We start from the raw sequence: 55,320 nt of genomic DNA, 5'->3' as shown, positions 1-55,320 counted from the left end.
GCAGCTCGTAGCCCGAGAACGGCGAATGCCGGCCCTGGCTGCGGAACTTCGCCGGCTCCACCGTCCAGCGCGCCGCCGGGTCGAACAGGCACAGGTCGGCCACGCCGCCCTGCACGATCCGCCCCGCGCTCGAGCCGAGCGAGCCCAGGCTCTCGCCCAGCACGCGCACCGGGTCGCAGGTCATCCGCGCCAGCGTCGTCGCGAGCGGCAGCCGCTGCTCGTCGCCCCACTTCAGCGCCAGGCTCAGCAGCAGCTCCAGCCCGGTCGAGCCCGGCTCGGCTTCGGCGAACGGCAGGTTCTTGTTGTCCTCGTCGACCGGCGTGTGGTCGCTGACCAGCGCATCGACCGTGCCCTCGGCCAGCCCGGCGCGGATCGCGTCGCGGTCGCGCTGCTGGCGCAGCGGCGGCGTCAGGCGCATCGCGGCATTGAAGTAGCCGATGTCGACATCGGTCAGGTGCAGGTGGTTGGCGCTCACGTCGCAGGTCACCGGCAGGCCTTCGTTCTTGGCCTGCCGCACCAGCGCGATGCCGGCCGCGCTGCTCAGGCGGCACAGGTGCACGCGCGCGCCGGTCACGCGCATCAGCTCGAAGATCACGTGCAGCGCGATCGTCTCGGCGATCACCGGCACGCCCGACAGGCCGAGCCGCGTCGCGAGCGCCCCGCTCGCGGCCACGCCCTTGCCCAGGTAGGCATCCTGCGGCCGCAGCCACACGGTGTAGCCGAAGGTGGCGGCGTACTGCATCGAGCGCATCAGCACCAGCGTGTCGGTCAGCGGCGCGTCGGCCTGCGAGAAGCCGACGCAGCCGGCCTCCGTCAGCTCGGCCATCTCGGTGATCGCCTCGCCGGCCAGGCCGCGCGTCAGCGCCCCCAGTGGGTACAGGTGCGCGTGGTTCAGGTTGCGCGCGCGGAACTTCAGCATCTCGACCAGGCCGGGCTCGTCGAGCGGCGGGTCGGTGTCAGGCGGACACACCAGGCTGGTGACGCCGCCGGCCACCGCCGCGGCCATCTCCGACTCGAGCATGCCTTCGTGCTCGTGCCCCGGCTCGCGCAGCCGCGCGGCCAGGTCGACCAGGCCGGGCGCGACGACCAGGCCCGCCGCGTCGATGGTGCGGCTGGCGTGGAAATCGGCGCTCACGCTGCCGATCGAGACGATGCGGCCGGCCGCGATCGCGAGGTCGCCGGTCTGGTCCAGGCCCGACGCCGGGTCGATCAGCCGGCCGTTCTTGATCAGGAGTTTCATGCGTTGTTTCCGGCGATGGTGGACATCACGGCCATGCGCACCGCGATGCCGAAGGTGACCTGCGGCAGGATCACGCTCTGCTTGCCGTCGGCCACCGACGAATCGATCTCGACGCCGCGGTTGATCGGCCCCGGGTGCATCACGATCGCATCGGGCTTGGCGAGCGCGAGCTTCTCGTCGGTGAGCCCGTAGTTCTTGAAGAACTCGCCGGCGCTCGGCAGCATCGCACCGCTCATGCGCTCGTTCTGCAGGCGCAGCATGATGATCACGTCGGCGCCGCGGATGCCCTCGGCCATGTCGTGGCACACCCGCACGCCCATCTCGTTCAGGTCGCCCGGCACCAGAGTCTTCGGGCCGACCGCGCGGATCTCGGGCACGCCGAGCGTGGTCAGCGCGTGGATGTCGGAGCGCGCCACCCGCGAGTGCAGGATGTCGCCGACGATCGCGACCGTCAGGTTGCTGAAATCCTTCTTGAAGTGCCGGATCGTGTACATGTCCAGCAGCCCCTGCGTCGGGTGCGCGTGGCGGCCGTCGCCGGCGTTCACCACGTGCACGTGCGGCGCGCAGTGCTGGGCGATCAGGTAGGGCGCGCCGCTCTCGCCGTGGCGCACGACGAACATGTCGGCATGCATGGCCGACAGGTTGGCGATGGTGTCGAGCAGGCTCTCGCCCTTGGCCGCGCTCGACTTGGCGATGTCGAGGTTGATCACGTCGGCCGACAGCCGCTTGGCGGCGATCTCGAAGGTGGTGCGCGTGCGCGTGCTGTTCTCGAAGAACAGGTTGAACACGCTCTTGCCGCGCAGCAGCGGCACCTTCTTCACGTCGCGGTCGTTGACGCTCAGGAAGGTGCCTGCGGTGTCGAGGATGTGGTGGATCACCGCGCGCGGCAGGCCCTCGATCGAGAGCAGGTGAATCAGTTCACCGTGCGCGTTGAGTTGCGGGTTTCGCTTCGAGAGCATCAGCTGCCTTCCTGGATGTCGAAGGTGAATCGGCCGTCGTCGTCGCGGGCGAGACGAAGGCGCTGCTCGGCCGGCAGCGTGATGCGCGCCGCCGAGTAGGCTGGTTGGATCGGGAGTTCGCGCCCGCCGCGGTCGACCAGCACCGCGAGCGTCACGCTGGCCGGCCGGCCGAAATCGAACAGTTCGTTGATCACCGCGCGCGTCGTGCGGCCGGTGTAGAGCACGTCGTCGATCAGCAGGATCGGGCGGCCGTCGACCTCGAACGGCAGTCGCGTCGGGTCGGCGCTCGACATGCCGCGCGACGCGAAATCGTCGCGGTGCAGCGCGCTCGAGATCACGCCGATCTCGCCCGGCAGCTTCAGCTGCTCGTGCAGACGCTCGGCCAGCCAGGCGCCGCCCGACCAGATGCCGACCAGCACGGTGTCGGGTTGCAGCAGATTGCGGACGACCGATTGCAGGTCCTTGTACAAGGCCTCGGCGTCGAGATGCAGTGTGCCCATCAGGTGGTCCTGTCGGTGGAGGTGGTCAAGTCGGTGGAGGTCAAGGGAGGGCCCGCAGGTATTGCTCCAGGATGATGGCCGCCGACGCCGCGTCGACGTCGCTCGCCCCCATCGCGTGGGCCTCGGTGGTGGTGTAGCGCTCGTCGACCTCGTGCACCGGCAGCCGGAAGCGGCCGTGCAGCTGGCGCGCGAAGCGTTGCGCGCGAACGGTGTTCTCGTGCGGCGCGCCATCGGGGTGCACCGGCACGCCGACCACCAGCGCATGCGGCTGCCATTCGGCGATCAGCTTGCCGAGCGCCGCGAAGCGCGCATCGCCGACCGCCGCCACGGTGCGCAGCGGCGTCGCGGTGCGCGTCACGGTGTTGCCGCTGGCCACGCCGACGCGCAGCGTGCCGAAATCGAAAGCCAGGAACGAGCGGGGGGCGGACGCCTCATGCATGCCCCGCCTCTTGCGACAGCATGCGCGGGTCGATCCCCAGCAGCGACAGCGCCTTGTCGTAGCGCTGCTCGACCGGCGTGTCGAAGATGATGCCGGGCTCGGCGACGACGTTGATCCAGCCGTTGCGGCCGATCTCTTCCTCGAGCTGGCCGGCGCTCCAGCCGCTGTAGCCGAGCGTGACGAGGATCTTCTTCGGGCCGGCGCCGTGCGACAGCGCCTCGAGCACGTCCTTGCTGGTGGTCATCTCGAGCCCGCCGGGGATCTGCAGCGACGAGTTGTAGTGCCCGCCCTCGCCCGCCTCGCCGCCCAGCCGCTCGTGCAGCACGAAGCCGCGCTCGGTCTGCACCGGGCCGCCGAAGTAGACCGGCACGTCGGCGAGGTCGGGGCGGTCGAGGGTCAGCTCGACCTTCTCGAACAGGTTCTTCAGCTTGATGTCGATCGGTTTGTTGATCACCAGGCCGAGCGCGCCCTTCTCGGTGTGCTCGCACAGGTAGATCACGGCGCCGGCGAAGGTGTCGTCGGCCATGCCCGGCATGGCGATCAGGAACTGGTTGGTCAGGTTGATGGTCGCGGCAGGCATAGGGCGGCATTTTATGACTGCGGCACACTCGCCCGATGGAAAAGGTTTCCGAGCCGTCGCTGGGCGCGGCGCTGGTGTGGTTCCGGCGTGATCTGCGGGCCGAGGACCACGCCGCGCTGTTCCATGCGCTGAAGGCCGCCCGCAAGGTCTGGTGCGCCTTCATCCTCGACCGCGAGATCCTCGATGCGCTGCCGCGCGCCGACCGGCGGGTGGAGTTCATCCGCGACAGCCTGGCCGCGCTCGACGCCCGGCTGCGCACGCTGGCGCCCGGCGCCGCCGGGCTGCTGGTGCGCCACGGTTTCGCGGTCGACGAACTGCCGCGCCTGGCCCACGTGCTGCACGTGCAGGCGGTGTACGCCAACCACGACGACGAACCGGCCTCGCTCGCGCGCGACGCCCGGGTGCGCGGCACGCTGGCCGGCCTGGGCATCGCGCTGCACACCGGCAAGGACCATGTGGTGTTCGAGCGCAACGAGCTGCTGACCGGCAGCGGCAAGGCCTACAGCGTGTTCACGCCGTACAAGAACGCCTGGCTGCGCAAGCTGGAGCCGTTCTACGTCAGCGCGTATCCGGTGGAACGCTACGCGCACCGGCTGGCGCCGCCGGCCGACGATGTCACGGGCGACATCCCGTCACTCGCCGACATCGGCTTCGCGCCGACCAACCTGCGCGAGCTGCACCAGGGCACGGGCGAGGCCGGCGCGCAGGCGCTGCTCGACGACTTCCTGCCGCGCATCGGCCGCTACGGCGAGGCGCGAGACTTTCCGGCGGTGAAGGGGCCGAGCTACCTGTCGATGCACCTGCGCTTCGGCACCGTCTCGATCCGCACGCTGGCGCGCGAGGCGGCGCAGCGCATGCACCACGGCTCGGCGGGCGCGGCGGTGTGGCTGTCGGAGCTGGTATGGCGCGATTTCTACCACCAGGTGCTGCACCACCATCCGCGGGTGGTCGACGCGAGCTTCAAGCCGGCCTACGACGCGATCAAGTGGGAGCACGGCAAGCACGCACAGGCGCTGTTCGAGGCCTGGTGCGAAGGCCGCACCGGCTACCCGCTGGTCGACGCCGCGATGGCGCAGATCAACCAGACCGGCTACATGCACAACCGGCTGCGCATGGTGACCGCGAGCTTCCTGACCAAGGACCTGGGCATCGACTGGCGCTGGGGCGAGCGCTGGTTCGCCGAGAAGCTGAACGACTACGACCTGGCCGCGAACAACGGCGGCTGGCAGTGGGCGGCCTCGACCGGCTGCGATGCGCAGCCGTACTTCCGCATCTTCAACCCGGTGAACCAGAGCGAGAAGTTCGACGCCGCGGGCAAGTTCATCCGGCGCTACCTGCCGGTGCTGGCGGGGCTGTCCGACAAGGCGATCCACGCGCCGTGGCTCGCGCGGCCGATCGAGCTGGCGGAAGCCGGCGTGCGGCTGGGCGACAACTACCCGCTGCCGATCGTGATGCACGACGAGGCGCGGGAGTGCACGCTGGCGCGCTATGCGGTGGTGAAGGGCACGGAAAGCGCGACCGGCCAGGCGGCGGGCTAGGCGGCAGGTTCTTCGTCGTCTTCGGACGGCTCGTCTTCGTCGGGACGCTCGCGGCCACGTTCGTCGCCGCGCCCGTCGTGCCTGCGCCGCCCGCCTCGCGATGCGCCGCCCGTGCGGGACACGCCCCGCCGGCCCTTGCTCCCGACCCCGTCCGTCGTGCCCACCGACGAGCTGTCGTCGCTCGGCGAATCGCCGCCGGTGATGTCCGCCAGCGCATCGACGCCCTGCCCATCCGACCCGTCGAAGCAGGCCGTCGCCACCGTGAACCGGGCACCGCCGCGGCACCTCGACATCTTCAGCACGAGGTAGGCCTGGCGGTCGGGCGGTTTCGGCCAGGGATCGTTCCACCCCGACCAGGCAGCGGCTCTTTTTTCGACAGAGCCGACAGAACCGACAGGGCCGACAGGACCAGTTGCCACGACGTGATGTGCCCGCTCAGGGTTGAAGACGGCGGTGGGTGACCGCGCCGCGCCGCAGGTTCCGTCGGGCGGCTGATGCGGGCGCTTTGTCTGCCGGCTTCATGCCATCAAGGCACGCCATCACAGCACGCGCCGCGGCGCCGCGGTCGCCACGTCGCCGCTGTTCGGCGTGCCGGTCGGCTCGATCAGCAGCATGTGCGTCTCCTCCTCGGCCCACGGCCGGTGCTGCACGCCGCGCGGCACGATGAACAGCTGCCCCGGCCCGAGCGTGACCGTGCCGTCCGGCAGGTCGATGTGCAGCCGGCCTTTCAACACGAGGAAGAAATCGTCGGTGTCGGGGTGGGCGTGCCAGCGGTACTCGCCCGCCACCTTGACCACCATCACGTCGTGGCCGTTGTACTCGGCCACGGTGCGCGGGGCCCAGTGGTCGTTGAAGAGTTCGAGCTTGGCGTGCAGGTCGATCGCAGTCATGGAATTCCTCGGCAGGAAGAGTGAAACTGCACGCAGTCTGCCGACGCCTGCGGCGCGGGTCTTGTACGCTTGTCACATGAGCACCGCGCCTTCCGGCCGCTCGGACTGGGCCCGCTTCCAGCCGGGCACCACGCCCGACATCACGCTGATGCGGGCGCATTTCACCGAGCACGTCTTCGAGCGGCACAGCCACGCGCAGTACGCGATCGGCGTGACGCACAGCGGGGTGCAGACCTTCCACTGCCGCGGTGCGGCCCACGCCAGCCTGCCCGGCGACCTGCTGCTGTTCAACCCGGACGAGGCGCACGACGGGCAGCGCGGCACCGACGAGGGCTTCGGCTACGCGATCCTCTACGTCGACCCCGACGCGCTGCCGCAGCACCTGCAACGCGACGCCGGCACGCACGGCAGCGCGTTCTTCCGCGCGCCCGTCGTGCGCGACGAGGCCGGCGCCGCCGCGCTGCAGCGCGCGATGGCCGCGATCGGCCAGCCGCAGGAGTCGCTGCGCGGCGAGGCGCTGACCACCGAGGTGCTGGTGCAGTTGCTGCTGCGCCATGGCGAAACGCCGCGCAGCGCGCAGGCCCCGCTCGCGGCCGGGCTGCAGCGGATGCTGCGCGTGCGCGACCACATCCGCGCGCATGCGTCGCGCGACCTGTCGGTCAGCGAGCTCGCGCGCGAGGCCGGGCTGTCGCGCGTGCACCTGAGCCGCGCGTTCGCGCAGCACTTCGGCGTGCCGCCGCACGCCTACCTGAACGCGGTGCGGCTGGAGCATGCGAAGCGGCTGCTGTGCGCCGGCACGCCGCTGGTGCAGGCCGCGCTCGATGCCGGCTTCGCCGACCAGAGCCACTTCAACCGCCGCTTCAAGGGCGCGACCGGCCTGTCGCCGGGCGCGTGGCTGCGGCAGATGCGCGGCGCCGCGCGCTGAACGCTCAGCGCAACGGCAACACCGGCGGCGGCTGCAGCACCGCATCGACCAGCGCGGTGTCGAGGTACTCGACCACCTCCTTCAAGCGCCCGTCGACCACGCGGAAGACGAAGCAGTACTGGTTGTCGTAGCGCCGGCCCGCCTTCGTGCCGACGTGGCCACGGCACAGCACCGCCACCTGCTCGCCGTCGGCGATCACGCGCTCGGCGGTGTTGGTGTAGGTGCCCTCGAACTGCGCGAACAGCGGTGCGAGCAGCTGCTCGCGCACCGCCTGCTTGCCGCGCCAGGTGCCGGACCACGCGCTGCTGCCGGTGAGGGTCCAGCAGAAGTCGTCGTCCATCGCGTCGACCAGCGCGCGGCCGTTGCCTTGCGCCAGCTGCGCGAAGATGCCCTCGATCAGGTGCCGGTTGGTTTCAGTGATGCTGCTCGTCATGGCGGTCTCGCTCCATTGCGGTTGAAGCCCGCGAGTGGGCGACCTGGAGCGCACTCCAGATCAAGCGAAACCCGTCAGCGCTTCAGGGTCTTCGGGCGCTTCGCGCGGGCGAGCGGCCGGCCTTGCGGGTCCATCGGCGGGCGTTCGCCCTGTGCGATCCAGTCGGCGTAGAAATCGAGCTTGCGGTCGAGTTGTTTCAGCGCCGCCTTCCATTCGGCGATGCGCGCCTCGACCTGCGCGCGGTGCGCGGCCAGCACCTCACGGCGTTGCGGCAGCGTGCGCCGGCCCTGCATCACCAGCGCGGTGTAGGCCTGCATCGCGGCGATCGTCATGCCGGTGCCGCGCAGCCGGTCCATCAGTTCGAGCCAGCCGAGGTGGCGCTCGCCGTACAGGCGGCGCCGTCCCGCGTCGCGACCGACCCCCGGCAGCAGGCCCTGCTTCTCGTACCAGCGGATCGCGTCGACGCTGCGCCCGCTGCGGGCGGCCAGCTCGCCGATGTGCATCTGCAGCGCGGTGTCGTCGCTCATTCGGTCACCCCGGTCACCTCAGGTGCGATTGAACCGCATCCCGGCCCGAGGCCTTCACGCGGTACAGCGCCTCGTCAGCCTGCGAGGCGGCCGGCTCCCAGCCGTCGAATCGATCGAAGCCGGCCGACACGCCGATGCTGACCGTGCAGCCGACCCGTTCGCTGCCCACCGCCGCCGGCACCTGCAACCGGCCGATGCCGCGGTGCAGCCGGTCGGCCAGCGCGAGCGCAAGGGCCGGATCCGCGCCGACGCAGCCGATCAGGAATTCCTCGCCGCCGATGCGCGCGACGAAATCGCCGACCCGCAGCTGGCCGGTCAGTTCGCGCGCAACGGCTTGCAGCACCGCGTCGCCGGTGGCATGGCCCAGCGTGTCGTTGATGCGCTTGAAGTGGTCGATGTCGACCAACAGCAGCGTCAGCGGCGCGGCCTGGCGCTGGTCGAAATGCTGCTTCAGCGCCTGCGCGAGGCCGTTGCGGTTGAACACGCCGGTCAGCGCGTCGCGGGTCGCCAGGTCGGCGAGCTGGCCGTTCAGGCGCAACAGCATCATCCACACCAGCGTCAGCGCGGTCATCACCGCGGTGACCGAGGCATAGAGGTAGTAGGCCTGGGCCACCGGGCCGTGGAAGGCGACCTGCATGCCGTCGTGCGCGATGTGGGCGCCGCGCAGCAGCGTCAGCGCCGACAGCCCACCGACGATCCCGACCAGCAGCGCCAGCGGCGCGTGCAGCGGAGCGGTCTGCCGCAGGCGCTCGGCGGCGAGGATCCACGCGATCTGCGCGTAGAGCAGGCCGATCATCGCGTTCAGCGCGACATGCCGCGCCTGCGCACCGCCGAAGCCCGCCGCGGCGACCTCGGCGCCGAACAGCAGCACCGCCAGCACGCCGACCCACAGCGGCCGCAGCGGCGCACGGCCGACGAACTCGCGCACGCCGTCGCCGAACAGCAGCACCGCGAGCATCATCGCGCCGTCAGAGGCGAGGCCGAGCGCATCGACGCCCTGCAGCCCGGCCAGCAGCCGCGCCAGATAGGCCACGCCGAACAGGCCGCTCGCGACCGCCCAGCGGCCCAGTCCCGGCGCGCCCGGCATGCGGACCCACACGATTGCCATCAGCCCGCCGCTGGCAATCAGGTGGATGGCGAGCATCAGGATGACGGTGGCGGGGTCCATGGCGGCGGGAGGTACGGCGGGGGGATTGTCGCCACGGATGCGTGCCCTTCGGGGCGCCCTGCCGCCTCAGGCGCCGGCAGCGTGACGAAGCGCGCAGAAGTTTTCGCTTATCGTCTTCGGTCCAACTCACAGGACCCCGATGAACCCGACCCTTCGCACCGTGGTGGCCGCCATCAGCCTGGCCACCGTTGTCCCGTTCGCTGCCGCGCAGACCTTGCCGGCGTTGAGCGACGCGCCCTACCCGGGCGTGATCAGCCTCGCGGTGGATGCCACCGACCTCGACCGCAAGATCTTCCGCGTGCGCGAGACGATCCCCGTCTCGCCCGGCCCGCTCGCGCTGTTCTACCCGCGCTGGCTGCCCGGCACGCATTCGCCGAGCGCGGCGCTGGCACAGCTGAGCGGCCTGCAGGTGAGCGCCGGCGGCAAGCCGGTCGCGTGGCTGCGCGATGCGGTCGACAGTGCGGCCTTCCACGTCGAGGTGCCGACCGGGGTGACGTCGCTCGACATCGAGTTCCAGTTCCTGACGCCGCTCGAGCCCGGCAACGAACGGCAGGTCGTCACGCCCGACATGCTCGGCGTGCAATGGAACGCCGTCGTGCTGTACCCGGCCGGCCATGCCGCCGCGAAGATCAGCGTGCAGCCCAGCCTGACGCTGCCCGCCGGCTGGCTGGCCGGCACCGCGCTGGAACTGGCGTCGCAGGACGCGCCCCCCACCGGCGGCGCGACCTTCTCGTACAAGGCCACCGACCTCGACACGCTGGTCGACTCGCCGGTGTTCGCCGGCCGCCACCTGCAGCGCCTGGACCTCGACCCCGGCGCGCGCGCCGCCGGCCGGGCGCCGGTGTTCCTGAACGTGGTCGCCGACCGCGCGTCGCAGGGCGTCATCAGCCCGGAGCAGTTGGCGGCGCACCGCGCCCTCGTCACGCAGGCCGACAAGGTGTTCGCGTCGCGCCACTTCACGCACTACGAGTTCCTGCTGGCGCTCAGCGACCAGTTCGGCCGCATCGGGCTGGAACACCACCAGTCCAGCGAGAACGGCGTGAAGGCCGCCTACTTCACCGAGTGGGCCAAGGGCTCGATCGGGCGCGACCTGCTGCCGCACGAGTACACCCATTCGTGGAATGGCAAGTTCCGCCGCCCGGCCGACCTGTGGACGCCGCATTTCAATACGCCGATGCGCGACAGCCTGCTGTGGGTCTACGAAGGCCAGACGCAGTACTGGGGCGCGGTGCTGGCCGCGCGCTCCGGCCTGGTCAGCGCGGCCGATGCGCGCGACGACCTGGCCGAGACGGCCGCCTTGCTCGACGCCCGCGCCGGCCGCGCGTGGCGCAACCTGCAGGACACCACCAACGAGCCGCTGCTGTGGGCCACGCGCGGCCGCCGCGACTGGACCTCGTGGCAGCGCAGCGCCGACTACTACGACGAATCGCGCCTGGTCTGGCTGGAGGCCGACATGCTGATCCGCGAGCGCTCGAACGGCAAGCGCTCGCTCGACGACTTCGCACGGGCCTTCTTCGGTGCCGAGCCGAAGCGCGTGCAGCCGCTGACCTACGGCTTCGACGACGTGGTGCGCGAGCTGAACCGCGTGCAGGCCTACGACTGGGCGGGCTTCCTGCGCCAGCGGCTGGACACGCACGACCGGCCGGCGCCGCTGGGCGGCATCGCCGCCGCCGGCTGGAAGCTCGCGTGGAGCGACAAGCCGAGCGAACACTACAAGGCCCGGATGGCCGCCTACAAGGTGGCCGATTTCAACTACTCGCTCGGCTTCGACATCGGCGAGGCCGCCAAGGTGCGCAACGTGAACTGGGGCAGCCCGGCCTTCGACGCCGGCATGGCACCGGGCGCGACGCTGCTGGCCGTCAACGGCCGCGCGTACACCGAAGAGCTGCTGAAGGAAGCCGTCACCGCCGCGAAGGACGGCAACCCGGTCGAGCTGCTGCTGAAGTCGGGCGACCTGTATCGCAGCGTGCGCATCGCGTGGCGCGGCGGGCTGCGCTACCCGTCGCTGCAGCGCATCGACGGCACGCCGGACCGCCTCACGACCTTGTTCGCGCCGCTGCGCTGATCCGCTTCAGGTCGGGGCGGGCTCGCCGGCGAGTTCTGCCGCGACCACCTGCAGGATCTCGGTCGACAAGGCCTCGTCGTCGACCGCGCGCGCCAGCACCTGCGCGCCGATCATCGCGGCATAGGCGACGATCGCGCGCTCGCGGCGCCGCGCCTTGCGGCCGCCGACCAGTGCGCCGATGAAGTCGACCGCGCCGCGCACCCCCGCGGTGAACGCGGCCCGCAGCGCCGGGCCCTGGCGCGCCGCCTCGGCACCGAGCGTCGACATCGCGCAGCCGTCGCCGGGCTCGTCCCGGTGTTCAGCGGACAGGTAGGTGCGCGCCAAGGCGGCCAGCCGGTCCTCGCCACGCGCCGCCGCATCGTCCACGACCTGCCGCCAGCGCTGCCCCCCTTCGTCGAACACCCGCGAGCAGGCTTCGGCCATCAGGTCTTCCTTCGAGCCGAACTGCCCGTAGAAGCCGCCGTGCGTCATGCCGGCGCCCTTCATCAGGTCGGCCACGCCGATGCCGTCGAAGCCGCGCTCGCGGAACAGCTTCGCGGCCACCGCCAGCACCCGCTCGCGGTTCTGAAGGGCTTGTTCACGACTGACTTTCATGGGGGAAGACCTCTTCTGCGGAATGTCGGGCAAGGTGCCGCTTGACATGATAAATGATGCACGTCATATAATCTCAATCATGACGACTGTCATATAAACACCCTGAAAGGATCTCCGCCATGAACATCCGCAATGCCGTCATCCTCGTGACCGGTGCCAACCGTGGCCTCGGCAAATCGCTGGTCAAGCAGTTGCTGGCCGCCGGCGCGAAGAAGGTCTACGCCGCCGCCCGCGACCCGTCCAGCATCACGCTGCCGGGCGTCGAAGCGGTCAAGCTCGACGTGACGAACGCCGCCGACATCGCCGCGGCCGCCGCGCGCCTGCAGGACGTGAGCGTCGTGATCAACAACGCCGGCATCACGCGCGGCTCGCCGCTGCTGGCGGCCGGCAGTGCCGAGGCGGCGCGCGCCGAGATGGAGACCAATTTCTTCGGCCCGCTGGCGCTGAGCCAGGCCTTCGCGCCGGTGCTGAAGGCCAACGGCGGCGGCGCGATCGTCAACGTGCTGTCGGTGCTGAGCTGGGTCAGCATCCCGAGCGCCGCCACCTACAGCACGAGCAAATCGGCCGCGTGGTCATTGACCAACGGCCTGCGCGGCGAGCTGCGCGCGCAGGGCACGCAGGTAGTGGGCGTGCACGTCGGCTACATGGACACCGACATGACGAAGGGCCTGGACACGGCGAAGGCCGATCCTGACCAGGTGGCGCAGCAGGTCGTCGACGCGCTCGCGAGCGGCGCCGAAGAGGTGCTGGCCGACGACCTGAGCCGCGGCGTGCGGCAGGGGCTGGCCGCGCCGCGCGGTGTGTACCTGGGCGAGCCGGCGACGGCTTGAAGCCCGGGCCGCTCAGGCCCGCGGCGCCTTCGTCTGCTCGTGCGCGAGGCGCAGCCGGCGCATCAGCTCCGCGTTGAGCTCGCGGGTGTGCCGGTTCCAGCGCTCGGTGGCGCGCTCGATCTCGACCTGCAGCCGGGCCGCGAGCTCGGTCTCGCGCTGCACCAGCGCCCAGATCGCGAACTCGGCGCGCGCCTCGAAGCTGCCGAAGCGCGCGATCGTCGCCTCGAAGGCATCGCGCGCTTCGCCATGGCGGCCGGCCGCCGCCAGCGAGCGCGCGAGCAGCAGCGACATCTCTTCCTCGCGGAAGCTGGGGTCCTGCGCGCGGATCGCGTTCAGGTGGCTGATGGCCTCCTGCGGGCGCTCGCGCGCGAAGCTCGCGCGGGCGGCGCCGCGGCGGATCTCCAGGTCGGTCGAGAACGGCCCCTTCAGGCAGGCCTCCCAGGTCTGCGCCGATTCGTCGAACTCGCCGGCGTCGTACAGCGCGGTCGCGAGCCGCATCTGGTTCTGCGCGGTCGGGGTGTACTCGAACGCGGCGCGGGCGTCGCGCAGCTCGCGCGTCGGGTCGAGCGACTTCACCGCCGCGACGATCGCCTTGCGCGCGCCGCGCTCCAGGCGCGAATCCGGCAGGTAGATCGCCAGGAAATAAACGATGCTGCCGAGCCCGGGGAACGAGAACAGCACGAACAGCCAGTAGGTCTGCTGGCGGCTGCGCACCGCGTGAACCGCGAAAAACAGGGCAATGACGATGTGCAGCCCGAGGCCTGCGATGGGCATGAGCGTCCTCCTCGAATGATTCTGATGGGCGCAAATTGTAGGAAGCCTCGGGCGGCACGGGGGATGGCGTCGCGCGAGAATAGTCACGAACGGCTCCAGGAACCCTCCATGTCCCTTGCTCCCACGCTGCCGGCCGGCCCCCCGGTCCCTATCGCCACGTTGCGCTTCACCGACCCGGTCGCCGCGCTGGCCCAGGTGAAGGCCATCTACGAGCAGAGCCTCGCGCAGTTGCGCGGTGCCCTGCACAGCTTCGTGGCGGGCAACGCGCCCACCGAGCACGTGCGGGCCTGCTACCCGTTCGTGCGGGTGCACACCGACACCGTCGCGCGCGCCGACTCGCGGTTGAGCTACGGCTTCGTCGCCGGCCCCGGCACCTACGAGACCACGCTGACGCGGCCCGACCTGTTCAACGGCTACTACCTCGAGCAGTTCCGGCTGCTGCTGAAGAACCACAACGTCGCGCTCGAGGTCGGCGTCAGCGGTCAGCCGATCCCGGTGCACTTCTCGCTCGCCGAGCACGACCACCTCGAAGGCAGCCTGGGCCCCGAGCGCCGGCTGCTGATGCGCGACATGTTCGACCTGCCGGACCTGGCCGCGATGGACGACGCGATCGCCAACGGCACCTACGAGACCAAGCCCGGCCAGTCGCACCCGCTGTCGCTGTTCACCGCGCCGCGCGTCGACTACTCGCTGCACCGGCTGCGCCACTACACCGGCACCGCGCCCGAGCACTTCCAGAACTTCGTGCTGTTCACGAACTACCAGTTCTACATCGACGAGTTCGTGCGCCTGGGCCACGAGGCGATGGCCGATCCGGCGAGCGAGTACCTCGCCTTCGTCGAGCCGGGCAACGTGATCACGCGGCGCACCGGCACCGCGCACCGCCCGGGCGACGAGCTGGGCTCGATCCCGCCGCGGCTGCCGCAGATGCCGGCCTACCACCTGGTGCGCGAGGACGGTGCCGGCATCACGATGGTCAACATCGGCGTCGGCCCGGCCAACGCGAAGACCATCACCGACCACATCGCGGTGCTGCGCCCGCATGCGTGGATCATGCTCGGCCACTGCGCCGGGCTGCGCAACACGCAGGCGCTGGGCGACTACGTGCTGGCCCACGGCTACGTGCGCGAAGACCACGTGCTCGACGAAGACCTGCCGCTGTGGGTGCCGATCCCGCCGCTGGCCGAGATCCAGGTGGCGCTGCAGACGGCGGTGGCCGACATCACGCAGCTGACCGGCTACGAGCTGAAGCGCATCCTGCGCACCGGCACGGTGGCCTCGACCGACAACCGCAACTGGGAGCTGCTGCCGCAGCGCACGCCGGAGCGCCGCTTCAGCCAGAGCCGCGCGGTCGCGCTCGACATGGAGAGCGCGACGATCGCTGCCAACGGCTTCCGCTTCCGCGTGCCCTACGGCACCTTGCTGTGCGTCAGCGACAAGCCGCTGCACGGCGAGATCAAGCTGCCGGGGATGGCGAACCACTTCTACCGCGAGCGCGTCGACCAGCATCTGCGCATCGGGATGCGGGCGGTCGAGCTGCTGCGCGCGCAGACGGTGGATCAGCTGCACAGCCGCAAGCTGCGCAGCTTCGCGGAAGTCGCCTTCCAGTGAGGTTCAGCCCGCGAGGCGCCGCACGTCTTCGCGCGTGACGTGCAGCGCCTCGTTCGAGGCGAGCTGCGCGACCAGGTGATCGACGGTCGCCCGCACGCGCGGCGCGACCAGCGCGCGGTGCGGGTAGTGCAACGCCAGTTCGCGGTCACCGGCGACGTGCTCGTCGACGAACAGCGCCTTCAGTTCGCCCGACTTCAACAGCGGCCAGGCCTGCGGCAGCCCGACCTGCACGATGCCCAGGCCCATGCGCGCCGTCTCCACCGCCGCGCCGGTCGAAATCGTCATCACGCAGCGCTCGGGCCACAGGTCGACGGTTGAGCCGTCGGGCTCGCGGAAGGTCCACGGCGAAACCTCGCCGCTGAGGAAACGCACCAGCGCAACGTCATGCGCCGGCAGCTCGGCCCGGCTGCGCGGCACGCCGCGGGCCGCCAGGTAGGCCGGCGTCGCGACCAGCACCATCTCGAGCCGGCCGACCGGGCGTGACACCAGGCCCGAATCGGTGGCACGGCCGCCACGCAGCGCGAGGTCGTAGCCCTGCGCGATCAGGTCGACCTTCCGGTCGTCGAAATCCAGGTCCACGATCAGCCCCGGATGGCGTGCCCGCAGCCCCGGCATCAGCGGCAGCAGGAAATGCTGGCCGTAGTTGCTCGGGCACGAGATGCGCACCCGCCCGCTCGGCTCGGCGCGCTGCGCCGCGACGGCATCGACCGCCGCGTCGAGCGCATCGATCGCGACGCGCGCCCGCTCGAGGAAGGCCTCGCCCTCGCTCGTCAGCCGCTGCACCCGCGTCGTGCGGTTGAGCAGCCGCACGCCGAGCGCGGCCTCGAGCGACGCGACGTTCTTGCTGACCGCCGCCCCCGAGATGCCCAGCGCCTTGGCCGCCGCGGCGAAGCTGCCGCGGTCGGCGGTCTGCACGAACGACAGGATGGCCGGCACCCGCTGCGCTGCGTCCATTCTCAACCTCAGGTTATGGGTTCAGGAACCAGCGGCCATCTTATGTTGTGGATGAACGGCTCGCACACTCCCTCCATCGACATCCCACTGGAGCCTGACATGAGTTCTTCCACCATCGCCATCCTCGGCAACGGCAACGTCGGCACGGCGCTCGCGAAAGGCTTCGCCGCCCGCGGCGACCGCGTGGTGTTCGGCAGCCGCGACACCGGCGGCGAGAAAATCCGCGCGGCACTCGCCGCCGTGCCCGGCAGCACCGCAGCCAGCCTCGTCGATGCCGCCAGGCAAGCCGACAGCGCCGTCATCGCGCTGCCCTGGGCTTCGCTGAAGGCGGCTTTGACGCCGGCCCTGGCCGACGCACTCGCCGGCAAGACGGTGATCGACGCCGTCAACCCGGTCGATTTCAGCTCGGGCCAGCCGGTGCTCGCGCTCGGCTTCACCGACTCGGCCGGCGAGACGGCGCAGCGGCTGCTGCCGCGGTCGTTGGTCGTGAAGGCCTTCAACATCATCACCGCGTCGCACATGGTGCAGCCGAAGCTGCCGGACGGCGAGCCGGACATGTTCATCGCCGGCAACGACGCCGGCGCGAAGGCCGAGGTCGCCGCCATCCTGCGCAGCTTCGGCTGGCGCAGCGCGATCGACCTCGGCGGCATCGAGCAGGCCCGCTTGCTGGAGCCGCTCGCGATGATCTGGATCCGCTACGGCTTCGGCAACAACCACTGGACCCACGGCTTCAGCCTGCTGAACCGCAAGCCCGCCTGAGGCCGCTCACGCCGCGCCGAGCACGCTCTTCGGCTGCTGCGCTATCGGACCGGGTTGAACATGAAGGTCCCGAAGACGTTGTCCTGGTAGACCTCGAACACCGAAGGTCCGGTGTACGCACACGAGGTGCACGGACTGCCGATCGTGAACGACGCCACCTTGGTGGTCGTGTCGGTGATGGCCGTGCTCTGGGAGTTGGTCCAGGTTTGCGTGTACTGCACCTTCAGGTTTCGACTGAACTCGACGATGAATTCGCCGGACGAGCTGTAGTCGAAGCCGATGGTCTGGCTTCTGGAGTTCGATACACCCTGGCTCACGGTCGACGAATTGACGTGCGTGTTGGTGTACGACTGGGTCAGGCTGCCTGGCGCATAGACAAAGGACGGCAGCGGCGTGGCCCCGCCACTGGGCGTTGAACCGACGACCGTGAAGCGCTTGTCTGCCGATGTCGTCGCGGTGGGCGGAACGGCGTAGCCCGGCGTCGAGTACGGATGCGATGCCAGGATCGCCGGATAGTCTGCAGCCGTGATGGCCGGGTTGCCGCCTCCCGGATAGGACTGGCTGTTCACCGCCCACGCCCGCGCCAGCGCTCGCGAGACCGCCTCGTCCATCGGGATGCTGCCGTTCAACATGCCCACCGGCACCGGGAAGATGTCCATGCCGACCAGATCGTTCATGTCATAGGCAAACCCGTTCTTCTGGATCGACGTGGGCGTCACGAAATACAGAACCGCCGGATTGAGCCACAGCCAGACCAGATCGTAGTTGTGATCGATCGGCGTATTGATGCTGACCGGCGGAGACGGCGGCCCGCGGAGGGTATACGAGGTGAGGTTGCTGGCGCTGATGGTCGTCCCCGTGCTGGACGATACCGTTTGCGTTGCCGTGCTTCCGGAGTTGATGTTGACATGCCCGTTCAATATCCCGAACAGATCAACCCCGGTCGAAGTGGTGCTGGAAATCGCCAGGTTCGATGTATAGGACGAGCTGTCGGTGATCGTCGTGCTGAGGGAATTAGTTTGCGAGTATTGAACCGAACTGCTGGGGCCCGGCGGGGCATATGTCACGCCCATGACAACATACTTCGGATAAACAATGAGGTTTGCACACGACTTGAAGGCAGTCACCGCGCCGTTGTAGTAATTGACATCGACCTTGATGGTGCAGGTGTCGTTGAGTGCCAGGACGGCAGGTGTGTTGATCTGGTTGCCCGAGCAGCCGGCGACGCCCTTGACGTTGGCGATCACACCGGGATTGCCCACCCTGGCGTCGGTGTAGCTGAAGGCCGTCACCGAACGACTCAGGTAGGTCGGGATATCGAAACTGCAGGAGGGGTTGTTGATGATGTTCAGCGTGGATTCATACGACAGAACCCCGCCACCGACGACATTCACGCTTCCCGGCGTTCCGGCAACGGCGCCGGCAGACAAAACCAGGAGGGCCCATGCAACCCTGACTCTTCTGAGTATTCTTGCAATAACGTCTTTTGACACGTTTCTCTCCCTTGCTGAATGAGTGATTCAACCTCCTTGCGCTTGCGTGTCGCAAATGCCTCCCCTTTTCATGCGTCGGCTAAAAGTTTGACGATCGAACATTTTTAGCCGCGGGCTCCACGCCAACAATCTGCAAGAGCTTACAGATTGACGCAGTGCGGCTCAGCGCGAAGCCAGCACGCTCTTCGGCTCGAGGAAGGCCTCGAGCCCGAACTCGCCGAACTCACGGCCCAGGCCCGATTGCTTGAAGCCGCCGAACGGCGCGAGCGGCTCTTGGTGCAGGCCGTTGATCTGCACGCGGCCGGCCTGCAGGCGTGCCGCGACAGCCCGGGCGCGCGCCGGGTTCGTCGACGACACGACCGCCTGCAAGCCGTAGACCGAGTCGTTGGCGATCGCGATCGCGTCCTCCTCGTCGCGGTAGCCGATGATGGACAGCACCGGCCCGAAGATCTCGTCGCGCGCGATCGTCATGTCGTTGCGCACGTCGGCGAACACCGTCGGGCGGATGAACCAGCCGCGCGGCAACCCGTCGGGCCGGCCTTCACCGCCGACCACCAGCCGCGCGCCCTCGGCGATGCCGATCCCGATGTAGCGCTGCACGCGATCGAACTGCCGCTGGCTCACCATCGGGCCGATCGCGGTCGACGGATCGGCCGGGTCGCCGACCCGCACCTGCGCCACCGCGTCGCCGATGCGCTGCGCGTACTCCGCCATCCGCGCCTGCGGCACCAGGATGCGCGTGCCGGCGATGCAGGCCTGGCCGCTGTTGATGAAGCCCGCCGCGACGGCGAGCTTCACCGCCTCGCCGAGGTCCGCGTCGTCGAGGATCACGGTCGGCGACTTGCCGCCGAGCTCGAGCGTCACCCGCTTCATCGTCTCGACGCCGGCGCGCAGGATGCCTTTGCCGACCGCCGTCGAGCCGGTGAACGAGATCTTCGCGACATCGGGGTGCGTGCTGAGCTCGGCCCCGACCACGTCGCCACGGCCGTTGACGATGTTGAACACGCCCGGCGGCAGGCCGGCCGCGTGCAGCGCCTCGGTGACGACCTGGGTCTGGATCGCGCTCATCTCGCTGGGCTTGATCACCGCGCTGCAGCCGGCCGCGATCGCGGTCGCCAGCTTGTTGCAGATGAAGCCGGCGTTCGCGTTCCACGGCGTGATCAGCCCGACCACGCCGACCGCTTCCATCACGACCTCGGCGCTGCCGATGCGCCGTTCGAGCGGGTAGTCCTCCAGCGTCTGCGCGGCCTGCAGGAAGGCGTCGGCGGCGTACTGCGCGCTCCATTGCGCCCGCGCGACCGGGCCGCCGTACTCGAGGATGGTCGCGTCGCGGATGTCGTCGACGCGCGCCAGCACCGCCTGGTGCAGCCGGCGCAGCATCGCGACCCGCTCGGCCTTCGGGCTGCGCGACAGGCCGGGCAGCGCCCGCTTGGCGGCAGCGATCGCACGCCGTGCGTCTTCGGCGTCGCCGAGCGTGACCTGGCCAATGCGTTCTTCCGTCGCCGGGTTGAAGAGGTCGAAACGCTGCTGGCCGTGCGGGGCGACGAGAGCGCCGTCGATGTAGATCCGGGTGATGTCGTGCATGTCGATGTCCTGTGTGAATGAGGCGATGCAGCGAATCTAGGTGCCCATCATTGATTTGATAAGCTGGCCAAACCTTCACGACTCGTTCCGGGAATCAGGACAATGCACCGTTCAGGCCTCGTCGAACTGGAAGCGGTGCTGGCGGTGGCGCGGCACGGCAGCTTCCGCGCGGCGGCCACCGACATGGGCATGTCGACCTCGGCGCTGAGCAGCGCCGTGGCGGGGCTCGAGTCGCGCCTCGGCGTGCGGCTGTTCAACCGCACGACGCGCAGCGTGGCGCTGTCGGAAGCGGGCGAGCAGTTCGTCGCGCGCATCGCGCCGGCGCTGGGCGACATCCGCGGCGCGATGGAGGCGGTGAACCTGCTGCGCGACACGCCGGCCGGCACGCTGCGGCTGAACACCTCGGTCGGCGCGGCACGCATCGTGTTCGAGCCGATCGTGCTCGCGTTCCTGAAGCGCTACCCGCAGATGCAGGTCGACCTCGTCACCGAAGGGCGGCTGATCGACATCGTGGCCGAGGGCTACGACGCCGGCATCCGGGTGGCCGACGCGGTGCCGCGCGACATGGTCGCGGTGCCGATGAGCGGCGACATGCGCATGGCGGTGGTGGCGTCGCACGAGTACGTGGCCGCGCACGGCACGGCCGCCACGCCGGGTGAGCTGATGGACCACCGCTGCATCCGCTGGCGCCTCGCGAGCGGCGCCCGTTACCGCTGGGAGTTCGAACGGCACGGCGAATCGATGACGCTGGACGTGCCCGGGCCGATCACGCTCGACGAGCCGTCGCTGATGCGCACGGCGGTGCACGCCGGCGTCGGCATCGGCTACCTGTCGGAGCTGCATGTCGGCGAGGACCTGAAGCAGGGCCGGCTGGTCCGCATGCTCGACGAGTGGACGCCGCCCTACCCCGGCATCTGCCTGTACTACCCGACGCGCCGGCACGTGCCGGCAGGGCTGCGGGCGTTCATCGACCTCATCCGCGAGGTGATGCGCTCTCCATGAAGTACGGCCGCTCGTCGGCGAACAGCAGCTTGCGGGCCGCGTCGCGCCAGGCCGCCGGCGCCTCGCGGCCCAGCAGCACGACGCCGGCCGCATACGCCTGCATGCGCCACTGGAAAGACACCTCGGCGAGCACGCGGTCGGCCACGCCGACATCGCGCGTCTTCTGCAACTGCTCGAAGAACACCCGCATCAGCGCCGCGTCGGTCGGCGAGCGGCGCGCGACGACGGCGATGAAGGACTCGATGTCCTGGCCGCCACGCGCCGCGACGGCGGCTGCCAACCACGCGGTGGCATCGTCGACACCGCTGTCCAGCGGCAACGCGATCGCGCGGATGACCAGCTGCTGATCGGCCCCGTCGGACGCCGCGGCCAGCCGCAGCAGGCGCGCCTGGCGGTGCGCGGAGCCGGTGGCCGCGGCCTTGATCGCAGCGTCGAAGCGGCCACGCGCCAGTTCGGCGTACTCGGTCGGCAGCGGCTCCTCGGCCGTCGACGTGCCGCTCTCCATCGCCAGCCGGGTCTGCAGCATCGGCGACACACGCGTCAGCTCGGCCATGTGTTTCGCGTCGTCCTGCTTCAGGAAACGGCGCAGCCGCGCCTCGTCGATCGCGATGTGCTCGGCCAGTGGCGCCAGCCGCGCCCGCGCTTCGCCGAGCCCGGCCAGGCCGGCGTCCAGCCGACCGAAGTCGAGCTCGGAGTACGCCGCCGCGTAGCCGAACCAGGCATGCGCCGGCCAGCGCGCGTGGCCGTCGATGAAGGCCTGCCACTTCTGCGGGCTCTCGGTCTCGCAGCGCACGGCCGCGTAGCGCAGGTTCGGGTTGTCGGGCGCGGCGCGGCTGGCGGCCACGTGGCGCGCGCAGACCTCGGCATGCGCACCGGCCCGCGTGCCGTCCTGCTCGGCCCGCAGCGCGGCCACGTCATCGGGCGTCGCCTTCAAGCGCTCGCGCAGCAGCGCGAGCAATTGCGCATCGTCGCCGACCATGCCGAGCCACTGCAAGGCCGGCGCGCTGCCGCTGGCATCCCAGCGCAGGTGCGTGGCGATCAGTTGGCGGCGCTGCGCATCGTTGGCCAGCGCATTCAGCTGCCGCTCGGGCGACAGGTCGGCCAAGCCTTGCAGCACGGTGCGCGTGCCGCCGCCGCCCTTCGTGCTGATCGTCTTCGGCGGCTCCTCGAACACATGCTCCGCACCGGTCGACGACCAGCGCGGCGTGCCGAGCATGCGTTCCGGAATGCGCTGCGTGCGGCCGTACACGGCCGTCCACTCGACCAGCGGCGCCGCCGAAGCGACGTTGTAGACGTAGGTGCCGAAGCTGCCCTTCGCATCGGCCTCGAACGATTCGATCAGCGCGCCCTTTGGCGTGCGCGATTCGACCTGCACGAGGTGGCCGGCCGGCAGCGTGATCCGCTGCAGTGCGTTCGGCGCCACCGCGAGCGGGGGGCGTCCTGCCACCGTCACCTGGACCGGCGTGCCCAGGCCGTTGTAGACGACGATCTGCGCATCGCCGACCGAGCCGCCCAGGCCCAGCACCGCCGCGATGATGCCGCCGGCCACCCCGAGCCGCGCCAGCATCGGCAGCGCGCCATCGGCGGTCTGGAAGCGCGCGAGCCAGCCGAGGCGCGTCTGCCGCTCGCGTTCGCGCCCGGCCAGCAGCGTGTCGTAGTTCGTCGGCGCGCGCGAGGGCTCGGGCGCCGCGGCAGCGAGTTCGGGCACCGCCTCGCCGCGTGCGCGGCGGGCGACCAGCGCTTCGGTGCGCAGCAGCTGGTCGAGCGCCTGCGAGCGCAGCCGGCCGCAGGCCCCGGCCAGCTGGTCGACCCAGCTGTCGACCACGCCGAGCCAGTCGCCCAGGTTGTCGCCGGTGGTGGGCGGCAGCTTGAACTCGCCCAGCAGCTCGCTCCAGCTCGCGACGCCGAGCTTGTCGCGCAGCGTGCTGTCGAGCAGCAGCGCATCGCGCTGGTCCGACACCCGCTGCAAGGCCGACTGCAGCTGGTTGGCGACGATCACCAGCCGCGCGACGCCGGCCTTGCCGACACGCCGCGTCGCGCTCTCGACCTGCCAGGCGTTGGACAGCAGGCCTTGCGCATCGCGCAGGTTGGCTTCGCTGTGGTCGGCGTAGTGCAGCAACGCCAGCAGGCCGTCGAGGTAGGAGTCCCAGCCGCCGCCGAGCTGCGCCGCCGCGGCGCGGTGCGTGCTGCGGCAGGCCTTGTCGTGCGCCAGCAGGCGTTGCTCGACCTGGCGGTGCTCGCGCTCGACGGTCTTCAGCAGGCCCGGCAACTCGCCGTGCTTCAGCGTGCGGTCGCGGTGGCGGATCACGCCGCCGGGGGCCTTCAGCGCACCGGACTTCAGCGCGCGCAACTGGGCCAGCTCGAGCGCCAGTTCACGCAGCCGCGCCACGTCGTCGAGCAGCGATTCGGGGTAGAGCGCGGCCAGCCCGGACGGCGTCGCGCGCTGCAGCGCCGGATCGACCAGCTCGGCCGCGCGCTTCACGCTGCGCGTGACCGAGCGGCCGAGGTAGACGCCGCGGTAGCGGCCCTGCAGGCTCTCGCGCGCGAACTGCTCGTCGAGCGCCTGCAACGAGTCCTCGATCGGCAGCGGCGCGAGCTTGGTCTCGCCGATCAGCTGGGCGGTGACGCGCTCGCGCAGGCCCGGTGCGTCGTCGAACAGCGCCCACGCACTGCGGTCGTCGAACGGCGCGGCCACGTAGTGGCGCTTCGCGTTGGCCTCGCGCTCGTGGTTCAACGGGTGCGTGAGCCACATGCGCGGCGGCTGCGCGACCTCGGCCTTGAACAGGCGGTGCTGCTGCGGCTTGTCGGCCGGCAGCGCGGGCACGCGGTGGTACTGCGGGTCGTTCAGCACCTGGCCCATGCGTTGCATCACGCGCGACTGGATCGCGAACGCATCGCGCGTGACGCGCTCCCTGGCGTGCTCGCTGCCGATGAAGCCGAGCGTGCGGTCCCACGAATCGTCGGCCGCCTGCAGCTTGTGCAGCGCGTGGATCAGTGCATCGCTGCCGGTCAGCGACACCGCCACCAGGTCGGCCTGCATCTCCATCTCGCGCGACAGCGCGCGCTGCACCAGCAGCACCGCCGAGAACGCGCTGTCGACCAGCGAGCGGATCGCCCAGACGATCACGCCGAGCACCCAGCCGACCCAGGCGATGCGGATGTCGAAGCGCGACAGGCCTTTCAGGAAGGCATCGAGCTTGTCGCGCCGCGCGACCAGGTGGCCGGCGATCTGCTGCGCGACGTAGACCCAGCGGCCGACCGCCATCGACCTCTGCGCGAAGTGGCCGAACTCGTGCGCCAGCACGGCGCGCATCTCGCCCAGCGTGACGGCGTTGACGAGGCCGAGCCCGATCTCCAGGTTCTTGCGCGACGGCATCACGAGGTTCAGCACCGACAGGTCGTAGAACACCGCGGCATTGACGCGCGCCGACAGGAACACCTTGTGCGGCCGCGGCGCGCCGGCGCGGTCGGCCAGCTTGTGCAGGAACTCGAACAGGCGCGGCTGTTCGGCCGCGGTGATCTCGAGGGTGTTGTCCTGCGAGCCCTGCTTGACGAAGAAGATGGCCTTCAGCATGAAGACCGCGAGGAAGGCCGCGCAGCCGCCGATCACCCAGCCCCAGACGGCGCTGCCGGACGAACTCTCGGTCCCGAGGGTCAGGCGCCAGGCGGTGAACAGGAACCAGCCTGCGAGACCGAGGTACAGCAGCATGAAGGCCGCGAGCGCGGCGACGGCCAGCCAGGCGTGGCGCTTGTACGCGGCGCTCGGCCGGGCCAGCTTGGCGACCAGCTTGGCCGGTGGCGCCTTGATCGGTGAACTCATTCCCTCGTCCCTTTGCGACCGGCCTCACGGCCGTGGCGCGGATGGTAGGGGAAGGATCGTGCAGGGCAAGGCCGTTCAGGCGCCGCCGATTCGAGCGCGTGAGTTAGTGCGCACCTGGGGGGGGAGTTCAACGCCTGGCAAGCGTCGCGCGACAGGCCTCGCTGAATTCGGCCGCGTGCGCCTTCACGCACTCGCGCACGGCACTCCCTTTTGCATCGCCGCAGATTCTCTTCACCTCGGGCCCGCAGGTCGATGCGGTGTCGAGCGCTGACTTGCAGGCCGGCGCCAGTTCGGCCTCGTGCGATTTCAGGCACTCGACGATGCGCCCGCCGCCGGGCTGCGTCGACTTGCAGAACTTCGCGTGGTCGGCCTTGCAGGCCTGGGCCATCGGGTTGGCGTCGCGCGCGGCGGCAGCGCCGGCCAGCACGAGCAGCGACAAGGACAGCAGGACGGACGTCGTCTTCATGGGAGGGTCTCCAGGGCATCGATGGCCGGATTGAAACGCCGAAGGACGGCGCCGCCACGCCGCGCGCACGACGATTTGCGACAGCGCTGAAATGTTCGCGCTGCCCTGGTGCGCGACCCGTAGACTGCCGCTCCATGAAGCCGCTGGTCCTGATGGTCGACGACGATGCCGAGCTGTCGGGCATGGTCTGCGAGCTGCTTGAGCGCGAAGGCTGGTCGGTGCACGCGGTGCTGACTGCCGGCGATGGCGAGCGCGCGCTGTCGCAAGGGCAGCCCGATGCGGTGCTGCTGGACGTGATGCTGCCAGACGCCAACGGCTTCGACGTCTGCCGCCGCTGGCGCGCGGCGCACCCCGGCCTCGGCATCGTGATGCTGACGGCGCGCGGCGACCCGATGGACCGCGTGCTCGGGCTGGAGATCGGCGCCGACGACTACCTGCCGAAGCCGTTCGAGCCGCGCGAACTCGTCGCCCGGGTGCGCGCGCTGCTGCGCCGCCAGGCACCCGGCCGGGCCGACGCGCCGCAACTGCGCTTCGACGGGCTGACGATCGACCTGCTGAAGCGCGAGGTGCGGGCCGGCAGCGCCGCGATCTCGCTGACCAGCGTCGAGTACAAGCTGCTGACCGCCCTCGCGCGCACGCCCGGCCGGCCGCTGACGCGCGAGCAGCTCAGCGACGCGGTGCAGAGCGGCGGCTACAAGCCGCTGGACCGCACGGTGGACGTGCAGGTCGCGCGGCTGCGCCGCAAGCTGGCCGAGGCCGCGCCGGGCAGCGAATGGATCGACACCATTCGCGGCGAGGGCTACGTCTTCGTGCCGCGCGGCTGAGTTCGTGCGCCGCTTCGACAGCCTGTTCGCCCGCCTGCTGCTCGCGCAGCTCGGCCTCGTCACGGCGCTCGCGCTGGTGTTCGGGCTGCTGTTCTACATCGAGCGCAACGTGACGGTGGCGGTGCTGTACGCGGAGCGCTGGGCGCCGCACCTGGCGGCGGCGGTCGGGCTCGCACCGCCGGTGGCGGACGCGCTGGCCGTGCAGCAGCGCGACGACGCCCCACCCGAAGCGCGGCGCACCGTGCGCAACGCGCCGCGCTTCGTCGCGCTGCGGCAGGCGCTGCGCGCGCGCGATGTGCCGGTCGACGAGATCCGCCTCGGCATGGAACCGGGCCGCGGCGAGCCGATGGTGTGGCTGCACGTGGTGCCGCCGGACCGGCCGGCGAAGTGGCTGGGCGTGGCTGGGCAGGTCGTGGTGCCCGCCTGGTCGGCGCGCACGCTGCTCGCGCTGCTGATCACCAGCGCGTTGGTCGTCGGCGTCAGCTGGCGCTTCACCCGGCGCCTGACGCGCCCGCTCGAGCAGCTGCGCGAGCGCATGCAGGCGCACCAGCCCGGCCAGCCTGCACCGGTCGCGGCCCCCGCAACAGCCTCGCCCGAGGTCGCCGCGATCGACACCGCCTACCGCGACCTGCTCGCGCGCCTGCAGCAGCACGAGCGCGAACGCGCCGTGCTGCTGGCCGGTGTCTCGCACGACCTGCGCAGCCCGCTCGGCCGCATCCGCATGGCTGCCGAGCTGCTGCCCGACGCCGACGAGACACGGGCGCGCCGAGCCAGCATCGTGCGCAACGTGCACGACGCCGACCGGCTGATCGAGAGCTTCCTCGACCACGTGCGCGCCGGCGAGCTGCCGTGCAACGAGACGGTGGATCTCGCTGCCGTCGCGCGGCAGGTGGTCGCGGGTTTCGAGCGGCCCGCCGCCGAACTCGCACTCGATGCGCCGGCCGCGCTGCCGCGCGAGCGTGCGAACCGCCTGCTCGTCGAGCGGCTCATCGCCAACCTCGTCGACAACGCGCTGAAGCACGGCTGCGCACCGGTGCGGGTGAGCGTCGGCGGCTCGCCCGCACAGGCCTGGATCACGGTCGACGACGCCGGCGACGGCATTCCCGCCGCCGAGGTGGCGCACCTGACCGATGCGTTCGCACGCGGCGACGACAGCCGCTCGCGGCCCGGCACCGGCCTCGGGCTCGCGATCGTGCGGCAGGTCGCGACACGGCTGGGCGGCGTGCTGGCCTTCGAGCGCGATGGCAACATGCACCGCGTGCGCGTCACGCTCGGCTGATGTTTCAATGCCGTCGCAATTCGTCGCGCAACGAGGTGCGCCCACCGCGGCACACCGCGTTCAATGAACACCAACAACTTCCCGAGGAGCCCGCCATGAGCCGTTCGATCCACCGTACCACCCGCCATCCGTTGAGCCAGCCGTGCGCCACCGCGCTGGCTGCCCTGGCCGCGATCGGCGCCCTCACCGCGTGCGGCGGCGGAGGCAGCAGCGATGCCGCCGACGAGGTGCTGAGCGCCGACACGGCCACCAGCTACAGCGCGAACGCGTCGCTGATCGCCAGCGACGCGGCGACCGTGCTCGACACCAGCGTGCTGGCCGCGCAGTCGGTGGTGGCCACGCAGGCCACGGTGGCGGCCGCGCATGAATCGGCGCAGCGCGTGTCGGCCTCGGCGGTCACCAACCTGACGGTCGACTGCGCCGGCGGCGGCAGCGCGCTGCTCACCATCACCGGCGGCACCGCCGCCAGCGTGCTGAACGGGCAGCTGGACACCGGTGAGATCTACACGCTGGCCTTCATGGACTGCCGCGGCTCGGCGGGCGCGGCCGTGGTCAACGGCGCGCTGTCGCTGACAGTGCTGGATGCCGCCGCGGGTGGGCTGACCGTCACGACCGAGGCGACCGGACTGTCGGTCGCCATGCCACGCGGCAGCGCCTCGCTGAACGGCAGCACCACGCGCAGCGTCTCGTCGACCACCGACGGCAACGGCACGACGCTGCTGACGAGCCATGTCACGTCCCCCAGCCTCGGGCTGACGACGCACTACAACGGCCGCACCAGCGACTTCTCACTGAACGCAGTGGACATCACACACCAGGCCGCGCTGCGCGATGGCGTGCTGCAGGGCAGCGCGATCAACGGCACGTACACACTGTCGCCCACGCTGCCGAACGGCAGCGCCAGCGTCACCGTCGCCACGCAAGGCGGCGTCAGCTACGGCCCGACCGGCCTGCCGATCGCCGGAGCCTGGACGATCACGCTGCCGCGTGTCGCGATCGGCCTGTCGATCGCGAACTCCCTCGCCACGATCACCGTCGACCAGGGAAAGAACGGCACGATCGACCGCAGCGTGACCGTGCCGGTGTCGCGGCTGGCGTCCGACGCCGGCTGATGGGTCCTCGAACCGGTCAGTCCACCAGCCGGTTCAGCTTCGCGTACTGCAGCAGCATGATGGTCTTGCCATCGCGGATCTTTCCCGACGCGACCCAGGCCAGCGCCTCGTCGAGCGTGGGTTCGAGCACCTCGATGTCCTCGCCCTCGTGCTGCTCGCCGCCGCCCTTCGACACCTTGTCGCGCGCCTCGTACGCGCCGACGAAGAAGTGCAGCCGCTCGGTCACCGAACCGGGGCTCATGTAGGCCTCGAACACCTGGCGCACTTCGGCGATGCGGTAGCCGGTTTCCTCCTCGGTCTCGCGGCGGATGCAGGTGGCCGGGTCGTCCTGGTCGAGCAGCCCGGCGCAGGCCTCGATCAGCATGCCGTCCGGCGTGCCGTTCACGTAGGCCGGGAAGCGGAACTGGCGCGTCAGCACCACGGTGCGAAGCGCGCGGTTGTAGAGCAGGATCGTCGCGCCGTTGCCGCGGTCGTAGGTCTCGCGGCTCTGGCGCTGCCAGCTGCCGTCGCTGCGCAGGAAGTCGAAGCTCGTCTTCCTGAGCACGTACCAGTCGTCGCTCAGCACCTTCACGTCGACGATGCGCACGCGGTCGTTCACGGCAATCTCCGGCTCAAGATGAAAACGCGATGATTCTTGCAGACTCGTGCAGTGTCAAGTATTTTCGTGCAGACTCGCGGCCATGCTGACCGAACAACGCAAGCAACTGATCCTGGGCCGGCTGCGGCAGGACGGCCAGGTCGTGGCCGCCACGCTGAGCGACGAGCTCGGGCTGTCGGAAGACACGATCCGGCGCGACCTGCGCGCGCTCGCGGCCGAGGGCCTGCTGCAGCGGGTGCACGGTGGCGCGCTGCCGGCCTCGGCCGCGGTGGGCGATTTCTCGGCACGGCGCGCGGTCGAACCGCAGGCCAAGGCGAGCATCGCGCGCGCGGCGGCCGCGATGGTGCAGCCGGGGCAGATCGTCTTCATCGATGGCGGCACCACCTGCCAGCAGCTCGCGTGGCAGCTCGCCCCCACGCTGCGCGCGACGGTCGTCACGCACAGTCCGACGATCGCGCTCGAGCTCGTCGAGCACCCGCTGATCGAGGTCGTGCTGATCGGCGGGCGGCTCTTCAAGCATTCGGTGGTGGCGGTCGGCGCCGGCGCGCTGGAGGCGATCGGCCGCATCCGGGCCGACCTGTACTTCATGGGCGTCACCGGCATCTCCACCGGCGCCGGGCTGTCGACCGGCGACCTGGAAGAGTCGCACATCAAGCGCGCGCTGATGACGCAGGCGGCCGAGACTTGGGTGCTCGCCTCGGCCGAGAAGCTGCAGAGCGCGTCGGCCTACACGATCGCACCGTGCAGCGCCGCCACCGGTTTGATCGTCGACCGCGACACGCCGAAGAAGGTGCTGGCCGGCTTCGAGAAGCTGGGGCTGGCCGTCGTTCGAGCGTGAGCAGCGGCGCGGCCTACCGCTGCTTCTTGTAGGCCTTGTCCATTGCCGGCCCGCGGTCGGTGTCGACCATGCCGCGCGACACGTCGCGGTGCGCTTGCTCGATGCGGGGGCGCGGCGTCTCGTCCTTCTGGCTCGATTCGTCGCGTTCATGGGGCAGTTGCGGCTCCGCGTCACGGTCGCGCCGCACGGTGGTGTCGCTCTTGCGGCCAGGGGCTTGGGGGGTGGTCATGACAGATCCTTCGGGCAATCGGCGCTTGCCTGCCCCAGCACTGTGGCCCGCGCCGCCCACCGGGGCTGTCGGCCAGGGCTGCACCCTGCTGTAGGACACCGCCGTGCCAGGGAATGGTGAGCACCGGGGCAGCCCGCGGGTGCGCCCGCTTGCCGCCGCCGGGACGATCCACTAACCTCGATCGCCCCCTCACCGCTCAGCGCCTGCGGCGCGAAAGGAGAGCGCCATGCCAAGCCCATCGAACGCGGCCACCCCCGCGAACCCCGTGAATGCCGGCATCGCGGCCATCCGGACGCTGGCGCTGGTCGGCCAGACGGCCTCCGGCAAGACCAGCCTCACCGAGGCGCTGCTGTGCAAGGCCGGCGCGATCGGCGCCCCCGGCAGCCTCGACCGCGGCACCACGGTCAGCGATTTCGACCCGCTCGAACGCCGCGTGCAGCACTCGCTCAACTCGACGGTGATGCATTTCCGGCATGGCGGCTCGCAGGTGCACCTGATCGACACGCCGGGGATGCCCGACTGCGTCGGCCAGTCGATGACGGCGCTGGAGGCGGTCGAGACCGCGGCGATCGTGATCAACGCGCAGTCCGGCATCGAGATGATGGCCTCGCGCATGATGGACTGGGCGGCGCACCGCGGCCTGTGCCGCATGATCATCGTCAACAAGATCGATGCGCAGGGGCTGGACCTGCCGGGCCTGGTCGCGCGGATCCAGGCCACCTTCGGCAAGGAGTGCCTGCCGCTGAACCTGCCCGCGGCTCAGGGCACCCAGGTGGTCGACTGCTTCTTCAATCCGTCCGGCGAGGCGGATTTTTCTTCTGTGGAGACCGCGCATCGCGCGCTGGTCGAGCAGGTCGTCGAGGTCGACCCCGGCTTCGTCGACCGCTACCTGAACGACGGCGACGTCGACCCGCGCGAGCTGCACGCGCCGCTCGAGCAGGCGCTGCGCGAGGGCCACCTGATCCCGATCTGCTTCGTCTCGGCGCGCAACGGCGCCGGCGTGGCCGAGCTGCTCGACGTGATCGACCTGCTGCTGCCGAACCCGACCGAGGGCAACCCGCCGCAGTTCCTGAAGGGCGAAGGCGCCGATGCGAAGGCGCTGCATGCGCAGCCGGATGCGTCGCTGCACGTGATCGCGCATGTGTTCAAGGTCACCGTCGACCCGTATGTCGGCAAGATGGGGATCTTCCGCATCCACCAGGGCACGGTCACCCGCGACAGCCAGCTCTACATCGGCGACGGCCGCAAGCCGTTCAAGGTGGGCCACCTGTTCATGCTGCAGGGCAAGGACCACGTCGAGGTGCCGCGCGGCATTCCCGGCGATCTGTGCGCGGTCGCGAAGGTGGACGAGATGCATTTCGATGCGGTGCTGCACGACGCCGCCGAGGACGACCACCTGCACCTGTTGCCGCTGGAGTTCCCGGTGCCGGTGCACGGCCTCGCGATCGAGCCGAAGCGCCGCGGCGACGAGCAGCGCATGTGGGAGATCCTGCAGAAGCTGGTCGACGAGGACCCGTGCCTGAAGGTCGAGCATGCGGCGAGCACCAACGAGACGGTGGTCTACGGCCTGGGCGAGCTGCACCTGCGCACGCTGCTCGAGCGCATGAGCGAGACCTACAAGTGCGAGGTGTCGACGCGGCCGCCGCGCATCGCCTACCGCGAGACGGTGACCGTGCCGGCCGAGGGCCACCACCGGCACAAGAAGCAGAGCGGCGGGGCCGGCCAGTTCGGCGAGGTGTTCCTGCGCATCGAGCCGCTCGAGCGCGGCAAGGGCTTCGAGTTCGTCGACCAGGTGAAGGGTGGCACCATTCCCGGCCAGTTCATCCCCGCGGTCGAGAAGGGCGTGCGCCAGGTGCTCGACAGCGGCGTGGTCGCCGGCTACCCGGTGAAGGACGTGCGCGTGATCGTCTACGACGGCAAGCACCATTCGGTCGACTCGAAGGAAGTGGCCTTCGTGACGGCCGGCCGCAAGGCCTTCATCGATGCGGTGATGAAGGCCCGGCCGATCGTGCTGGAACCGGTGGTGAAGGTGGAGATCACCGCGCCGGAGTTCTCGATGGGCGACATCACCGGCGACCTGTCGGCCAAGCGCGGCCAGGTGAACGGCACGCGCACGGTGCAGGCCGGCAGCATCACGGTGCACGGGCTGGTGCCGCTGTCGGAGCTGAACGGCTACCAGGCGCGGCTGAACGGCATGACCGGCGGGCAGGGGCGCTACACGCTGGAGCTGAGCCACTACGAGGCGGTGCCGCCGTCGGCGCAGACCCTGCTGACCAGTCAGTACAAGGCCCGCGACGACGACTGACGAATCACGCCTCGCGGGGTTTGACCTTGCTGGCCGCCAGCTTGGCCTGCGTGCGCGCGACCTCGACGTCCCGGTCGTGCACCAGCGCGACGCCCATGCGGCGCTTCTTGAAGCTCTCCGGCTTGCCGAACAGGCGGATGTCGCTGTTGGGCACGCGCATCGCCTCGGCGACGCCGTCGAACACGATGCCCTTGGCCTCGACGCCACCATAGATCACCGCGCTCGCGCCCGGGCTCTTCAGCGTGGTGTCGACCGGCAGCCCGAGGATCGCGCGCGCATGCAGCTCGAACTCGTTTTGCCACTGCGTGATCATCGTCACCATGCCGGTGTCGTGCGGGCGCGGGCTGACCTCGCTGAACCACACCATGTCGCCCTTCACGAACAGCTCGACACCGAACAGCCCCTGGCCGCCCAGGTTGTCGGTGACGGCCTTCGCGATCTCGCGCGAGCGCGCCAGGGCGGCCGGCGTCATCGGATGCGGCTGCCAGCTCTCGACGTAGTCGCCGCTGACCTGCACATGGCCGATCGGGTCGCAGAAGTGCGTCTCGACCTGGCCGTCAGCGCCCAGCGCGCGCACCGTCAGCTGGGTGATCTCGTAGTCGAAGTCGATGAAGCCCTCGACGATCACGCGGCCGTGGCTGACGCGGCCGCCGGCCATCGCGTAGTCCCACGCGGTCTTCACGTCGGCCGGACCGTCGATCTTGCTCTGGCCCTTGCCGGAGCTGCTCATCACCGGCTTCACGATGCAGGGGTAGCCGGTCTTGCCGTCGATCGCGGCCTGCAGCTCGGCCAGCGAATCGCAGAACACGTACGGGCTGGTCGGCAGCGCGAGCGTCTCGGCCGCCAGGCGGCGGATGCCCTCGCGGTCCATCGTCAGGCGCGCGGCGCGGGCGGTCGGGATCACGCGCACGGTGCCGGCGGCCTCGAGTTCCTCGAGCATCGGCGTTGCAATGGCCTCGATCTCGGGCACCACCAGCAGCGGGCGCTCGGCCTCGATCAGCGCCTTCAGCTGCGCCGGATCGCTCATCGTGATGGTGCGGGCGTGGTGGGCGACCTGCTGGCCCGGCGCGTTCTCGTAGCGGTCGACCGCGATCGTCTCGACACCCAGGCGCTGCAGCGCGATCAGCACCTCCTTGCCCAGTTCGCCGCTGCCGAGCAGCATCACCTTGGTGGCTTGGGGAGAGAGGGGGGTTCCGAGGGTCGTCATGGTGCTGCGCGGCCGGTGAAAGGGTTGTGAGCGGAAAGACCGTGATTTTGCCGACGACCCCGGCCGCATCTGCTGATGCACGAAGATTTATCATGCGGCACCATGCAATCCGGCTCCCGTGACGTGGCCCAGCTCCGCCTTGACAACGCGCTGGCCCTCTTCGATGAATTCGTCCACAACACCATCAAGCATCCGGATGCCGCCACGCTGAGGGGGCTCGAGCGGCGCTTCGCCGAGCGCCTGCAGATCCAGCCGAGCTACTGGAGCCAGATCAAGAGCCGCTCGCGGCAGATCGGCGAACGGCTCGCGCGCCAGTTCGAGGTGCTGTGCCACAAGCCGAACGGCTGGATGGACCAGCCGCACGACGCGGCCGGTTCCTCGGCGGCCCCCGCTCCCGCTGCCGCCCTGGCCGACGACGCGCTGCGCAACGTGCCGCAGGACGACGACGAGCGCTTCATCGTCGGGCTGGTGCTGACCTACTACCGCCGCCATCCGCAGCGCGCCCGCACGCGGCTGCTGGACCTGCTCGGCGAGGTGCTGATGCCGGCCGCCGAGCCGGCCAGGGCACCGGCGGCCGTGCCACCGGCGCGCGCCGCAGCCTCCGCGTCACCCCGCGCGGCCCCGCCGCCCGAAGACCTGTGGGCCCGCACGCAGGCCGGCATCGCGCCGCTCAAGAAAAAGCGTTGATTCTTCCCCACACCTTTGAACAAGGGGGTTGAAATTGATAATCGATTGTTTATCATCTGCGCAAGTCGTGATGAACACCTTCATCACGTCGACGCCCCGCCCCTCAACCCCGGAGTCCCCACGTTGATCGCCTTCGCACTGAACCCTGCCCTTGCCCGCCGCGCCTTCGCGCCGTCGGTGCCGGCGTTTCAGTGTCTCGGTGGCCGTCGGGCCCCGCCCGGTCCGCTTGCCGGCTGAGCTTCGCGACGCACGCGCGCTCATCCCGACGGCCCGGTTGCTTCCCGCACCGGGCCGTCGTGCTTTCTGGCCCTGCCGTCCTCGTCCTCACAGGAGATGTCTCATGTCCAAGATCACCATGCCAGCCCGCAAGCCCCGCAACCCGTTGGTGGCGCCCGCGCACTTCCGTCGCGCCGGCAGTCACCAGCCCGGTGGCACCTCGCGACAGGACGCGCGCCGCGCGCTACGCCGCGAACTCGACCAGCTCAGCCCCCGGCTGCGCCACAGCCCATGAATCCAACGCAGCGCCAGCGCGCTGCCGACGAAGGAAATGATCATGACCAGCTCGAAGCCCCAGACGTGGCGCGCCCTGACGCCGCGCCACCCCGGCTCCTCCCTCGCGCGCCGCTCCGCAGCGGCCGCCCTGAAGTCCGCGAGCGCCGTGCTCGCTGAACTGGCCCAGCGCCTGGCGGTGCCGCCCCCGGTGCCCGCCCCGCCGCTGCCGCCGGTGCTCGAGTTCTACGCGCAGGCCGGCGCGCCCGAAGGCGCGCTGTACATGGACGGCGAACTCGTCGGGTGGGTACCAGGCGTCACGCGCCTGTGATCCGTCCGTGAACGAAACGGGGGCCTCGCGGCCCCCGTTTTCATTGGTGGACCGGCAGCGGCTTCGGATGCCGCTTCTCCCACAGCTTGTGCACCAGCACCGCGACCGGCACCCAGCCCAGCCACATCACCAGGTCGATGCCCTCGTGCCACCACTGCCAGGTGTCGACCGGCTGGTCTTCCCAGCCCATCGCTTCTTCGATCATGTCGAACACGCCGAGCCAGGTGACCATCACCGCCAGCAGCACGCCGGTCTCGCGCTGGCGCTCGTTCCAGTGGCGCCACAGGGCCGGCAGCGTGACGCCGCCGACGCACACCAGGTACAGCGCCAGGTGCCCCAGGTGCTGGTGTTCGAACCACGACTTGATCAGCGGCTCGCCGCTGATCATCTTCGCGGCGGTCCAGCCGAGCACGCCGGCGCCCAGGATGACGATGGCCGGGAAGCGGTCGACCAGCTTCAGGATCAGCTGGCTGCCCCAGACAACGATCGGGATGCTGATCAACAGCCCCAGCACCACCAGCAGCATGCTGCCGTGGGCCGCGCCGCCGATCGCCAGCACGTTGTCGACGCCCATCACCGCATCGGCGATCACGATGGTCTGGATCGCGCCGCGCACGGTGGATTGCGGCTTGATGCTGTGGCCTTCGCCGTCCTTGTCCTGCGTCAGCGTCCACGCGATCCAGATCAGCGCGAGGCCGCCGGCCAGCAGGAAGCCGGGAATCTTGAGCAGCCACACGACGACCAGCGTCAGCAGCGCACGGATCACGATCGCGCCGGCCGTGCCCCAGAGGATCACGCGGCGCTGCATCTCGGGCGGCACGTTGCGGGCGGCCAGGCCGATCACGATCGCGTTGTCGCCGGCCAGCACGAGGTCGAGCAGCACGATGGCCATCAAGGCCGAGAAGAAGTCAGCTGAGAAGAGTTCCATGGTCCTTCACCTTGCAGGAGTGCACGCCGTGCGGATGCCCGGCGGGTGAAGGTCTTGCCCACAGCGTTGGTCCGTCGGTCCACACGCTGCTCAAGTGCCGGGGAACCGCGGGAGCGGCGCCCGTGCTGACGGCGGCTTGATCGGGGGGCTACTCCCCTTGCGGGGGCCAGTGTCGCCGCAGCCGGCCTCGCGCGTCAACCGGGGTGCCCCCTGACGGCGCGCTCAGATCATCGCAAGCGTGGTCTTGCGCCGCGGCGGCGGGAACAGCCGGTCGAGGGCGGCCAGCTCAGCGGCGCTGAGCTTCAGGTCGGCCGCGGCCAGGTTCTCGCGCAGGTGGGCCTCGCGCACGGCCTTCGGGATCGCGATCACGCCCGGCTGGTGCAGCACCCACGCGAGCGCGAGCTGGGTCGGCGTCACGCCACGGGATTCCGCCAGCGGCCGCAACCCGGCGTGCGCGGCCAGCTCACCCTGCGCGAGCGGGCTGTACGCCATCAGCGGGACCTTCCGTTCGCGCAGGCGTGGCAGCAGGTCGTACTCGATGCCCCGCTCGGGCAGCGCGTAGTAGACCTGATTGGTCGCGCAGGCCGTGCCGCCCTCCAGGCCCCACAGCGCGGCCATGTCGTCCGCATCGAAATTGCTGACGCCCCACGCGCGGATGCGCCCCTGCGCCTGCAGCTGCCCGAAGGCCCCGACCGTGTCCTGCAGCGGATGCGAGCCGGGCCAGTGCAGCAGGTAGAGGTCGACGTAATCGAGCCCGAGCCGCTTCAGGCTGCGTTCGCACGCGGCCACGGTGCCGCTGCGGCTCGCGTTGTGCGGATAGACCTTGCTGACGATGAAGAGCTCGTCGCGTCGCACCGCGCCGGCCCGCAGTGCCTCGGCGACCGCCTGCCCGAGCGCCTCCTCGGCACCGCCCTCGCCATACATCTCGGCGGTGTCGAAGAGCCGGTAGCCGAGGTCGATCGCCAGGCGGATCGCGGCCACCTCGGCACGCCGCGCGGACGCCGATTCCCCCATGCGCCAGGTGCCGAGGCCGAGGGTGGGCACCGAGGTTCCGGAAGGCAGCTCAACGTGGTTCATGGTGGATCTCCGCGACAAGCCCCGAAGCCTAGCGCGAACGCGTTCTGCGGCACACTGCGAACCCTATGTCAGATGCTTCAGATGCCCTGGTCTCCCTGCAGCAGGTCGACAAGCGCTTCGCCAACGGCGTGCAGGCCTTGCAGGCGGTGACGCTGGACGTGCAGCCGGGCGAGTTCGTCTCGCTGCTCGGTCCATCGGGCTGCGGCAAGAGCACGGTGCTGCGGCTGGTGGCCGGGCTCGACCGCGCAAGCGCCGGCACGGTGCGGGCGCCGGCGCTGCAGGTCAATGTCGCGAGCGACACCGCCTTCGTGTTCCAGGAACCCACGCTGATGCCCTGGGCCAGCGTGTTCGACAACGCCTGGCTGCCGCTGCGACTGGCCGGCGTTTCGCGGCGCTACGCCGCCGCGCGCGTGATGCCGCTGCTGCAGCGCATGGGCCTCGAGGCTTTCGCGGATGCCTTCCCCGCCGAGCTGTCCGGCGGCATGAAGATGCGCGCATCGATCGCCCGCGCGCTGGTCACCCAGCCACAACTGCTGCTGATGGACGAGCCCTTCGCCGCGCTCGACGAGATCACCCGCCAGCGGCTGAACGCCGACCTGATGGAGGCCTGGCAGGCGCGCCCGATGGCGGTGCTGTTCGTCACGCACAGCGTGCTCGAGGCGGTGGCGCTGAGCCAGCGCGTGCTGGTGATGGGCGCGCGGCCCGGCCGCATCGTCGCCGAGTTCCGCATCCGCCGGCCGGCAAGGCACGAGGCCGGCTTCCGCGACAGCGACGACTACGTCGCCCAATGCCGCGCCGTCTCGCGCTCGCTCGAGGCCGCGCACGCCGCGGCAGCCGCGTGAGCATGCGCTGGCAACGCCGCATCGCGCCGGCCGTCGTGCTGCTCGCGCTGCTGGCCGCATGGGAGGCGCTGGTGCGGCTGGCCCACATCCCTCACTACACGCTGCCGGCGCCCAGCATGGTGCTGCAGACGCTGGTCGGCAACTTCGCATCACTGGCCGGCAGCTGGTGGTTCACCGTGAAGATCACCTTCGGCGCGCTGCTGCTGGCCTGTGCCGGCGGCGTGCTGATCGCCGCGGTGTTCGCGCTGTGGCGGCCGCTAGAGGAGGCGCTGTTCCCGGTGGCGGTGGTGCTGCAGGTGACGCCGATCGTCGCGGTCGCGCCGCTGATCCTGATCTATGTCGAGAGCACGACCGCCGCGCTGCTGCTGTGCGCCTGGATCGTCGCGTTCTTCCCGATCCTGTCGAACACCGTGGTCGGGCTGCGCGCTGCCGACGTGAACCTGCGCGAGCTGTTCCGGCTGTACCGCGCGACGCCGTGGCAGCGGCTGCGCCTGCTGCTGCTGCCGTCGGCATTGCCGTATTTCATCGCCGGCCTGAAGATCTCCGGCGGCCTGAGCCTGATCGGCGCGGTGACGGCCGAAATGGTGGCCGGTGCCGCCGGCCGCGAGACCGGGCTGGCCTCGCGCATCCTGGAAGCCAGCTTCCGCACCGAGACGCCGAAGATGTTCGCCGCGCTGAGCCTGCTGGTGCTGACCGGCGTGCTGATCTTCGCCGGCTTCAATGCCTTGTCGCGCCTGTTGCTGGGCCGCTGGCACGCCACCGAGAATTGATCCATCAAGGAGAGAACCCATGACGAAGAACACGATCCGCCTTGCCGCATTGGCGATGACCTTCGCGGCCGGCACGGCCGTCGCGCAGGACAAGGTGACCTTCGCGACCAACTGGAAGGCGCAGGCCGCGCACGGCGGCTTCTACCAGGCGGTGGCCGACGGCACCTACAAGAAGTTCGGCCTCGACGTGACGCTGCTGCAAGGCGGCCCGCAGGTCAACAACCGCCCGCTGCTGCCGGCCGGCCGCATCGATTTCCTGATGACCGGCAACCTGCTGCACAGCTTCGACAACGTGAAGAACGGCGTGCCGACGGTGGTCGTCGCCGCGATGTTCCAGAAGGACCCGCAGGCGCTGATCGCGCACCCGGGGCAAGGCTACGAATCGTTCGCGAAGCTGAAGGACGCACCGCTCGCGCTGATCGCCAAGGACGGCCAGTTCAGCTGGTGGCAGTGGCTGAAGGTCACGCACGGCTTCAAGGACGAGGTGCTCAAGCCCTACAACTACAACCTCGGCCCCTTCCTCGCGAACCCGAAGGCGATCCAGCAGGGCTATTCGGTGGCCGAGCCGATCTACGTCGAGAACCAGGGCAAGTTCAAGCCGGTGGTGCACCTGCTGGCTGATCACGGCTTCAGCACTTACTCCACCGTGATCGAGGCGCGCACCGACACCGTGAAGGACAAGCCACAGCTGGTGCAGCGCTTCGTCGACGCGTCCATCCTCGGCTGGGTCAACTACCTGTATGGCGACCGCAAGGCGGCCAACGCGATGATGATCAAGGAGAACCCGGAGATGACCGAGGCGGAGATCGAGGCCTCGGTCGCGCTGATGAAGCAGCAGGGCATCGTCGACTCGGGCGAGGCGCTGCGCAACGGGGTCGGCGCGATGAGTGCCGAGCGCATCCAGGACTTCTACGCGCAGATGGTGAAGGCCGGGCTCTACAAGGCGGGCGAGGTCGACCTGGCCAAGGTCGCGACGCTGCAGTTCGTCAACAAGAAGGTCGGCATGGACGTGAAGGCGAAGCTCGGACCGAAGTGACATTTTCCTCAAGCCCGGTGCAAAGAGGTCGATACTTGCAGTAACACTTTCCCTGACACCGTGACGTGAGCAACGAGACCGCACCGCGCTCCGGCGGCTTCCAGCCGCTCTTCCAAGCCTTGCCCGATCTGGCCGCCTGGGTGCAGCACTTCCGCAGCTGCGAGATCCCGGTCCTCGCCGACACCTCCGATGCGCTGGAGGCGATGCGCGCGAACGAAGACGACGTCGACGCGAACCTGATCGGCGAGATGGTCGCCGACGACCCGCTGATGACGCTGAAGGTGCTGGCCTACGCGGCCACGCACCGGCCGGCGCGGCTCGTCACCGATGTCGAGACCGTCACCGCCGCCGTCGTGCTGATGGGCATCTCGCCGTTCTTCGGCGCATTCGGCGCGCAGCCCACGGTCGAAGACTGGCTGGCCGATCGGCCCGACGCCCTCGCCGGCCTGAACGACGTGCTGCGGCGCGCGCACCGCGCATCGCGCTTCGCGCTGGCGTTCGCGATCCACCGCCAGGACCACGACGCCGCGCTGATCCATGAAGCCGCGCTGCTGCACGACTTCGCCGAGATGCTGTTGTGGGCGCATGCGCCCGACCTGGCGTTGGCGATCCAGCGCGCGCAAGCCGCCGACCCGACACTGCGCTCGAGCGCGATCCAGCAGAGCACGCTGAACGTCGAGCTGTTCGACCTGCAGCAGGCGCTGATGAAGGCCTGGACGCTGCCCGAGCTGCTGATCCGCATCTCCGACGACCGGCATGCCGAACACCCCACGGTGCAGAACGTCGTGCTGGCGATCCGCCTCGCGCGGCACACGGCGCACGGCTGGGACAACGCCGCGATCCCCGACGACGTGGCCGACCTCGCGCAGCTGCTGAACCTCTCGATCGCCGCCACGCAGGCCATGGTGCAGACCCTGGACCTCTGAGCCGGCGTTGCAGCGCCACGGCGCCACGGCGCTACAGCGGCACGGCGGTGGTGTTCTTCACCCGGTCCATCACGAAGCTGGTCTTGCAGTCCTCGACGCTCGGGTGCTTCAGCAGCGTCTCCATCACGAAGCGCGCGTAGTGCGCCATGTCCTGCACGACGACACGCAGCAGGTAGTCCATCTCGCCGGTCAGCGCGACGCACTCGACCACCTCGGGCCAGGTCTGCACCGCGGCGCGGAACAGGTCCATCGGGTTGCGCTTGTGCACCTCGGAGTGCTTCTCGAGCCGCACGTTCAGGTAGGCCGTGAGCCCGAGCCCGACGCGTTCCGGCGGCACCAGCGCGACATAGCCGGCGATCACGCCCGATTCCTCGAGCCGCTTGACCCGCCGCAGCGCGGCCGATGGCGACAGGCTGACCTGCGCGGCCAGCACGTCGTAGGTGATCCGGCCATCGGCCTGCAGCGCGCGAAGAATGCGTCGATCGATCGCATCCAGCTGGATTTCCGTTTCCATGCACGCGATTTTGCAGCTTTCCGGCGCAGCCTGCCCGTCCCAGCGCAGAACTTGCATGATTCCTGCAAGCGGACGAATCTACAGTGCAGGCAACTTTGCATTTTCAGGAGCGCGCCATGCAGTTCACCCCCTGGGACAACCCGATGGGCACCGACGGGTTCGAGTTCGTCGAGTACGCGGCGCCGGACCCCGTCGCGCTCGGCCAGCTGTTCGAATCGATGGGCTTCACCGCGATCGCGCGGCACCGCCACAAGAACGTCACGCTGTACCGCCAGGGCGACGTCAACTTCATCATCAACGCCGAGCCGAATTCATTCGCCCAGCGCTTCGCGCGCCACCACGGCCCGAGCGTCTGCGCGATGGCCTTCCGCGTGAAGGACGCCGCCAAGGCTTATGAGCGCGCGCTGGAACTCGGCGCCTGGGGCTTCGACAACCAGACCGGCCCGATGGAGCTGAACATCCCGGCGATCAAGGGCATCGGCGACTCGCTGATCTACTTCGTCGACCGCTGGCACGGCAAGGACGGCGCAGCCACCGGCGCGATCGGCAACATCAGCATCTACGACGTCGACTTCGTGCCGATCCCCGGCGCCAACGCGTCGCCGGTCGGCAACGGCCTGACCTACATCGACCACCTGACGCACAACGTGCACCGCGGCCGCATGAAGGAATGGGCCGACTTCTACGAGCGGCTGTTCAATTTCCGCGAGGTGCGCTACTTCGACATCGAAGGCAAGCTGACCGGCCTGAAGAGCAAGGCGATGACGAGCCCCTGCGGCAAGATCCGCATCCCGATCAACGAGAGCTCGGACGACAAGAGCCAGATCGCCGAGTACCTGGACCTGTACCACGGCGAAGGCATCCAGCACATCGCGCTCGGCACCGACGACATCTACGCCTCGGTCGAGGGCATGAAGGGCCAGGGCGTCGCGTTCCAGGACACCATCGCGACCTACTACGACCTGGTCGACAAGCGCCTGCCGCAGCACGGCGAGCGCCTCGAAGACCTGAAGCGCCTGCGCATCCTGATCGACGGCGCGACGCACCAGGGCGCGCCGAACGAGCTGCTGCTGCAGATCTTCACGCAGACGGTAATCGGGCCGATCTTCTTCGAGATCATCCAGCGCAAGGGCGACCAGGGCTTCGGCGAAGGCAACTTCCGCGCGCTGTTCGAGAGCATCGAGCTCGACCAGGTGCGCCGTGGCGTGCTGAAGGCCGAGCCCGAGGCGGCGGCATGACGCTCGTGCGTTCGTTCATCGGTATCGTGCTCACGGCGCTGGCCGTCGGCGCGTCGGCCCAGGCCCAGGACTCGTCGCTCGATGCGGTGATGAAGGCCGGCGTGCTGCGGGCCTGCACGCCGGGCGACTACAAGCCGTTCAGCTTCCAGCGCGCCGACGGTGCGTTCGAGGGGCTGGACGTCGACCTGGCGCAATCGCTGGCCGCGGCGATGGGCGTCAAGCTCGAGCTGGTGAAGACGAGCTGGGCCAACCTGCTGCCCGACTTCGGCGCCGGCAAGTGCGATGTCGCGATCGGCGGCATCTCGGTCAGCACCGAGCGCCAGAAGCGGGTGTTCTTCAGCACGCCCTACATGGTCAACGGCAAGACGCCGCTGGTGCGCTGCGAGGATGTGCCGAAGTACCAAAGCGTGGCCGACATCGACAAGCCCGGCGTGCGTGCGATCGCGAACCCGGGCGGCAGCAACGAGCGCTTCGCGCGTGCCAACTTCAAGGCCGCGACGCTGACGATCCATGCCGACAACCTGACGATCTTCGACGAGTTGCTGGCCAGGCGCGCCGACGTGTTCGTGACCGAGGCGGCCGAGACGCTGGTGCAGCATAAGCTGCGACCCGGCCTGTGCGCGGTCAACCCGGAGCGCCCGCTGCAGTACGGCGAGATGGCGTGGATGCTGCCGCGGGACATGGTGATGAAGAGCTTCGTCGACCAGTGGCTGCACTTGGCGAAGGCCGGCGGCGAGTACCAGCGGACGGCCGACAAATGGCTGCGGTGAACGATGGCGGCGGCGTTGGCGGTGTCACCAAGGGCGTGAACAGCGGCGTCGCGCCAGCAACCTATGGCCAGGGCGATCGCCCGCCCCGCGGCGACTATGCCTCGGCGCGCGCCGACTACACCTGCGAGCAGGACTGGGGCCGCTACACGGCCGAGGACCACGCGCTGTACCAGCGGCTGTACGAACGCCAGGCGGCGCAGCTGCCCGGCCTGGCCTGCGAGGAGTTCATCGACGCGGTCGGGCAGCTCGGCACGCCGACGCAGATCCCGCGCTTCGATGCCTTGTCGCAGCGCCTGCACCGCGCGACCGGCTGGGAGGTGGTCGCGGTGCCGGGCCTGATTCCCGAGGAAGCGTTCTTCGCGCTGCTCGCCGCGCGCCGCTTTCCGGTGACCGGCTGGATCCGCAAGCCGGAGGAGTTCGACTACGTGGTCGAACCGGATGTTTTCCACGACCTCTTCGGCCATGTGCCGCTGCTGTTCAACCCGATGTTCGCCGACTACATGCAGGCCTATGGCGCGGGCGGCCTGAAGGCGAGCCGGCTGCAGTCGTGCGAGTACCTCGCGCGGCTCTATTGGTACACGGTGGAGTTCGGGCTGATCGCGACGCCGGCCGGCCTGCGCGCGTACGGCGCCGGCATCCTGTCGTCGGCCGGCGAACTGCGCCACAGCGTGACCAGCCCGCAGCCGCAGCGCCTGGCGTTCGACCTGGAGCGCATCATGCGCACGCGCTACAAGATCGACAGCTACCAGGCGACGTACTTCGTGATCGATTCGTTCGAACAGCTGTTCCGCGCGACCGCGCCGGACTTCACGCCGCTGTACGAGGCGGTGTCGCAGCGCGACGAAGTGGCGGCCGAAGCGACGCTGCCCGGCGACCGCGTGCTCGGGCTCTGATCACAGCGCGGCCAGCAGTGCCTCGAACACCACCGGCTGGTTGACCAGGTCGACGTGCGCGACGCCCGGCACGTGCCGGTTGTCGGCGCCCGGCAACGTCGCGGTGCTGGCCGGGAACACGATGTTGTCGCAGTGGCTGTAGAAGCAGATGAAGCGCTGCGACAGCGTCGCCGATTCGCGCGCGCCCAGCGCGACCTGCCACGGACTGGCGAGACGCATCTCGTGCCCGTTGGCCGTCGTCGAGAAACGCCCGAGCCAGGTGCCGCGGTGCGGGCTGCCGATCGTGATGATGCGGTGGGCGCGCGCCTCGCCGCCGTGCGCCGCGGCCCAGGCGCGGATCGCGAGGCCGCCCATGCTGTGGCCGACCAGCAACGGCGCGCGGCCGGTGGCCGCCTCGAGCCGTGCGACGGCCGATTCGATGATGTCGGCGTAGTGGCTGATCGAGCCGAACACCGGTTCGAGGTTGACCGCGATGAACGGCGTGCCGCGCGGCATCAGCCGTTGCATCCACGGATTCCACAGGCCGCGGTTGCAGACGAAGCCGTGGACCAGCACGACGCCGCGTTGGGTGGACGCCGCGGGGACGTGGTCGGGCACAAGGGTCGAGCGGAACGGCTGCCGCCAGCAGAACACCTGCGGCGCCGTCAGCACCTCGCCGATCCAGGCGTGCAGCAGCTGGGGCACCGTGGCGCGCGGCGTCGGATCATCGCCGTGCACGAAGTACAGGAACACGAACTCGAGGCCGAGGAAGATCGCGTAGCCGAAGATGATCAGCAGTGCGCCAGCCGCCGCCCAGCCGGGGCGATCGATGTGGATGAACCACGCGGCCCAGAGCAGCGCGGCGGCGAGGAGTCCGAGGGTGATGAAGCGTTGCAGTCGCGCGAGCATGCGGCCGATGCTAGCAGCGCAGGTGCTCAGGCCAGCTGGACGTCCTTGCCGGTCAGGCGCTTGGCCAGGCGTGTCGCGAGCATGGCGGTGAGGCCGTAGACCGAGAGCTGCGGGTTCGCGCCGATGCTGGTCGGGAACAGCGAGCCATCGTGCACCGACAGGTTCGCGAGCTGCCAGTGCGTGCCGTCCGGGCGGACCACGCCTTGCGCTTCGCTGCCGGCCATCGGGCAGCCGCCCATCACGTGGGCGCTGACGACGCGCGTCAGCAGCGGCTTCATCGGCAAGGCCTCGATCAGCCGACGCGCCTCGGCCCACGACGCGACCGGCGCGGCCATCTCGTGCACCGGCACGACACTGCGCGCGCCGGCGGCGAACTGGATCTCGGCCATGCTGAGGAAGGCGCGGCGTGCCCCGTCCATCACGAAGTCGTTCAACGGGTAGTCGAGCACCGGCGAGCCATCGCCGCGCAATGCGACCGAGCCGCCCGGGGACTGCTCATGGAAGCCGTCGCGCATCAGCGCCAGCAGGCTGTGCGTGCGCGGGAACCCGGCCAGCATCTGCGCCTGCGCGCGGCCGTGGCCGGCCAGCGTCGACGCGAAGATCACAGGGTGCAGCGGCGGCGCTTCGAGCTTGTAGCCGATCGGCCCGGTCAACGGCTGCGTCTGCAGGAAGTGGTCGGTGTAGAGGGTCTGCGGCGCGCCGTCCCAGCCGTTCACCGGGTCGGCGAAGGTCGCCGCCGAGATCACGACCGGGTGCAGGAAGGTGCGCTTGCCGACCAGCCCATGCGGGTCGGGCGCGCCGGAGCGCAGCAGCAGCGCCGGCGAGTTGATCGCGCCACCGGCGACGACGTAGTGCTTCGCGGTGATGCGCACGCCGGCTGCGCCGGTGGCCGCGCTGTTGTCCGCGACCGGCACGCAGTGCAACGCCTGCACGAGTCCCTCGCGCGACTCGAGGCGCTCGGCGCGCATCTGCACCAGCAGCGTGGCGCCGCCATCGAGCGCGGCAGGCAGGGTCGTCACCAGCATCGACTGCTTGGCGTTCGTCGGGCAGCCCATGCCGCAGGAACCGAGGTTCCAGCAGCCCTTCACGTTGCGCTGGATCGCCGAGGCCGGGATGCCGAGCTTGGCGGCACCGGTGCGCAGCAGTTCGTTGTTCTGGTTCGGCGCCGCGAGCCACGGGCCGATGTTGAGACGGCGCTCGGCCTGCTCGAACCAGGGCGTCATCGCGGCGGTGCTCATCTCGGCGAGGCCGAACTCCGAGCGCCAGTGCGCCAGCGTGTCGACCGGTGTGCGGAACGAGCTGGTCCAGTTCACCGTGGTCGAGCCGCCGACGCAGCGACCCTGCAGGATGTTGATCGCCTTGTCGGCAGTCTTGCGCGCCGCGCTCTCCTGGTAGAGGCTCGGATAGGCGTCGCTCTCGCGCTGGCGGAAGTCGCGGCTGCTCTTCAGCGGACCTTCTTCGACGATCACCACCTGCAGGCCAGCCTTCGTCAGCAGCTCGGCAGTGATGCCGGCACCGGCGCCGCTGCCGATGATCGCGACGTCGCAGAGCAGGATCGGTGGCACGGGACCATGCGGGCCGCCGAGGACGCGCCAGCCGCGCTGGAGTCCTTGCTGGATCGGATCGTCGAAGGTGCTCATCAGAGTTCGCGCGGGCCCGGGTAGCCGATGGCCGGCCATGCCGCCGGGTCCGAGAAGTAGGCGCCGTTGGTGATGTCGCGCAGCGCGTGATAGACCTGCTGGCGCGTCGCGAGGCGCGAGGTCCGCATCGCCTGCAGGGACTGCTGCACCTCGTCGACGGTGGCGGTGTCCCATGGCGTCGCGAGTCCGGCGAGCAGCCGACGGCCTGGCGCTGTGCACAGGATGCCGAGCAGCTGCGCGAGTTCCTTCTGCACCTCGGGTGCGAAGCCGCGGATGGTCAGCTGGACGCGTTCGATGTGGGCCGCCAATGCGGCGGAGCGTGCTGCGCCCGACGGCAACGCACCGTCGAGCACGGCCTGCGCAACGGCGGTGAACAGCGCGCGGCTGTCGGCGCTCAGCTCGGCGGCGGGGACGCCGGGGCGCATCAACACCAAGCCACCGCCCACCGCGATCAGCGTGAGCGAAGCGGCCGCGCCGATCTGGAGGAGCTTGCGTCTTTGCATGGGGTTGGCGGAATGCGCGCGCAGTGTTGCATCATTCGGCGCAGCCACCGTAGAGGCAAGGGACTAGCCCGACCTCTCGTAAACCCGCAACGAGCAACGAGCCCCTGCCATGGCCGCCATCAGCGACAACATCCTTCAGCACCTGTCGGCGGTGGACTCCGAGCGGACCCGCCGCGCCCGCGATCGCTCGCTGCAGGCCCGCGTGACGGCCGTGAAGGCGTACCAGCAGCGGCGCTTCGCACACACCTATGCGGACTTGCTGGCGTCGCCGCGCTACCGGGGCGTGGCGCAGTTCTTTCTCGACGAGCTGTACGGCCCGCGCGACTTCGCCGAGCGCGATGCACAGTTCGCACGGGTCGTGCCGGCGTTGACACGGCTCTTTCCGAGTGACGTGCTGTCGACGGTGGAAGCCCTGGCGGCGCTGCATGCCTTGTCGGAATCACTCGACAGCGACATGGGCGAGGCCGTGGCCGACGCGCCGGTGGGAGCGGCCGAGTACCTGTCGGCCTGGCAGTCCTGCGGACGGCAGGCGGACCGGGAGCGTCAACTGGGCTTGACGGTGAAGATCGGCGAGTCGCTCGACCAGCTCACGCGGCGGCTGCTGCTGCGGCACAGCCTGCGCATGATGCGCGTGCCGGCCCGCGCGGCGGGGTTGTCGTCCTTGCAGTCGTTCCTGGAGTCGGGCTTCGACACCTTCCACGCGATGGGCGGCGCGTCGGAGTTCCTGCGGACCGTTCGGTCACGCGAGCTGGCGTTGATGCAGGCCCTCTTCGCGACCGACGCTGTCACGCACGGGACAGCGGCACACACGGTTGCGTTAGGACAACTACCGTAGCCGCGCCGCGCGGGCGGCCCGCAACATGCGGGGTCCCCATGCCCACGAGCGCCGCATCGATGCAACGACCTTGGCTCGACCACTATCCCCCTGGCGTTCCGGCGGAGATCGACGCGTCGGCCTACCGCTCGCTGGTCGAGCTGCTCGACGAGTCGTTTCGGCGCCATGCCGCACGAGATGCGGCGGTGTGCATGGAACGACGGCTGACCTTCCGCGAGGTCGACGAGATGTCGTCGTCGCTGGGCGCGTGGTTGCAGTCACTCCGGTTGGCACGCGGTGCGCGTGTCGCGCTGATGATGCCGAACGTGCTGCAGTACCCGGTGGCCATTGCGGCGGTGCTGCGAGCGGGCTACACCGTGGTGAACGTCAATCCGCTTTACACCGCGCGCGAACTGGAGCACCAGCTGAGCGATTCAGGCGCCGAGGCCATCATCGTGCTCGAGAACTTCGCGCACACGCTGGTGCAGGTGCTCGACCGCACGCCGATTCGGCATGTGGTGCTGGCGTCGGTGGGCGACCTGCTCGGCTTCGCGAAAGGGCAGCTCGTGAACTTCGTCGTGCGGCACGTGCGGAAGATGGTGCCGGAGTTCGATCTGCGCGCGCCGGCCGGTGGGTCGGTCACCTGGTTCAACAGGGCGCTGGCCGACGGCACGCGACTGTCGCTGCGCCATGTGGAGCTCGGGCCGGAGGACGTCGCGTTCCTGCAGTACACCGGCGGGACGACGGGGCTCTCGAAGGGCGCCGTGCTGCTGCATCGCAACGTGGTCGCGAACATCCTGCAAGCGCAGGCGTGGTTCCAGCCGATGCTCGACAAGGTGGGAGACAAGCAGATCGTCACGGTGTGCGCGCTGCCGCTGTATCACATCTTCGCGCTGACGGCCTGCTACATGCTCGGGGCGCGGCTCGGCATGCTCAACGTGCTGATTCCGAATCCGCGTGACATCCCGGGCTTCGTGAAGGTGCTGAAGCGTCAGCGCATCAACATGTTCCCGGCGGTGAACACGCTGTTCAATGCGCTGGCGAACGACGCGGAGTTCAGGCGACTGGATTTCACCGACCTGGTGATCTCGAATGGCGGCGGCATGGCGGTGCAGCGCGCGACCGCAGAGCAGTGGCAGCGTGTGACCGGCTGTCCGATCGTCGAGGGCTATGGGTTGTCGGAGACCTCGCCGGTCGCGACGATCAATCGCTTCGATGAGCCGGCGTTCACCGGATCGATCGGGCTGCCGGTGCCATCGACGGAGATCGCGATCCGCGACGATGCGGGCAACGCCGTCCCGCTGGGGCAGTCCGGGGAGATCTGCATCCGGGGCCCTCAGGTGATGGCGGGGTACTGGAATCGCCCGGACGAGACGCGCTTGGTGATGACGGACGATGACTTTTTCCGCTCGGGAGACATCGGCGTCATGGACGAGCGAGGCCATGTGCGCATCGTCGATCGGAAGAAGGACATGATTCTGGTGTCCGGCTTCAACGTCTACCCGACCGAGATCGAGCAGGTGGTGAGCCAGCATCCCGCGGTGCTGGAATGTGCCGCCGTGGGCGTGGCGGATCCGAAGTCGGGCGAGGCAGTGAAGCTCTTCGTGGTCAGGCGAGATTCGACACTGACTGAGGATGACCTGGCGGCCTATTGCCGCGAGAACTTCACGGCGTACAAGCGCCCGAGGTACATCGAGTTTCGCGATGACCTGCCCAAATCCAACGTCGGGAAGATACTGCGCCGGGAGCTGAGGGCTGCCTGAATCGTCGGCTCGAATCTCGGGCCCCAAAAGCGAAACCCCCGTCACCTTGGGAGGAGACGGGGGTTGGCTTTATTAATAGCCTGACGATGTCCTACTTTCACACGGGAACCCGCACTATCATCGGCGCTGAGGCGTTTCACTGTCCTGTTCGGGATGGGAAGGAGTGGGACCACCTCGCTATGGTCATCAGGCTTAACTTGTTGCCGCCGAGCACCTGTGGGGTGCTTTGCGACCAATTGGTAGAGTCGAAGCTTCGTGGAATTGAACCACGCAAGCGGAATCAGCGGTGGTCTTTCGACCGGTGAACTTGATTGCGTCCAAGGATATTCGTTGGAAGAACTGCACAACGCTTGTCCTCAGACAGCTTTGATCGTTGGATCAAAGTTATAGGGTCAAGCCTCACGAGCAATTAGTACTGGTTAGCTTAACGCATTACTGCGCTTCCACACCCAGCCTATCAACGTCCTGGTCTCGAACGACTCTTCAGGGGGCTCAAGGCCCCGGCAAGACTCATCTTGAGACGAGTTTCCCGCTTAGATGCTTTCAGCGGTTATCTCTTCCGCACATAGCTACTCGGCGATGCCACTGGCGTGACAACCGATACACCAGAGGTGCGTCCACTCCGGTCCTCTCGTACTAGGAGCAGGCTCTCTCAATCTTGCAGCGCCCACGGAAGATAGGGACCAAACTGTCTCACGACGTTTTAAACCCAGCTCACGTACCTCTTTAAATGGCGAACAGCCATACCCTTGGGACCGGCTACAGCCCCAGGATGAGATGAGCCGACATCGAGGTGCCAAACACCGCCGTCGATATGAACTCTTGGGCGGTATCAGCCTGTTATCCCCAGAGTACCTTTTATCCGTTGAGCGATGGCCCTTCCATACAGAACCACCGGATCACTTTGTCCTACTTTCGTACCTGCTCGACTTGTCAGTCTCGCAGTCAAGCACGCTTATGCCAATGCACTATCAGCACGATTTCCGACCGTGCCTAGCGTACCTTCGAACTCCTCCGTTACGCTTTGGGAGGAGACCGCCCCAGTCAAACTGCCCACCATACACTGTCCCCAACCCGGATAACGGGCCAAGGTTAGAACCTCAAACACACCAGGGTGGTATTTCAACGTTGGCTCCACGACACCTAGCGGCACCGCTTCAAAGCCTCCCACCTATCCTACACAGATCTGTTCAAAGTCCAATGTAAAGCTACAGTAAAGGTTCATGGGGTCTTTCCGTCTTTCCGCGGGGAGATTGCATCATCACAAACATTTCAACTTCGCTGAGTCTCTGGAGGAGACAGTGTGGCCATCGTTACGCCATTCGTGCAGGTCGGAACTTACCCGACAAGGAATTTCGCTACCTTAGGACCGTTATAGTTACGGCCGCCGTTTACTGGGACTTCAGTCAAGAGCTTGCACCCCATCATTTAATCTTCCAGCACCGGGCAGGCGTCACACCCTATACGTCGACTTTCGTCTTTGCAGAGTGCTGTGTTTTTAATAAACAGTCGCAGCCACCGATTCTCTGCGGCCTCATTGGGCTCCCCAAGTAAATGGTTCACCTACTAAAGGCACACCTTCTTCCGAAGTTACGGTGTCAATTTGCCGAGTTCCTTCTCCAGAGTTCTCTCAAGCGCCTTAGAATACTCATCTCGCGCACCAGTGTCGGTTTGCGGTACGGTCGTATGTAGCTGGAGCTTAGTGGCTTTTCCTGGAAGCAGGGTATCACTCACTTCAGCGGCAAGCCGCCTCGTTATCACGCCTCATCTAAGCTGCCCGGATTTGCCTAGGCAGCACGACTACACGCTTGAACCGGGACATCCAACACCCGGCTGAGCTAACCTTCTCCGTCCCCACATCGCACTACATATCGGTACAGGAATATTGACCTGTTTCCCATCAGCTACGCATCTCTGCCTCGCCTTAGGGGCCGACTCACCCTACGCCGATGAACGTTGCGTAGGAAACCTTGCGCTTTCGGCGAGGGGGCTTTTCACCCCCTTTAACGCTACTCATGTCAGCATTCGCACTTCTGATACCTCCAGCAGCCTTCACAAGCCACCTTCACAGGCTTACAGAACGCTCTCCTACCACTTGCTATTGCTAGCAAATCCGCAGCTTCGGTAACTGGCTTAGCCCCGTTACATCTTCCGCGCAGGACGACTCGATCAGTGAGCTATTACGCTTTCTTTAAATGATGGCTGCTTCTAAGCCAACATCCTGACTGTTTTAGCCTTCCCACTTCGTTTCCCACTTAGCCAATTTTGGGGACCTTAGCTGGCGGTCTGGGTTGTTTCCCTCTTGTGTCCGGACGTTAGCACCCGGTGCACTGTCTCCCAAGCTGTACTCATCGGTATTCGGAGTTTGCAATGGTTTGGTAAGTCGCCATGACCCCCTAGCCATAACAGTGCTCTACCCCCGACGGTAATACTTGAGGCACTACCTAAATAGTTTTCGGAGAGAACCAGCTATTTCCAAGTTTGTTTAGCCTTTCACCCCTATCCACAGCTCATCCGCTAGTTTTGCAACACTAGTCGGTTCGGACCTCCAGTAAGTGTTACCTCACCTTCATCCTGGCCATGGATAGATCACTTGGTTTCGGGTCTACACCCAGCGACTGAACGCCCTATTCGGACTCGATTTCTCTACGGCTTCCCTATTCGGTTAACCTTGCCACTGAATGTAAGTCGCTGACCCATTATACAAAAGGTACGCCGTCACCCTTGCGGGCTCCGACTGTTTGTATGCATGCGGTTTCAGGATCTATTTCACTCCCCTCCCGGGGTTCTTTTCGCCTTTCCCTCACGGTACTAGTTCACTATCGGTCGATTACGAGTATTTAGCCTTGGAGGATGGTCCCCCCATATTCAGACAGGATTACACGTGTCCCGCCCTACTTGTCGCACGCCTAGTTCCACACCCTACATTTTTCATACGGGGCTATCACCCGCTATGGCCGGACTTTCCATTCCGTTCTGATATGCAAGATGCTAAAACGTGCAGGCTCTTCCGATTTCGCTCGCCACTACTTTCGGAATCTCGGTTGATGTCTTTTCCTCGAGCTACTGAGATGTTTCAGTTCACCCGGTTCGCCTCGCATACCTATGTATTCAGTATGCGATGACCTTACGGTCGGGTTTCCCCATTCGGAAATCTCCGGATCAAAGCTAATTTGCCAGCTCCCCGAAGCTTATCGCAGGCTATCACGTCCTTCGTCGCCTGTAATCGCCAAGGCATCCACCACATGCACTTAGTCACTTGACCCTATAACTTTGACGCCCACACGCGGTGAGCATCGGTCAATGACTGTTTGAGTATTTCGCGTTATGCCGTTCTTCAAAACTCGCTTCAATCGATTTCTCGATCAACTCAAGTTGAATATCTGTTGACGCAATCAAGTTCGTCATCGGCGGCACGGTGCATCCCTTTCGGTCTGCTTTCCGCCGACAACGCTGATTTTCGACTCTACAAATTGTTAAAGAGCAACAGCCGATTCTTTCGAACCGCTGACGAAAACAGCCTGGCGGGAACACCAAGCTGCTTGCGTCAGCGACGATTTCTTCTTCTTCAAGAGAACGCCTTCTTCAAAGACGTTGGTACATTGGTGGAGGATGACGGGATCGAACCGACGACCCCCTGCTTGCAAAGCAGGTGCTCTCCCAGCTGAGCTAATCCCCCGATGGAAGTTGGTGGGTCTAGTTGGGCTCGAACCAACGACCCCCGCCTTATCAAGACGGTGCTCTAACCAGCTGAGCTACAGACCCTTGTTCCGGATTGAACCGTTCTCTTGAACTGTTGTCACAACAGCCGATAAGCGTGGGCGCTAAAAATTGAGCACCATTTTTTCCAGAAAGGAGGTGATCCAGCCGCACCTTCCGATACGGCTACCTTGTTACGACTTCACCCCAGTCACGAACCCTGCCGTGGTAATCGCCCCCCTTGCGGTTAGGCTAACTACTTCTGGCAGAACCCGCTCCCATGGTGTGACGGGCGGTGTGTACAAGACCCGGGAACGTATTCACCGCGGCAAGCTGATCCGCGATTACTAGCGATTCCGACTTCACGCAGTCGAGTTGCAGACTGCGATCCGGACTACGACCGGTTTTCTGAGATTAGCTCCCCCTCGCGGGTTGGCAGCCCTCTGTACCGGCCATTGTATGACGTGTGTAGCCCTACCCATAAGGGCCATGATGACCTGACGTCATCCCCACCTTCCTCCGGTTTGTCACCGGCAGTCTCATTAGAGTGCCCTTGCGTAGCAACTAATGATAAGGGTTGCGCTCGTTGCGGGACTTAACCCAACATCTCACGACACGAGCTGACGACGGCCATGCAGCACCTGTGTTCTAGCTCTCTTTCGAGCACGAAACCATCTCTGGTAACTTCTAGACATGTCAAGGGTAGGTAAGGTTTTTCGCGTTGCATCGAATTAAACCACATCATCCACCGCTTGTGCGGGTCCCCGTCAATTCCTTTGAGTTTCAACCTTGCGGCCGTACTCCCCAGGCGGTCAACTTCACGCGTTAGCTTCGTTACTGAACAGCAAGCCGTCCAACAACCAGTTGACATCGTTTAGGGCGTGGACTACCAGGGTATCTAATCCTGTTTGCTCCCCACGCTTTCGTGCATGAGCGTCAGTACAGGTCCAGGGGATTGCCTTCGCCATCGGTGTTCCTCCGCATATCTACGCATTTCACTGCTACACGCGGAATTCCATCCCCCTCTACCGTACTCTAGCCATGCAGTCACAAATGCAGTTCCCAGGTTGAGCCCGGGGATTTCACATCTGTCTTGCATAGCCGCCTGCGCACGCTTTACGCCCAGTAATTCCGATTAACGCTTGCACCCTACGTATTACCGCGGCTGCTGGCACGTAGTTAGCCGGTGCTTATTCTTCAGGTACCGTCATTAGTCCAAAGTATTAGTTCAGACCGTTTCTTCCCTGACAAAAGCGGTTTACAACCCGAAGGCCTTCTTCCCGCACGCGGCATGGCTGGATCAGGCTTGCGCCCATTGTCCAAAATTCCCCACTGCTGCCTCCCGTAGGAGTCTGGGCCGTGTCTCAGTCCCAGTGTGGCTGGTCGTCCTCTCAGACCAGCTACAGATCGTCGCCTTGGTAGGCTTTTACCCCACCAACTAGCTAATCTGATATCGGCCGCTCCAATTGCGCGAGGTCTTGCGATCCCCCGCTTTCACCCTCAGGTCGTATGCGGTATTAATCCGGCTTTCGCCGGGCTATCCCCCACAACTGGGCACGTTCCGATATATTACTCACCCGTTCGCCACTCGCCACCAGGATTGCTCCCGTGCTGCCGTTCGACTTGCATGTGTAAGGCATGCCGCCAGCGTTCAATCTGAGCCAGGATCAAACTCTTCAGTTCGATCTTGATAAATTACTCAAAGAATTGAAGTGAACTTCACTTCTATGAGCGTTTAAGGTCCATGAGACCTCGAGTCTTGCGACTCTTCGGCACTCGCCTTCTAACGCCCACACTTATCGGCTGTTAATTTTTAAAGAGCTGCAAACCGGCTTCGCCGTCTTGCTTTGCTGTTCGATCTATCTCGTTCAGCGCAGCCTTAGACTGTAGCACCTTTTTGCTCGACTTCAACAACTTGCTTGATTTTTTTCGTCCGCCGCTTTCGCCGCCTGCCGAAACCAATCTGTTG

General features: G+C 68.1%; 49 protein-coding genes, 2 tRNA genes, 3 rRNA genes and 1 pseudogene (1 of these 55 only partly in view). 24 read left to right on the top strand and 31 right to left on the bottom strand.

The features are described from left to right. The 5 genes in view from BUE42_RS00270 to BUE42_RS00250 are tightly spaced (at most 40 nt apart) and all read right to left on the bottom strand, a layout consistent with a single transcriptional unit that may run on beyond the window. A protein-coding gene (locus BUE42_RS00270; protein ID WP_073462104.1) for a dihydroorotase crosses the window boundary here: on the bottom strand, positions 1–1,240 show its 5' portion. Its footprint begins 68 nt before the window's first position; only the first 1,240 of its 1,308 coding nucleotides appear in the window; the start codon lies at positions 1,238–1,240; the stop codon falls past the left edge of the window. Then, positions 1,237–2,199, bottom strand: a complete 963-nt coding sequence (locus tag BUE42_RS00265; protein WP_073462103.1) for an aspartate carbamoyltransferase catalytic subunit — start codon at positions 2,197–2,199, stop codon at positions 1,237–1,239. Before BUE42_RS00265 ends, BUE42_RS00270 begins: the two co-directional genes overlap by 4 nt. Continuing rightward, entirely contained in the window at positions 2,199–2,699 is a 501-nt protein-coding gene (gene pyrR / locus BUE42_RS00260) for a bifunctional pyr operon transcriptional regulator/uracil phosphoribosyltransferase PyrR (RefSeq protein ID WP_073462102.1), read from the bottom strand. The genes BUE42_RS00265 and pyrR overlap by 1 nt, the downstream gene beginning before the upstream one ends. A gap of 40 nt (positions 2,700–2,739) precedes the next feature. After that, complete coding sequence (ruvX, locus tag BUE42_RS00255) at positions 2,740–3,138, bottom strand: Holliday junction resolvase RuvX (protein ID WP_073462101.1); 399 nt, start codon at positions 3,136–3,138, stop codon at positions 2,740–2,742. Beyond that, on the bottom strand, positions 3,131–3,718 hold the full coding sequence (locus tag BUE42_RS00250; protein ID WP_047590499.1) for a YqgE/AlgH family protein: 588 nt from the start codon (positions 3,716–3,718) through the stop codon (positions 3,131–3,133). Before BUE42_RS00250 ends, ruvX begins: the two co-directional genes overlap by 8 nt. A 35-nt stretch (positions 3,719–3,753) precedes the next feature. Here BUE42_RS00250 and BUE42_RS00245 point away from each other — a divergent pair, with 35 nt between their 5' ends. Further along, positions 3,754–5,256 carry a cryptochrome/photolyase family protein gene (locus tag BUE42_RS00245; protein WP_073462100.1) on the top strand — a complete coding sequence of 501 codons (1,503 nt, stop codon included), beginning with the start codon at positions 3,754–3,756 and terminating at the stop codon, positions 5,254–5,256. Here the strand turns inward: BUE42_RS00245 and BUE42_RS00240 are convergent. Together BUE42_RS00240 and BUE42_RS00235 are read right to left on the bottom strand one after the other, a co-directional pair. Then, positions 5,253–5,558 carry a hypothetical protein gene (locus BUE42_RS00240; RefSeq protein ID WP_073462099.1) on the bottom strand — a complete coding sequence of 102 codons (306 nt, stop codon included), beginning with the start codon at positions 5,556–5,558 and terminating at the stop codon, positions 5,253–5,255. The genes BUE42_RS00245 and BUE42_RS00240 overlap by 4 nt on opposite strands. A 237-nt stretch (positions 5,559–5,795) precedes the next feature. Then, entirely contained in the window at positions 5,796–6,146 is a 351-nt protein-coding gene (locus BUE42_RS00235; protein ID WP_073462098.1) for a cupin domain-containing protein, read from the bottom strand. A gap of 76 nt (positions 6,147–6,222) precedes the next feature. Between BUE42_RS00235 and BUE42_RS00230 the strand changes: the two genes are divergently transcribed. Then, positions 6,223–7,071, top strand: a complete 849-nt coding sequence (locus BUE42_RS00230) for an AraC family transcriptional regulator (RefSeq protein WP_073462097.1) — start codon at positions 6,223–6,225, stop codon at positions 7,069–7,071. 4 nt (positions 7,072–7,075) lie between these two features. On the opposite strand, the gene BUE42_RS00225 is transcribed toward BUE42_RS00230, so the two are convergent. From BUE42_RS00225 to BUE42_RS00215, 3 genes are all read right to left on the bottom strand, one after another. Next, on the bottom strand, positions 7,076–7,504 hold the full coding sequence (locus tag BUE42_RS00225) for a nuclear transport factor 2 family protein (RefSeq protein WP_073462096.1): 429 nt from the start codon (positions 7,502–7,504) through the stop codon (positions 7,076–7,078). Positions 7,505–7,578: 74 nt separating this feature from the next. Beyond that, positions 7,579–8,031 carry a MerR family transcriptional regulator gene (locus BUE42_RS00220; protein WP_073462095.1) on the bottom strand — a complete coding sequence of 151 codons (453 nt, stop codon included), beginning with the start codon at positions 8,029–8,031 and terminating at the stop codon, positions 7,579–7,581. A 13-nt stretch (positions 8,032–8,044) separates the two neighbouring features. Beyond that, positions 8,045–9,199 (bottom strand): GGDEF domain-containing protein, encoded by a 1,155-nt coding sequence (locus BUE42_RS00215; RefSeq protein ID WP_073462094.1) that lies wholly within the window; start codon positions 9,197–9,199, stop codon positions 8,045–8,047. A 139-nt stretch (positions 9,200–9,338) separates the two neighbouring features. On the opposite strand from BUE42_RS00215, the gene BUE42_RS00210 reads away from it, so the two are divergent. Beyond that, positions 9,339–11,264, top strand: coding sequence for a M61 family metallopeptidase (locus BUE42_RS00210; RefSeq protein WP_073462093.1), 1,926 nt, complete (start codon positions 9,339–9,341; stop codon positions 11,262–11,264). 6 nt (positions 11,265–11,270) lie between these two features. On the opposite strand, the gene BUE42_RS00205 is transcribed toward BUE42_RS00210, so the two are convergent. Continuing rightward, positions 11,271–11,858, bottom strand: coding sequence for a TetR/AcrR family transcriptional regulator (locus BUE42_RS00205; protein ID WP_073462092.1), 588 nt, complete (start codon positions 11,856–11,858; stop codon positions 11,271–11,273). Between the two features lie 119 nt (positions 11,859–11,977). On the opposite strand from BUE42_RS00205, the gene BUE42_RS00200 reads away from it, so the two are divergent. Then, positions 11,978–12,688: an SDR family oxidoreductase gene (locus BUE42_RS00200; RefSeq protein WP_073462091.1), complete on the top strand. Its 711-nt coding sequence runs from the start codon at positions 11,978–11,980 to the stop codon at positions 12,686–12,688. 12 nt (positions 12,689–12,700) lie between these two features. Here the strand turns inward: BUE42_RS00200 and BUE42_RS00195 are convergent, their stop codons facing one another. Next, positions 12,701–13,462: a hypothetical protein gene (locus BUE42_RS00195; protein ID WP_073462090.1), complete on the bottom strand. Its 762-nt coding sequence runs from the start codon at positions 13,460–13,462 to the stop codon at positions 12,701–12,703. A 108-nt stretch (positions 13,463–13,570) separates the two neighbouring features. On the opposite strand from BUE42_RS00195, the gene BUE42_RS00190 reads away from it, so the two are divergent. Further along, positions 13,571–15,073: an AMP nucleosidase gene (locus BUE42_RS00190; protein ID WP_073462089.1), complete on the top strand. Its 1,503-nt coding sequence runs from the start codon at positions 13,571–13,573 to the stop codon at positions 15,071–15,073. Between the two features lie 3 nt (positions 15,074–15,076). Here BUE42_RS00190 and BUE42_RS00185 read toward each other — a convergent pair whose 3' ends face one another. Beyond that, positions 15,077–16,027: a LysR family transcriptional regulator gene (locus tag BUE42_RS00185; RefSeq protein ID WP_073462088.1), complete on the bottom strand. Its 951-nt coding sequence runs from the start codon at positions 16,025–16,027 to the stop codon at positions 15,077–15,079. A gap of 99 nt (positions 16,028–16,126) precedes the next feature. Here BUE42_RS00185 and BUE42_RS00180 point away from each other — a divergent pair, with 99 nt between their 5' ends. Further along, positions 16,127–16,786, top strand: a complete 660-nt coding sequence (locus BUE42_RS00180; RefSeq protein ID WP_073462087.1) for an NADPH-dependent F420 reductase — start codon at positions 16,127–16,129, stop codon at positions 16,784–16,786. Positions 16,787–16,827: 41 nt separating this feature from the next. On the opposite strand, the gene BUE42_RS00175 is transcribed toward BUE42_RS00180, so the two are convergent. Together BUE42_RS00175 and BUE42_RS00170 are read right to left on the bottom strand one after the other, a co-directional pair. Continuing rightward, positions 16,828–18,279 (bottom strand): hypothetical protein, encoded by a 1,452-nt coding sequence (locus BUE42_RS00175; RefSeq protein WP_143171221.1) that lies wholly within the window; start codon positions 18,277–18,279, stop codon positions 16,828–16,830. 162 nt (positions 18,280–18,441) lie between these two features. After that, positions 18,442–19,863 (bottom strand): aldehyde dehydrogenase family protein, encoded by a 1,422-nt coding sequence (locus BUE42_RS00170; RefSeq protein WP_073462085.1) that lies wholly within the window; start codon positions 19,861–19,863, stop codon positions 18,442–18,444. A 102-nt stretch (positions 19,864–19,965) separates the two neighbouring features. On the opposite strand from BUE42_RS00170, the gene BUE42_RS00165 reads away from it, so the two are divergent. Continuing rightward, on the top strand, positions 19,966–20,865 hold the full coding sequence (locus BUE42_RS00165) for a LysR family transcriptional regulator (protein ID WP_073462084.1): 900 nt from the start codon (positions 19,966–19,968) through the stop codon (positions 20,863–20,865). Here the strand turns inward: BUE42_RS00165 and BUE42_RS33320 are convergent. Continuing rightward, a complete protein-coding gene (locus tag BUE42_RS33320; protein WP_200798881.1) occupies positions 20,837–24,685 on the bottom strand; it encodes a M48 family metallopeptidase in 3,849 nt (1,282 codons plus the stop codon). The genes BUE42_RS00165 and BUE42_RS33320 overlap by 29 nt on opposite strands. Before the next feature lie 127 nt (positions 24,686–24,812). Next, positions 24,813–25,151: a cysteine rich repeat-containing protein gene (locus tag BUE42_RS00155; protein ID WP_073462083.1), complete on the bottom strand. Its 339-nt coding sequence runs from the start codon at positions 25,149–25,151 to the stop codon at positions 24,813–24,815. Between the two features lie 134 nt (positions 25,152–25,285). On the opposite strand from BUE42_RS00155, the gene BUE42_RS00150 reads away from it, so the two are divergent. The 3 genes from BUE42_RS00150 (at position 25,286) to BUE42_RS00140 (ending at position 28,366) form a co-directional block, all read left to right on the top strand. Continuing rightward, positions 25,286–25,975 carry a response regulator transcription factor gene (locus tag BUE42_RS00150; protein WP_073462082.1) on the top strand — a complete coding sequence of 230 codons (690 nt, stop codon included), beginning with the start codon at positions 25,286–25,288 and terminating at the stop codon, positions 25,973–25,975. 4 nt (positions 25,976–25,979) lie between these two features. Continuing rightward, the gene (locus BUE42_RS00145) at positions 25,980–27,254 is read left to right on the top strand and encodes a sensor histidine kinase (protein WP_073462081.1); all 1,275 of its coding nucleotides are present in this window, start codon (positions 25,980–25,982) and stop codon (positions 27,252–27,254) included. Between the two features lie 95 nt (positions 27,255–27,349). Beyond that, positions 27,350–28,366 (top strand): hypothetical protein, encoded by a 1,017-nt coding sequence (locus tag BUE42_RS00140; RefSeq protein WP_073462080.1) that lies wholly within the window; start codon positions 27,350–27,352, stop codon positions 28,364–28,366. Positions 28,367–28,382: 16 nt separating this feature from the next. On the opposite strand, the gene nudK is transcribed toward BUE42_RS00140, so the two are convergent. After that, positions 28,383–28,970, bottom strand: a complete 588-nt coding sequence (gene nudK, locus BUE42_RS00135) for a GDP-mannose pyrophosphatase NudK (protein ID WP_143171220.1) — start codon at positions 28,968–28,970, stop codon at positions 28,383–28,385. Positions 28,971–29,046: 76 nt separating this feature from the next. Here nudK and BUE42_RS00130 point away from each other — a divergent pair, with 76 nt between their 5' ends. Next, complete coding sequence (locus BUE42_RS00130) at positions 29,047–29,802, top strand: DeoR/GlpR family DNA-binding transcription regulator (protein WP_073462078.1); 756 nt, start codon at positions 29,047–29,049, stop codon at positions 29,800–29,802. 13 nt (positions 29,803–29,815) lie between these two features. Here BUE42_RS00130 and BUE42_RS00125 read toward each other — a convergent pair whose 3' ends face one another. Further along, entirely contained in the window at positions 29,816–30,031 is a 216-nt protein-coding gene (locus tag BUE42_RS00125) for a hypothetical protein (RefSeq protein ID WP_073462077.1), read from the bottom strand. A gap of 226 nt (positions 30,032–30,257) precedes the next feature. On the opposite strand from BUE42_RS00125, the gene fusA reads away from it, so the two are divergent. After that, the gene (gene fusA, locus BUE42_RS00120; RefSeq protein WP_073462076.1) at positions 30,258–32,336 is read left to right on the top strand and encodes an elongation factor G; all 2,079 of its coding nucleotides are present in this window, start codon (positions 30,258–30,260) and stop codon (positions 32,334–32,336) included. A 4-nt stretch (positions 32,337–32,340) separates the two neighbouring features. Here the strand turns inward: fusA and purT are convergent, their stop codons facing one another. Continuing rightward, positions 32,341–33,543, bottom strand: a complete 1,203-nt coding sequence (purT, locus tag BUE42_RS00115; RefSeq protein WP_073462075.1) for a formate-dependent phosphoribosylglycinamide formyltransferase — start codon at positions 33,541–33,543, stop codon at positions 32,341–32,343. A 123-nt stretch (positions 33,544–33,666) separates the two neighbouring features. Here purT and BUE42_RS00110 point away from each other — a divergent pair, with 123 nt between their 5' ends. From BUE42_RS00110 to BUE42_RS33570, 3 genes are all read left to right on the top strand, one after another. Then, positions 33,667–34,230: a hypothetical protein gene (locus BUE42_RS00110; RefSeq protein WP_235001993.1), complete on the top strand. Its 564-nt coding sequence runs from the start codon at positions 33,667–33,669 to the stop codon at positions 34,228–34,230. A gap of 340 nt (positions 34,231–34,570) precedes the next feature. Then, positions 34,571–34,741: a hypothetical protein gene (locus BUE42_RS33315; protein WP_200798880.1), complete on the top strand. Its 171-nt coding sequence runs from the start codon at positions 34,571–34,573 to the stop codon at positions 34,739–34,741. Between the two features lie 147 nt (positions 34,742–34,888). Next, on the top strand, positions 34,889–35,050 hold the full coding sequence (locus BUE42_RS33570; protein ID WP_235001991.1) for a hypothetical protein: 162 nt from the start codon (positions 34,889–34,891) through the stop codon (positions 35,048–35,050). Positions 35,051–35,348: 298 nt separating this feature from the next. On the opposite strand, the pseudogene BUE42_RS00100 reads toward BUE42_RS33570, so the two are convergent. Together BUE42_RS00100 and BUE42_RS00095 are read right to left on the bottom strand one after the other, a co-directional pair. Beyond that, positions 35,349–35,978, bottom strand: a pseudogene (locus BUE42_RS00100) (TerC family protein); the annotation flags it as partial. Positions 35,979–36,200: 222 nt separating this feature from the next. Further along, the gene (locus BUE42_RS00095; RefSeq protein WP_073462072.1) at positions 36,201–37,055 is read right to left on the bottom strand and encodes an aldo/keto reductase; all 855 of its coding nucleotides are present in this window, start codon (positions 37,053–37,055) and stop codon (positions 36,201–36,203) included. A gap of 65 nt (positions 37,056–37,120) precedes the next feature. Between BUE42_RS00095 and BUE42_RS00090 the strand changes: the two genes are divergently transcribed. The 4 genes from BUE42_RS00090 (at position 37,121) to BUE42_RS00075 (ending at position 40,629) form a co-directional block, all read left to right on the top strand. After that, the gene (locus tag BUE42_RS00090; RefSeq protein WP_073462071.1) at positions 37,121–37,897 is read left to right on the top strand and encodes an ABC transporter ATP-binding protein; all 777 of its coding nucleotides are present in this window, start codon (positions 37,121–37,123) and stop codon (positions 37,895–37,897) included. Positions 37,898–37,899: 2 nt separating this feature from the next. Then, on the top strand, positions 37,900–38,667 hold the full coding sequence (locus BUE42_RS00085; RefSeq protein WP_143171219.1) for an ABC transporter permease: 768 nt from the start codon (positions 37,900–37,902) through the stop codon (positions 38,665–38,667). A gap of 19 nt (positions 38,668–38,686) precedes the next feature. Then, entirely contained in the window at positions 38,687–39,703 is a 1,017-nt protein-coding gene (locus BUE42_RS00080) for an ABC transporter substrate-binding protein (RefSeq protein WP_073462069.1), read from the top strand. A gap of 65 nt (positions 39,704–39,768) precedes the next feature. Further along, positions 39,769–40,629 (top strand): HDOD domain-containing protein, encoded by an 861-nt coding sequence (locus BUE42_RS00075; protein ID WP_083613768.1) that lies wholly within the window; start codon positions 39,769–39,771, stop codon positions 40,627–40,629. 31 nt (positions 40,630–40,660) lie between these two features. Here the strand turns inward: BUE42_RS00075 and BUE42_RS00070 are convergent, their stop codons facing one another. Then, positions 40,661–41,143 (bottom strand): Lrp/AsnC family transcriptional regulator, encoded by a 483-nt coding sequence (locus BUE42_RS00070; RefSeq protein WP_073462068.1) that lies wholly within the window; start codon positions 41,141–41,143, stop codon positions 40,661–40,663. A 116-nt stretch (positions 41,144–41,259) separates the two neighbouring features. Between BUE42_RS00070 and hppD the strand changes: the two genes are divergently transcribed. From hppD to phhA, 3 genes are read left to right on the top strand one after another with little or no spacing between them, the layout of a single operon-like run. Then, positions 41,260–42,381 (top strand): 4-hydroxyphenylpyruvate dioxygenase, encoded by a 1,122-nt coding sequence (gene hppD, locus BUE42_RS00065; protein WP_073462067.1) that lies wholly within the window; start codon positions 41,260–41,262, stop codon positions 42,379–42,381. Further along, complete coding sequence (locus BUE42_RS00060) at positions 42,378–43,151, top strand: transporter substrate-binding domain-containing protein (protein ID WP_073462066.1); 774 nt, start codon at positions 42,378–42,380, stop codon at positions 43,149–43,151. The genes hppD and BUE42_RS00060 overlap by 4 nt, the downstream gene beginning before the upstream one ends. Continuing rightward, positions 43,139–44,044, top strand: a complete 906-nt coding sequence (gene phhA / locus BUE42_RS00055; protein WP_073462065.1) for a phenylalanine 4-monooxygenase — start codon at positions 43,139–43,141, stop codon at positions 44,042–44,044. Before BUE42_RS00060 ends, phhA begins: the two co-directional genes overlap by 13 nt. Here phhA and BUE42_RS00050 read toward each other — a convergent pair whose 3' ends face one another. Genes BUE42_RS00050 through BUE42_RS00040 form a run of 3 tightly spaced genes read right to left on the bottom strand, consistent with a single transcriptional unit; the run spans position 44,045 to position 47,075 of the window. Further along, positions 44,045–44,932, bottom strand: a complete 888-nt coding sequence (locus tag BUE42_RS00050; protein ID WP_073462064.1) for an esterase/lipase family protein — start codon at positions 44,930–44,932, stop codon at positions 44,045–44,047. It abuts the gene before it with no gap. 26 nt (positions 44,933–44,958) lie between these two features. Beyond that, positions 44,959–46,572: a GMC family oxidoreductase gene (locus tag BUE42_RS00045; protein WP_073462063.1), complete on the bottom strand. Its 1,614-nt coding sequence runs from the start codon at positions 46,570–46,572 to the stop codon at positions 44,959–44,961. Next, positions 46,572–47,075: a hypothetical protein gene (locus BUE42_RS00040; protein WP_073462062.1), complete on the bottom strand. Its 504-nt coding sequence runs from the start codon at positions 47,073–47,075 to the stop codon at positions 46,572–46,574. The genes BUE42_RS00045 and BUE42_RS00040 overlap by 1 nt, the downstream gene beginning before the upstream one ends. 109 nt (positions 47,076–47,184) lie before the next feature. Between BUE42_RS00040 and BUE42_RS00035 the strand changes: the two genes are divergently transcribed. Both BUE42_RS00035 and BUE42_RS00030 read left to right on the top strand, forming a co-directional pair. After that, the gene (locus BUE42_RS00035) at positions 47,185–47,910 is read left to right on the top strand and encodes a DUF8198 family protein (protein WP_073462061.1); all 726 of its coding nucleotides are present in this window, start codon (positions 47,185–47,187) and stop codon (positions 47,908–47,910) included. A 59-nt stretch (positions 47,911–47,969) separates the two neighbouring features. After that, the gene (locus BUE42_RS00030; RefSeq protein ID WP_073462060.1) at positions 47,970–49,652 is read left to right on the top strand and encodes a long-chain-fatty-acid--CoA ligase; all 1,683 of its coding nucleotides are present in this window, start codon (positions 47,970–47,972) and stop codon (positions 49,650–49,652) included. Positions 49,653–49,730: 78 nt separating this feature from the next. Here the strand turns inward: BUE42_RS00030 and rrf are convergent. The 5 genes from rrf to BUE42_RS00005 form a co-directional block, all read right to left on the bottom strand. Next, positions 49,731–49,843: ribosomal RNA gene (gene rrf, locus BUE42_RS00025) — 5S ribosomal RNA — on the bottom strand. 197 nt (positions 49,844–50,040) lie between these two features. Then, positions 50,041–52,917 (bottom strand): 23S ribosomal RNA (locus BUE42_RS00020). A 338-nt stretch (positions 52,918–53,255) separates the two neighbouring features. Continuing rightward, positions 53,256–53,331, bottom strand: a tRNA-Ala gene (locus BUE42_RS00015). Between the two features lie 9 nt (positions 53,332–53,340). Beyond that, positions 53,341–53,417: transfer RNA gene (locus BUE42_RS00010), tRNA-Ile, on the bottom strand. Positions 53,418–53,503: 86 nt separating this feature from the next. After that, positions 53,504–55,034 (bottom strand): 16S ribosomal RNA (locus BUE42_RS00005). The 16S, 23S and 5S rRNA genes sit together here with 2 tRNA genes alongside, the layout of an rRNA operon. Positions 55,035–55,320 lie beyond the last annotated feature (286 nt).

It is taken from the genome of Rhizobacter sp. OV335, from assembly GCF_900142965.1.
In the GTDB taxonomy this organism is placed as follows: domain Bacteria; phylum Pseudomonadota; class Gammaproteobacteria; order Burkholderiales; family Burkholderiaceae_C; genus Rhizobacter.
This window is presented reverse-complemented; position numbering and strand designations above follow the sequence as displayed.

What these genes read in the sequence shown, in the direction of transcription:
- BUE42_RS00265 (WP_073462103.1), bottom strand. Translation starts at nt 2,199, where the DNA reads ATGCTCTCGAAGCGAAACCCGCAACTCAACGCGCACGGTGAACTGATT.
- pyrR (WP_073462102.1), bottom strand. Translation starts at nt 2,699, where the DNA reads ATGGGCACACTGCATCTCGACGCCGAGGCCTTGTACAAGGACCTGCAA.
- ruvX (WP_073462101.1), bottom strand. Translation starts at nt 3,138, where the DNA reads ATGCATGAGGCGTCCGCCCCCCGCTCGTTCCTGGCTTTCGATTTCGGC.
- BUE42_RS00250 (WP_047590499.1), bottom strand. Translation starts at nt 3,718, where the DNA reads ATGCCTGCCGCGACCATCAACCTGACCAACCAGTTCCTGATCGCCATG.
- BUE42_RS00245 (WP_073462100.1), top strand. Translation starts at nt 3,754, where the DNA reads ATGGAAAAGGTTTCCGAGCCGTCGCTGGGCGCGGCGCTGGTGTGGTTC.
- BUE42_RS00235 (WP_073462098.1), bottom strand. Translation starts at nt 6,146, where the DNA reads ATGACTGCGATCGACCTGCACGCCAAGCTCGAACTCTTCAACGACCAC.
- BUE42_RS00230 (WP_073462097.1), top strand. Translation starts at nt 6,223, where the DNA reads ATGAGCACCGCGCCTTCCGGCCGCTCGGACTGGGCCCGCTTCCAGCCG.
- BUE42_RS00225 (WP_073462096.1), bottom strand. Translation starts at nt 7,504, where the DNA reads ATGACGAGCAGCATCACTGAAACCAACCGGCACCTGATCGAGGGCATC.
- BUE42_RS00220 (WP_073462095.1), bottom strand. Translation starts at nt 8,031, where the DNA reads ATGAGCGACGACACCGCGCTGCAGATGCACATCGGCGAGCTGGCCGCC.
- BUE42_RS00215 (WP_073462094.1), bottom strand. Translation starts at nt 9,199, where the DNA reads ATGGACCCCGCCACCGTCATCCTGATGCTCGCCATCCACCTGATTGCC.
- BUE42_RS00210 (WP_073462093.1), top strand. Translation starts at nt 9,339, where the DNA reads ATGAACCCGACCCTTCGCACCGTGGTGGCCGCCATCAGCCTGGCCACC.
- BUE42_RS00205 (WP_073462092.1), bottom strand. Translation starts at nt 11,858, where the DNA reads ATGAAAGTCAGTCGTGAACAAGCCCTTCAGAACCGCGAGCGGGTGCTG.
- BUE42_RS00200 (WP_073462091.1), top strand. Translation starts at nt 11,978, where the DNA reads ATGAACATCCGCAATGCCGTCATCCTCGTGACCGGTGCCAACCGTGGC.
- BUE42_RS00195 (WP_073462090.1), bottom strand. Translation starts at nt 13,462, where the DNA reads ATGCCCATCGCAGGCCTCGGGCTGCACATCGTCATTGCCCTGTTTTTC.
- BUE42_RS00190 (WP_073462089.1), top strand. Translation starts at nt 13,571, where the DNA reads ATGTCCCTTGCTCCCACGCTGCCGGCCGGCCCCCCGGTCCCTATCGCC.
- BUE42_RS00185 (WP_073462088.1), bottom strand. Translation starts at nt 16,027, where the DNA reads ATGGACGCAGCGCAGCGGGTGCCGGCCATCCTGTCGTTCGTGCAGACC.
- BUE42_RS00180 (WP_073462087.1), top strand. Translation starts at nt 16,127, where the DNA reads ATGAGTTCTTCCACCATCGCCATCCTCGGCAACGGCAACGTCGGCACG.
- BUE42_RS00170 (WP_073462085.1), bottom strand. Translation starts at nt 19,863, where the DNA reads ATGCACGACATCACCCGGATCTACATCGACGGCGCTCTCGTCGCCCCG.
- BUE42_RS00165 (WP_073462084.1), top strand. Translation starts at nt 19,966, where the DNA reads ATGCACCGTTCAGGCCTCGTCGAACTGGAAGCGGTGCTGGCGGTGGCG.
- BUE42_RS33320 (WP_200798881.1), bottom strand. Translation starts at nt 24,685, where the DNA reads ATGAGTTCACCGATCAAGGCGCCACCGGCCAAGCTGGTCGCCAAGCTG.
- BUE42_RS00155 (WP_073462083.1), bottom strand. Translation starts at nt 25,151, where the DNA reads ATGAAGACGACGTCCGTCCTGCTGTCCTTGTCGCTGCTCGTGCTGGCC.
- BUE42_RS00150 (WP_073462082.1), top strand. Translation starts at nt 25,286, where the DNA reads ATGAAGCCGCTGGTCCTGATGGTCGACGACGATGCCGAGCTGTCGGGC.
- BUE42_RS00140 (WP_073462080.1), top strand. Translation starts at nt 27,350, where the DNA reads ATGAGCCGTTCGATCCACCGTACCACCCGCCATCCGTTGAGCCAGCCG.
- BUE42_RS00130 (WP_073462078.1), top strand. Translation starts at nt 29,047, where the DNA reads ATGCTGACCGAACAACGCAAGCAACTGATCCTGGGCCGGCTGCGGCAG.
- BUE42_RS00125 (WP_073462077.1), bottom strand. Translation starts at nt 30,031, where the DNA reads ATGACCACCCCCCAAGCCCCTGGCCGCAAGAGCGACACCACCGTGCGG.
- fusA (WP_073462076.1), top strand. Translation starts at nt 30,258, where the DNA reads ATGCCAAGCCCATCGAACGCGGCCACCCCCGCGAACCCCGTGAATGCC.
- purT (WP_073462075.1), bottom strand. Translation starts at nt 33,543, where the DNA reads ATGACGACCCTCGGAACCCCCCTCTCTCCCCAAGCCACCAAGGTGATG.
- BUE42_RS33315 (WP_200798880.1), top strand. Translation starts at nt 34,571, where the DNA reads ATGTCCAAGATCACCATGCCAGCCCGCAAGCCCCGCAACCCGTTGGTG.
- BUE42_RS00095 (WP_073462072.1), bottom strand. Translation starts at nt 37,055, where the DNA reads ATGAACCACGTTGAGCTGCCTTCCGGAACCTCGGTGCCCACCCTCGGC.
- BUE42_RS00090 (WP_073462071.1), top strand. Translation starts at nt 37,121, where the DNA reads ATGTCAGATGCTTCAGATGCCCTGGTCTCCCTGCAGCAGGTCGACAAG.
- BUE42_RS00085 (WP_143171219.1), top strand. Translation starts at nt 37,900, where the DNA reads ATGCGCTGGCAACGCCGCATCGCGCCGGCCGTCGTGCTGCTCGCGCTG.
- BUE42_RS00080 (WP_073462069.1), top strand. Translation starts at nt 38,687, where the DNA reads ATGACGAAGAACACGATCCGCCTTGCCGCATTGGCGATGACCTTCGCG.
- BUE42_RS00070 (WP_073462068.1), bottom strand. Translation starts at nt 41,143, where the DNA reads ATGGAAACGGAAATCCAGCTGGATGCGATCGATCGACGCATTCTTCGC.
- hppD (WP_073462067.1), top strand. Translation starts at nt 41,260, where the DNA reads ATGCAGTTCACCCCCTGGGACAACCCGATGGGCACCGACGGGTTCGAG.
- BUE42_RS00060 (WP_073462066.1), top strand. Translation starts at nt 42,378, where the DNA reads ATGACGCTCGTGCGTTCGTTCATCGGTATCGTGCTCACGGCGCTGGCC.
- phhA (WP_073462065.1), top strand. Translation starts at nt 43,139, where the DNA reads ATGGCTGCGGTGAACGATGGCGGCGGCGTTGGCGGTGTCACCAAGGGC.
- BUE42_RS00050 (WP_073462064.1), bottom strand. Translation starts at nt 44,932, where the DNA reads ATGCTCGCGCGACTGCAACGCTTCATCACCCTCGGACTCCTCGCCGCC.
- BUE42_RS00045 (WP_073462063.1), bottom strand. Translation starts at nt 46,572, where the DNA reads ATGAGCACCTTCGACGATCCGATCCAGCAAGGACTCCAGCGCGGCTGG.
- BUE42_RS00040 (WP_073462062.1), bottom strand. Translation starts at nt 47,075, where the DNA reads ATGCAAAGACGCAAGCTCCTCCAGATCGGCGCGGCCGCTTCGCTCACG.
- BUE42_RS00035 (WP_073462061.1), top strand. Translation starts at nt 47,185, where the DNA reads ATGGCCGCCATCAGCGACAACATCCTTCAGCACCTGTCGGCGGTGGAC.
- BUE42_RS00030 (WP_073462060.1), top strand. Translation starts at nt 47,970, where the DNA reads ATGCAACGACCTTGGCTCGACCACTATCCCCCTGGCGTTCCGGCGGAG.